Origin of the sequence: Jeotgalibacillus terrae (genome assembly GCF_016908195.1) — a bacterium.
GTDB classification, from domain to species: Bacteria; Bacillota; Bacilli; order Bacillales; family Jeotgalibacillaceae; genus Jeotgalibacillus; species Jeotgalibacillus terrae.
Map to the genome: position 1 here is coordinate 1 of NZ_JAFBDK010000019.1, position 56586 is coordinate 56586.

General features: G+C 43.4%; 61 protein-coding genes, 1 tRNA gene and 1 pseudogene (1 of these 63 only partly in view). 27 read left to right on the forward strand and 36 right to left on the reverse strand.

The features are described from left to right. Positions 1-329 precede the first annotated feature (329 nt). Positions 330-1214 carry a DMT family transporter gene (locus JOD21_RS15600; RefSeq protein WP_204730522.1) on the reverse strand — a complete coding sequence of 295 codons (885 nt, stop codon included), beginning with the start codon at positions 1212-1214 and terminating at the stop codon, positions 330-332. A gap of 94 nt (positions 1215-1308) precedes the next feature. Between JOD21_RS15600 and JOD21_RS15605 the strand changes: the two genes are divergently transcribed. Further along, positions 1309-1995 carry an MgtC/SapB family protein gene (locus JOD21_RS15605; RefSeq protein ID WP_204730523.1) on the forward strand — a complete coding sequence of 229 codons (687 nt, stop codon included), beginning with the start codon at positions 1309-1311 and terminating at the stop codon, positions 1993-1995. 59 nt (positions 1996-2054) lie between these two features. On the opposite strand, the gene JOD21_RS15610 is transcribed toward JOD21_RS15605, so the two are convergent. Next, positions 2055-2126, reverse strand: a tRNA-Ala gene (locus JOD21_RS15610). A gap of 97 nt (positions 2127-2223) precedes the next feature. Between JOD21_RS15610 and JOD21_RS15615 the strand changes: the two genes are divergently transcribed. Further along, a complete protein-coding gene (locus tag JOD21_RS15615; RefSeq protein WP_052474153.1) occupies positions 2224-2964 on the forward strand; it encodes an ion channel in 741 nt (246 codons plus the stop codon). Here the strand turns inward: JOD21_RS15615 and JOD21_RS15620 are convergent. From JOD21_RS15620 to JOD21_RS15630, 3 genes are all read right to left on the reverse strand, one after another. Next, positions 2942-3358: a YugN family protein gene (locus tag JOD21_RS15620; protein WP_041122997.1), complete on the reverse strand. Its 417-nt coding sequence runs from the start codon at positions 3356-3358 to the stop codon at positions 2942-2944. The genes JOD21_RS15615 and JOD21_RS15620 overlap by 23 nt on opposite strands. 91 nt (positions 3359-3449) lie before the next feature. Further along, positions 3450-4799 (reverse strand): glucose-6-phosphate isomerase, encoded by a 1350-nt coding sequence (locus tag JOD21_RS15625; protein ID WP_041122998.1) that lies wholly within the window; start codon positions 4797-4799, stop codon positions 3450-3452. A gap of 236 nt (positions 4800-5035) precedes the next feature. Then, positions 5036-6199: an iron-containing alcohol dehydrogenase gene (locus JOD21_RS15630; protein ID WP_204730524.1), complete on the reverse strand. Its 1164-nt coding sequence runs from the start codon at positions 6197-6199 to the stop codon at positions 5036-5038. 141 nt (positions 6200-6340) lie between these two features. Here JOD21_RS15630 and JOD21_RS15635 point away from each other — a divergent pair, with 141 nt between their 5' ends. Further along, a complete protein-coding gene (locus tag JOD21_RS15635; protein ID WP_204730525.1) occupies positions 6341-6574 on the forward strand; it encodes a DUF378 domain-containing protein in 234 nt (77 codons plus the stop codon). Positions 6575-6627: 53 nt separating this feature from the next. Here the strand turns inward: JOD21_RS15635 and JOD21_RS15640 are convergent, their stop codons facing one another. From JOD21_RS15640 to pruA, 3 genes are all read right to left on the reverse strand, one after another. Next, positions 6628-7872 carry a Glu/Leu/Phe/Val family dehydrogenase gene (locus tag JOD21_RS15640; protein WP_204730526.1) on the reverse strand — a complete coding sequence of 415 codons (1245 nt, stop codon included), beginning with the start codon at positions 7870-7872 and terminating at the stop codon, positions 6628-6630. Between the two features lie 275 nt (positions 7873-8147). Next, positions 8148-9338: an ornithine--oxo-acid transaminase gene (locus tag JOD21_RS15645; protein WP_204730527.1), complete on the reverse strand. Its 1191-nt coding sequence runs from the start codon at positions 9336-9338 to the stop codon at positions 8148-8150. Positions 9339-9629: 291 nt separating this feature from the next. Continuing rightward, positions 9630-11177, reverse strand: coding sequence for an L-glutamate gamma-semialdehyde dehydrogenase (gene pruA, locus JOD21_RS15650; RefSeq protein ID WP_204730569.1), 1548 nt, complete (start codon positions 11175-11177; stop codon positions 9630-9632). 187 nt (positions 11178-11364) lie between these two features. Here pruA and JOD21_RS15655 point away from each other — a divergent pair, with 187 nt between their 5' ends. Beyond that, positions 11365-12687: an AAA-type ATPase lid domain-containing protein gene (locus JOD21_RS15655; protein WP_204730528.1), complete on the forward strand. Its 1323-nt coding sequence runs from the start codon at positions 11365-11367 to the stop codon at positions 12685-12687. Positions 12688-12954: 267 nt separating this feature from the next. Here JOD21_RS15655 and yugI read toward each other — a convergent pair whose 3' ends face one another. From yugI to JOD21_RS15670, 3 genes are all read right to left on the reverse strand, one after another. Beyond that, on the reverse strand, positions 12955-13335 hold the full coding sequence (gene yugI / locus JOD21_RS15660; protein ID WP_039810634.1) for a S1 domain-containing post-transcriptional regulator GSP13: 381 nt from the start codon (positions 13333-13335) through the stop codon (positions 12955-12957). Between the two features lie 76 nt (positions 13336-13411). Next, positions 13412-15358: a hypothetical protein gene (locus tag JOD21_RS15665; protein ID WP_204730529.1), complete on the reverse strand. Its 1947-nt coding sequence runs from the start codon at positions 15356-15358 to the stop codon at positions 13412-13414. After that, complete coding sequence (locus tag JOD21_RS15670; protein ID WP_204730530.1) at positions 15358-17448, reverse strand: hypothetical protein; 2091 nt, start codon at positions 17446-17448, stop codon at positions 15358-15360. The genes JOD21_RS15665 and JOD21_RS15670 overlap by 1 nt, the downstream gene beginning before the upstream one ends. Positions 17449-17607: 159 nt before the next feature. Between JOD21_RS15670 and JOD21_RS15675 the strand changes: the two genes are divergently transcribed. Beyond that, positions 17608-18948, forward strand: coding sequence for a sodium-dependent transporter (locus JOD21_RS15675; RefSeq protein ID WP_204730531.1), 1341 nt, complete (start codon positions 17608-17610; stop codon positions 18946-18948). Between the two features lie 48 nt (positions 18949-18996). On the opposite strand, the gene JOD21_RS15680 is transcribed toward JOD21_RS15675, so the two are convergent. Then, on the reverse strand, positions 18997-19257 hold the full coding sequence (locus JOD21_RS15680) for a DUF1871 family protein (RefSeq protein WP_204730532.1): 261 nt from the start codon (positions 19255-19257) through the stop codon (positions 18997-18999). Positions 19258-19334: 77 nt separating this feature from the next. Here JOD21_RS15680 and JOD21_RS15685 point away from each other — a divergent pair, with 77 nt between their 5' ends. Then, positions 19335-20489: a MalY/PatB family protein gene (locus tag JOD21_RS15685; RefSeq protein WP_204730533.1), complete on the forward strand. Its 1155-nt coding sequence runs from the start codon at positions 19335-19337 to the stop codon at positions 20487-20489. Between the two features lie 204 nt (positions 20490-20693). On the opposite strand, the gene JOD21_RS15690 is transcribed toward JOD21_RS15685, so the two are convergent. Further along, positions 20694-20900: a hypothetical protein gene (locus JOD21_RS15690; protein ID WP_338032913.1), complete on the reverse strand. Its 207-nt coding sequence runs from the start codon at positions 20898-20900 to the stop codon at positions 20694-20696. 80 nt (positions 20901-20980) lie between these two features. Next, positions 20981-21685 (reverse strand): peptidylprolyl isomerase, encoded by a 705-nt coding sequence (locus JOD21_RS15695; protein ID WP_204730571.1) that lies wholly within the window; start codon positions 21683-21685, stop codon positions 20981-20983. A 90-nt stretch (positions 21686-21775) separates the two neighbouring features. Here JOD21_RS15695 and kapB point away from each other — a divergent pair, with 90 nt between their 5' ends. Then, positions 21776-22156: a kinase-associated lipoprotein KapB gene (kapB, locus tag JOD21_RS15700; protein ID WP_204730534.1), complete on the forward strand. Its 381-nt coding sequence runs from the start codon at positions 21776-21778 to the stop codon at positions 22154-22156. A gap of 32 nt (positions 22157-22188) precedes the next feature. Here kapB and kapD read toward each other — a convergent pair whose 3' ends face one another. Beyond that, a complete protein-coding gene (kapD, locus tag JOD21_RS15705; RefSeq protein ID WP_041123012.1) occupies positions 22189-22803 on the reverse strand; it encodes a 3'-5' exonuclease KapD in 615 nt (204 codons plus the stop codon). 197 nt (positions 22804-23000) lie between these two features. On the opposite strand from kapD, the gene JOD21_RS15710 reads away from it, so the two are divergent. Both JOD21_RS15710 and JOD21_RS15715 read left to right on the forward strand, forming a co-directional pair. Continuing rightward, entirely contained in the window at positions 23001-24194 is a 1194-nt protein-coding gene (locus tag JOD21_RS15710) for an MFS transporter (protein ID WP_338032914.1), read from the forward strand. A gap of 28 nt (positions 24195-24222) precedes the next feature. Then, positions 24223-26073, forward strand: a complete 1851-nt coding sequence (locus tag JOD21_RS15715) for a transglycosylase domain-containing protein (protein ID WP_204730535.1) — start codon at positions 24223-24225, stop codon at positions 26071-26073. A gap of 253 nt (positions 26074-26326) precedes the next feature. On the opposite strand, the gene JOD21_RS15720 is transcribed toward JOD21_RS15715, so the two are convergent. Then, complete coding sequence (locus JOD21_RS15720; RefSeq protein ID WP_041123014.1) at positions 26327-26902, reverse strand: DUF5366 family protein; 576 nt, start codon at positions 26900-26902, stop codon at positions 26327-26329. A gap of 321 nt (positions 26903-27223) precedes the next feature. On the opposite strand from JOD21_RS15720, the gene JOD21_RS15725 reads away from it, so the two are divergent. Genes JOD21_RS15725 through mnhG form a run of 7 tightly spaced genes read left to right on the forward strand, consistent with a single transcriptional unit; the run spans position 27224 to position 33006 of the window. Further along, on the forward strand, positions 27224-29638 hold the full coding sequence (locus tag JOD21_RS15725; RefSeq protein ID WP_204730536.1) for a Na+/H+ antiporter subunit A: 2415 nt from the start codon (positions 27224-27226) through the stop codon (positions 29636-29638). After that, the gene (locus tag JOD21_RS15730) at positions 29635-30063 is read left to right on the forward strand and encodes a Na(+)/H(+) antiporter subunit B (protein WP_204730537.1); all 429 of its coding nucleotides are present in this window, start codon (positions 29635-29637) and stop codon (positions 30061-30063) included. The genes JOD21_RS15725 and JOD21_RS15730 overlap by 4 nt, the downstream gene beginning before the upstream one ends. Then, positions 30063-30404 (forward strand): Na(+)/H(+) antiporter subunit C, encoded by a 342-nt coding sequence (locus JOD21_RS15735; RefSeq protein WP_204730538.1) that lies wholly within the window; start codon positions 30063-30065, stop codon positions 30402-30404. Before JOD21_RS15730 ends, JOD21_RS15735 begins: the two co-directional genes overlap by 1 nt. Next, a complete protein-coding gene (locus tag JOD21_RS15740) occupies positions 30397-31878 on the forward strand; it encodes a Na+/H+ antiporter subunit D (protein WP_204730539.1) in 1482 nt (493 codons plus the stop codon). The genes JOD21_RS15735 and JOD21_RS15740 overlap by 8 nt, the downstream gene beginning before the upstream one ends. Positions 31879-31884: 6 nt before the next feature. Then, positions 31885-32361 carry a Na+/H+ antiporter subunit E gene (locus JOD21_RS15745; RefSeq protein WP_204730540.1) on the forward strand — a complete coding sequence of 159 codons (477 nt, stop codon included), beginning with the start codon at positions 31885-31887 and terminating at the stop codon, positions 32359-32361. Then, entirely contained in the window at positions 32361-32645 is a 285-nt protein-coding gene (locus tag JOD21_RS15750) for a Na(+)/H(+) antiporter subunit F1 (RefSeq protein WP_204730541.1), read from the forward strand. Before JOD21_RS15745 ends, JOD21_RS15750 begins: the two co-directional genes overlap by 1 nt. Beyond that, complete coding sequence (gene mnhG / locus JOD21_RS15755; protein WP_204730542.1) at positions 32629-33006, forward strand: monovalent cation/H(+) antiporter subunit G; 378 nt, start codon at positions 32629-32631, stop codon at positions 33004-33006. Before JOD21_RS15750 ends, mnhG begins: the two co-directional genes overlap by 17 nt. Here the strand turns inward: mnhG and JOD21_RS15760 are convergent. From JOD21_RS15760 to JOD21_RS15775, 4 genes are all read right to left on the reverse strand, one after another. Next, positions 33003-33386, reverse strand: coding sequence for a DUF2188 domain-containing protein (locus JOD21_RS15760; RefSeq protein WP_204730543.1), 384 nt, complete (start codon positions 33384-33386; stop codon positions 33003-33005). The genes mnhG and JOD21_RS15760 overlap by 4 nt on opposite strands. Positions 33387-33453: 67 nt before the next feature. Continuing rightward, positions 33454-33843, reverse strand: coding sequence for a hotdog fold thioesterase (locus JOD21_RS15765; RefSeq protein WP_204730544.1), 390 nt, complete (start codon positions 33841-33843; stop codon positions 33454-33456). A gap of 268 nt (positions 33844-34111) precedes the next feature. Then, positions 34112-35431: a Na+/H+ antiporter family protein gene (locus JOD21_RS15770; RefSeq protein WP_204730545.1), complete on the reverse strand. Its 1320-nt coding sequence runs from the start codon at positions 35429-35431 to the stop codon at positions 34112-34114. A gap of 152 nt (positions 35432-35583) precedes the next feature. Next, the gene (locus tag JOD21_RS15775; protein ID WP_204730546.1) at positions 35584-37098 is read right to left on the reverse strand and encodes a leucyl aminopeptidase; all 1515 of its coding nucleotides are present in this window, start codon (positions 37096-37098) and stop codon (positions 35584-35586) included. A gap of 129 nt (positions 37099-37227) precedes the next feature. On the opposite strand from JOD21_RS15775, the gene JOD21_RS15780 reads away from it, so the two are divergent. Beyond that, a complete protein-coding gene (locus tag JOD21_RS15780) occupies positions 37228-37707 on the forward strand; it encodes a divergent PAP2 family protein (RefSeq protein ID WP_204730547.1) in 480 nt (159 codons plus the stop codon). 17 nt (positions 37708-37724) lie between these two features. Further along, entirely contained in the window at positions 37725-38537 is an 813-nt protein-coding gene (locus JOD21_RS15785; RefSeq protein ID WP_204730548.1) for a cobalamin-binding protein, read from the forward strand. Positions 38538-38567: 30 nt separating this feature from the next. Here the strand turns inward: JOD21_RS15785 and JOD21_RS19515 are convergent, their stop codons facing one another. From JOD21_RS19515 to JOD21_RS15810, 5 genes are all read right to left on the reverse strand, one after another. Continuing rightward, on the reverse strand, positions 38568-39206 hold the full coding sequence (locus JOD21_RS19515; protein ID WP_275579606.1) for a 3D domain-containing protein: 639 nt from the start codon (positions 39204-39206) through the stop codon (positions 38568-38570). Between the two features lie 121 nt (positions 39207-39327). Beyond that, positions 39328-39618: a YuiB family protein gene (locus tag JOD21_RS15795; RefSeq protein WP_239581643.1), complete on the reverse strand. Its 291-nt coding sequence runs from the start codon at positions 39616-39618 to the stop codon at positions 39328-39330. A gap of 320 nt (positions 39619-39938) precedes the next feature. Continuing rightward, positions 39939-40046: a YuiA family protein gene (locus tag JOD21_RS15800; RefSeq protein WP_160289522.1), complete on the reverse strand. Its 108-nt coding sequence runs from the start codon at positions 40044-40046 to the stop codon at positions 39939-39941. 199 nt (positions 40047-40245) lie between these two features. Continuing rightward, complete coding sequence (locus tag JOD21_RS15805) at positions 40246-40728, reverse strand: NUDIX domain-containing protein (protein ID WP_204730549.1); 483 nt, start codon at positions 40726-40728, stop codon at positions 40246-40248. Positions 40729-40781: 53 nt separating this feature from the next. Beyond that, positions 40782-41996, reverse strand: a complete 1215-nt coding sequence (locus JOD21_RS15810; protein ID WP_204730550.1) for an NAD(P)/FAD-dependent oxidoreductase — start codon at positions 41994-41996, stop codon at positions 40782-40784. 301 nt (positions 41997-42297) lie between these two features. Between JOD21_RS15810 and JOD21_RS15815 the strand changes: the two genes are divergently transcribed. Then, complete coding sequence (locus JOD21_RS15815) at positions 42298-43293, forward strand: NAD(P)/FAD-dependent oxidoreductase (protein ID WP_204730551.1); 996 nt, start codon at positions 42298-42300, stop codon at positions 43291-43293. Between the two features lie 67 nt (positions 43294-43360). Then, complete coding sequence (locus JOD21_RS15820) at positions 43361-44008, forward strand: SDR family oxidoreductase (RefSeq protein ID WP_204730552.1); 648 nt, start codon at positions 43361-43363, stop codon at positions 44006-44008. A 38-nt stretch (positions 44009-44046) separates the two neighbouring features. Here JOD21_RS15820 and JOD21_RS15825 read toward each other — a convergent pair whose 3' ends face one another. Beyond that, positions 44047-44409 (reverse strand): HesB/IscA family protein, encoded by a 363-nt coding sequence (locus JOD21_RS15825; protein ID WP_204730553.1) that lies wholly within the window; start codon positions 44407-44409, stop codon positions 44047-44049. A 218-nt stretch (positions 44410-44627) separates the two neighbouring features. Between JOD21_RS15825 and JOD21_RS15830 the strand changes: the two genes are divergently transcribed. Beyond that, complete coding sequence (locus JOD21_RS15830; protein ID WP_239581641.1) at positions 44628-45311, forward strand: DUF2225 domain-containing protein; 684 nt, start codon at positions 44628-44630, stop codon at positions 45309-45311. Positions 45312-45344: 33 nt separating this feature from the next. Here JOD21_RS15830 and JOD21_RS15835 read toward each other — a convergent pair whose 3' ends face one another. Then, positions 45345-45581, reverse strand: a complete 237-nt coding sequence (locus JOD21_RS15835; RefSeq protein ID WP_041123033.1) for a YuzB family protein — start codon at positions 45579-45581, stop codon at positions 45345-45347. Positions 45582-45814: 233 nt separating this feature from the next. On the opposite strand from JOD21_RS15835, the gene JOD21_RS15840 reads away from it, so the two are divergent. Then, positions 45815-46882, forward strand: coding sequence for an NAD(P)/FAD-dependent oxidoreductase (locus JOD21_RS15840; protein ID WP_204730554.1), 1068 nt, complete (start codon positions 45815-45817; stop codon positions 46880-46882). A 65-nt stretch (positions 46883-46947) separates the two neighbouring features. Here JOD21_RS15840 and JOD21_RS15845 read toward each other — a convergent pair whose 3' ends face one another. Beyond that, positions 46948-48225 carry a Y-family DNA polymerase gene (locus tag JOD21_RS15845; RefSeq protein WP_204730555.1) on the reverse strand — a complete coding sequence of 426 codons (1278 nt, stop codon included), beginning with the start codon at positions 48223-48225 and terminating at the stop codon, positions 46948-46950. 191 nt (positions 48226-48416) lie between these two features. Between JOD21_RS15845 and JOD21_RS15850 the strand changes: the two genes are divergently transcribed. Further along, a complete protein-coding gene (locus JOD21_RS15850) occupies positions 48417-48584 on the forward strand; it encodes a hypothetical protein (RefSeq protein WP_160289529.1) in 168 nt (55 codons plus the stop codon). Positions 48585-48819: 235 nt separating this feature from the next. On the opposite strand, the gene JOD21_RS15855 is transcribed toward JOD21_RS15850, so the two are convergent. Continuing rightward, positions 48820-49149: a YuzD family protein gene (locus JOD21_RS15855; protein WP_041123114.1), complete on the reverse strand. Its 330-nt coding sequence runs from the start codon at positions 49147-49149 to the stop codon at positions 48820-48822. Between the two features lie 414 nt (positions 49150-49563). Here JOD21_RS15855 and JOD21_RS15860 point away from each other — a divergent pair. Next, a pseudogene (locus JOD21_RS15860) lies at positions 49564-49856 on the forward strand (NifU family protein). A gap of 73 nt (positions 49857-49929) precedes the next feature. On the opposite strand, the gene JOD21_RS15865 reads toward JOD21_RS15860, so the two are convergent. From JOD21_RS15865 to JOD21_RS15875, 3 genes are all read right to left on the reverse strand, one after another. After that, complete coding sequence (locus tag JOD21_RS15865) at positions 49930-50892, reverse strand: 2-hydroxyacid dehydrogenase (RefSeq protein ID WP_204730556.1); 963 nt, start codon at positions 50890-50892, stop codon at positions 49930-49932. 88 nt (positions 50893-50980) lie between these two features. Next, complete coding sequence (locus JOD21_RS15870) at positions 50981-51745, reverse strand: TIGR01457 family HAD-type hydrolase (RefSeq protein WP_204730557.1); 765 nt, start codon at positions 51743-51745, stop codon at positions 50981-50983. Positions 51746-51766: 21 nt separating this feature from the next. Continuing rightward, positions 51767-52204 (reverse strand): DUF86 domain-containing protein, encoded by a 438-nt coding sequence (locus JOD21_RS15875; RefSeq protein WP_204730576.1) that lies wholly within the window; start codon positions 52202-52204, stop codon positions 51767-51769. Positions 52205-52322: 118 nt separating this feature from the next. Between JOD21_RS15875 and JOD21_RS15880 the strand changes: the two genes are divergently transcribed. Both JOD21_RS15880 and JOD21_RS15885 read left to right on the forward strand, forming a co-directional pair. Further along, positions 52323-52592 (forward strand): DUF3055 domain-containing protein, encoded by a 270-nt coding sequence (locus JOD21_RS15880; RefSeq protein ID WP_041123118.1) that lies wholly within the window; start codon positions 52323-52325, stop codon positions 52590-52592. A 47-nt stretch (positions 52593-52639) separates the two neighbouring features. Continuing rightward, complete coding sequence (locus tag JOD21_RS15885) at positions 52640-52867, forward strand: hypothetical protein (RefSeq protein ID WP_052474203.1); 228 nt, start codon at positions 52640-52642, stop codon at positions 52865-52867. A 257-nt stretch (positions 52868-53124) separates the two neighbouring features. Here JOD21_RS15885 and JOD21_RS15890 read toward each other — a convergent pair whose 3' ends face one another. Continuing rightward, positions 53125-53409: a YutD family protein gene (locus JOD21_RS15890; protein ID WP_204730558.1), complete on the reverse strand. Its 285-nt coding sequence runs from the start codon at positions 53407-53409 to the stop codon at positions 53125-53127. 111 nt (positions 53410-53520) lie between these two features. Between JOD21_RS15890 and JOD21_RS15895 the strand changes: the two genes are divergently transcribed. Continuing rightward, on the forward strand, positions 53521-53682 hold the full coding sequence (locus JOD21_RS15895; RefSeq protein ID WP_204730559.1) for a hypothetical protein: 162 nt from the start codon (positions 53521-53523) through the stop codon (positions 53680-53682). A gap of 17 nt (positions 53683-53699) precedes the next feature. On the opposite strand, the gene JOD21_RS15900 is transcribed toward JOD21_RS15895, so the two are convergent. The 3 genes from JOD21_RS15900 to JOD21_RS15910 all read right to left on the reverse strand — a co-directional run. Then, a complete protein-coding gene (locus JOD21_RS15900; RefSeq protein ID WP_152614733.1) occupies positions 53700-53810 on the reverse strand; it encodes a methionine/alanine import family NSS transporter small subunit in 111 nt (36 codons plus the stop codon). Between the two features lie 14 nt (positions 53811-53824). After that, the gene (locus JOD21_RS15905; protein WP_204730560.1) at positions 53825-55348 is read right to left on the reverse strand and encodes a sodium-dependent transporter; all 1524 of its coding nucleotides are present in this window, start codon (positions 55346-55348) and stop codon (positions 53825-53827) included. 298 nt (positions 55349-55646) lie between these two features. Next, a protein-coding gene (locus JOD21_RS15910; RefSeq protein WP_204730561.1) for a Na+/H+ antiporter NhaC family protein crosses the window boundary here: on the reverse strand, positions 55647-56586 show its 3' portion. It continues 680 nt past the right edge of the window; only the last 940 of its 1620 coding nucleotides appear in the window; its start codon lies beyond the right edge, outside the window — the gene reads right to left on this strand; its stop codon occupies positions 55647-55649.

Here is a 56586-nt window from a genome sequence, read left to right on the forward strand (position 1 = left end):
GCCAGCGTTCGTCCTGAGCCAGGATCAAACTCTCCGTAAAGTGTTTGAAAAGCTCATTGTCTTTTTTGTTCGAAAAAGACGTAAAATCTTAAAACGTTGACGTTTGGTTGTTTAGTTTTCAAGGTTCAAATACTTCTTTAGTCGTGAGTGTTTCGCACTCGAGCGACTTAATCATCATATCTCTTTTACCTTTAAGAGTCAACACTTTTCTGAAGAAAATCATTTCGTTGTGCTGTGCGTTTGTCTCTCGCGTCTCTTAAGGACAGGTAATAATATATCACGGAATTTAATATCGTGCAATACCTTTTTGAAAAAGTTTTTGATTTTCTTTAAGAAACTTTGATTCTCCTAATTGTCAGTATGAAAAATCCAAGACTCAGCAGAATGATTGATCCTCCTGTTAATTGCGTTACGCTCAAAGCTTCTCCCAGTATGAAATACGCAAACACTGCTGCCCCAACCGGTTCAAACAGGATAGCCATTGAGATCACTGTCGTACTTACCCACTTCACTGCCCAGTTAAAAAGTGAGTGGCCAAACAGGGTAGGCAGAATTGCCAGACTGACAAAGATCACCCAATCATTCATTTCAAATGGTCCGAGCGACTCCCCTTTTATCAGAACATAGATAAGTAACACGATTGCACTTATTGAATATACGAGAAAGGTATAGGTAGTCAATGTGAGATTCTGACGGACACTTTGACCAAATAAAAGATAACCCGTGACAAATGCACATGATATTAAAGCGAGGATATCACCAACCAGCGCCATTCCGCTGACCTGTAAATCCCCTAACCCTATAAGGACACTTCCTGATATCGCAACGATTGCTGAAATCACTGCCTGTGGTGTAATCCTTTCTTTAAATAAAAAGTATGCACCAACAAAAGCAAACAACGGCTGCATGGTGACCAGAACAGTGGAACTTGCCACAGATGTATACTGCAGGGATTCGAACCATAAAATAAAATGCAGAGCCAACAGTACTCCGGCTGATATTGTAAGAACCCATTCTTTTCTTTTTAAATGTTGAACTTCTTTATAATGCCTTTTTAGAAAGAAAGGCAGTAGGATCAGTGCACTGAAAAACATTCTGTAAAATGCAATGGCTCCGGGTTCACCGGATGACAGTTTTACGAGAATAGCTGAAAATGAAACTGTAATCACACCTATAATAATGGCTAATGGAGCCAGCTTTTCCCCTAATTGCATCGTACAATCCCCTTTACCGCTGTATAATATGATTAAGTATTACCATATCCTTACTCTGATTGATTTTCAATGATAATTCAAGGGGGTGCCGGGGTTGATTAATGAAGAGCTCTTAATAAAGCTTGGGATTACCGCTGTGCTCGGGCTCATTATAGGCATTGAACGGGAATTAAAAAAGAAGCCGGTCGGTCTTAAAACCAGTCTGGTGATTTCAATTGCCAGCTGCCTGCTCACGATTGTGTCTATCGAATCAGCCTATTCATTCAGCGGTGATGAAGAAGTAAATATTACGATGGATCCGCTCAGACTTGCTGCTCAGATTGTGTCCGGAATCGGCTTCCTTGGAGCAGGGGTCATCCTCCACAAAGGAAATGATACGATCTCGGGTCTCACAACCGCTGCAATTATCTGGGGCGCTGCAGGTGTCGGAATCGCAGTTGGCGCAGGGTTTTATATTGAAGCAACGATGGGTGTCATCTTAATTATTGTAAGTGTTGAGCTCCTTCCATTTATTCTAAAGTGGACCGGTCCTTCACACTTCAGACAGAAGGAGATCTATATCAAGGTGATTCTTACGAAGGCTGATCAGGGTAAACATCTCCTGGATCAATTGAAAGCTGATGGTGTTGTGATTGAACAGGTGAGATTAAAAGATACGAAGGAAAGATTGCACATGGTTGAACTGACCGCTTCAATCCCAATCAGACAAAGTGTAACTGAACTCTACAGCTCTCTTTCAATTATGGATGATGTCGAAGGTGTTGAGATTGAATCAAGATAAGATTGATGATAGGACGTAAAAAAACCTTGAAGCTTTTATGGCTTCAAGGTTTTTTTATATGGAGCTAAGGGGATTCGAACCCCTGACCTCTTCACTGCCAGTGAAGCATTCTCCCACTGAACTATAGCCCCGCGCAAAAACTATTATACCCTTAAATTGACATCGTGCAAGATACGCGGGAATAATTTTTTTGTTAAAAAGGCAATACTGATGTGGAGGTGAAGTGCGATGATTCAGCATATTAGCAGACTTCCAAAATGGCTGTTCGTAATATTGGCTGTTTTCCTGCTCGTTTTTTCAGGAGGGATCACCATTCATTTAATTGAACCTGATACGTTTAAAACAATTGAAGATGGCTGGTGGTGGGCTCTTGTTACGATTTCTACACTCGGTTACGGCGATCTTGTCCCAGTAAGTTCTCAGGGAAGGTTTTTTGCTGCCGTGCTTTTATTGATCGGCGCAGGTCTTCTTTCCAGTTATTTCTTCATGTTTGCAGCTTATGCGGTCCGATCACAGCAGGCTTATATGGAAGGAGCCGCAGGGGCTGCGTTAGTTGATCATGTGATCGTAGTTGGCTGGAATGCCCGGGCATTTTATCTCATATCCCGTTTAGAGAACGATATTTTAATTATTGATCAGACGCTGAACAGCCATCCGATGTATGAACAAAAACACGTGAGTTTTATCAAGGGAGCAGCAAATCACACTGCCGATTTACATAAAGCATGTGTTGAAAACGCAAAGGAATTGATTATCACTGCAGATCAGCACTTAAATGAAGAAGCCGCTGATGCACAGACGATCTTAACAATCCTGACAGCTAAAAGGCTGAATCCCTCAATCAGATGTGTAGCAGAATTGATTTCTGACCAACTGACTGAACAGGCATTAGCTGCAGGCGCAGATGCGATCGTCAAGACAAAGCAGGTAATTGGAGAAGCACTGCTCAGTCAGCATAAACCTGATTGAGCAGTTTTTCCGCACGTTCGAGTGCAGCTGAACCATGTTCTATTTGCTCAGGCGTAAGCGGTGCATCCTGATCTTCTGGGGACTGAAATTGATTAAACGCAGCTGAAACTGCACCGGATGAAGCATCCTGATCACGATCCGGATCGTACTGATGAGATAAAAGAAACGGCTGAAGCATTCTAACCGTACTGTCGTCTTTATCAAGTTCTCCACCTTCAGCCTCAAACGGAAGCCTTAAATACAGATAATCCCCCTGCTGTTCAAGTAACAGATCGAAACTGCCGTGATCGTATTCCCAGTTCCCACCAATTACATACCCCTCTTTTTTTAAGCGGTCTTCAAGCAGTATAAGCGGAAATTCCATTCCTTCTATAGAGGATTGAAACGTATGCATGTCTTCACACTCCTTTATATATAGGATATCCGCAGCGTTTAGAACTATGTAAAAAAGACTGCCCTTTTACATAAAGGACAGTCTTGTTGCGTTACTTCAAACGCTTTTCAAGTTCAGCTTTTTTCTCTTCAAAGCCAGGCTTTCCAAGCAATGCAAACATATTTACTTTGTATGCTTCAACACCCGGCTGATCAAATGGGTTAACACCGAGAAGATAGCCGCTCACTGCGCAGGCTTTCTCAAAGAAATAAACCATGTAGCCAAATGTATAAGCATCCATCGCAGGGATTTCAAGAATCAGGTTCGGCACGCCGCCGTCAGTGTGCGCGAGCAGTGTTCCTTGAAATGCTTTGTTATTAACAAAGTCTACAGTCTCTCCTGCAAGGTAGTTTAGACCGTCAAGATCACTGTCAGCTTCTTCGATTGTCAGCTCATGACGCGGATTTTTCACTTTTACAACGGTTTCGAAAATGTCGCGTCGGCCTTCCTGAACATACTGACCAAGTGAATGCAGATCAGTTGAGAAGTTTGCGGATGAAGGGAAAATGCCTTTTAAATCCTTCCCTTCACTTTCCCCGAACAGCTGCTTCCACCATTCATTAAAGTACTGAAGGCCCGGCTCATAGTTGATCAGCATTTCAATCGTTTTCCCTTTATTGTAAAGAACGTTACGGATTGCTGCGTATTGATAAGCACCATTTTCTGAAAGCTCAGGTGTGCTGTATTCTTCACGCGCATCAGCCGCACCCTTCATCATCGCTTCAATATCAATACCAGCAGCGGCAATCGGTAATAAGCCTACCGCTGTCAGAACAGAATAGCGACCGCCAACATCATCAGGCACAACAAATGTTTCGAAACCTTCTTCAGATGCGAGAGTCTTAAGGGCACCTTTTTCTTTATCTGTTGTTGCATAAATGCGTGATTTCGCTTCCTCTTTACCGTACTTCTCTTCAAGCATTTTTCTGAACACGCGGAAAGCAATCGCCGGTTCAGTTGTCGTACCTGATTTTGAGATCACGTTAATTGAAAAATCTTTTCCTTCAAGAAGGTCCATCAGGTCTCTCATATATGTAGAGCTGATGTTATTTCCAACGAAAAGAACCTGTGGTGATTTTCTCTGATCTTTTGATAGCGCATTGTAGAAGCTGTGGTTCAGCATTTCAAGAGCAGCTCGTGCCCCAAGGTATGAACCGCCAATCCCAATCACTAACAGTACATCAGAATCTTTACGGATTTTTTCAGCTGACTGCTGGATGCGTGCAAATTCTTCTTTGTCGTAGTTAACCGGAAGATCTACCCATCCTAAAAAGTCGCTTCCTGCACCAGTTCCCGCGTGAAGTGATTCATGCGCCTGCTTGACTGCGCCCTGCAGATAAGTCAGTTCATGTTCACCGAAAAATTCAAGTGCATTTGAATAATCAAAACGAATTGAAGTCATATCGTTTTATCCTCCTTAGTTTTTCTTTCTTCACTTTATATGATGTCTATAGGAGAATCAAGAAAGGTCCTGATTGTAAACGGATTCATTTAGAAAAAAGTTTATTTCACTTTTAAAATTTGGAAAGTGACAGCAAAGTGGTTGACTTACGCTTCAATGAACCTGACTTTTCATATAAAAAAGGAGTATCACGCTGCATAGTACAGCATGATACTCTTTTTAAACAGATTTCAGTTTTACAGTGATGCAGTCAGAATCTTCACTACATCATCTTTATTTAATTTCTTAAAGTTACCGAATTCACCGTTGACCATTGCTTTGTCAGCCATCAGGTCAACTTTTTCGTCAGTGATATCGTAGTCGGCTAGTGTTGAAGGTGCACCGATCTCATTCCAGAATTCACGCAGGCGTGCAATTCCTTCTTCACCGATTTCACGGTCAGATTTACCTTCAGGGTCAACGTCAAATACGCGAACTGCCATTTGGGCGAAGCGTGCTTCGTTGACTTCAAGATTATGCTTCATCCAGTTCGGGAACAGAATGGCCAGACCGCCGGCATGCGGAATATCATACACAGCTGATACAGCGTGCTCAATATTATGTGATGCCCAGTCGCCTCTGTAACCCATCTGCAGCATACCATTTAATGCGAGTGTACCACTGTAAAGGATTGTCTCACGCAACTCATAATTTTCAAGGTCATTAACAAGCTTCGGCGCTGTTTCAATCACTGTGCGCAGCACACTTTCAATTAAGCGGTCCTGTACTGGTGTATTTGAAACATTGTGATAGTACTGCTCAAATAAGTGACTCATCATATCGACCATACCATAGATTGTCTGATCTTTTGGTACTGTAAATGTGTTTTGAGGATCAAGAATCGAGAACTGCGGGAATGTGGCAGGACTTCCCCAGCCGTACTTTTCCTGTGTCTCTTCGTTTGTAATAACAGAACCTGCATTCATTTCAGAGCCTGTTGCAGCAAGTGTCAGTACTGTACCGAATGGAAGTGCTTCACTCGCAAATGCTTTCTTTGTGACAAGGTCCCATGCAGCGCCGTCATATTTTGCCCCTGCTGCGATCAGCTTTGTGCAGTCAATCACACTTCCGCCGCCTACAGCAAGAATGAAATCAACGTTTTCTTTCTTCGCGATCTCAATTCCCTTTTCTGCAGTTGTCAGTCTCGGGTTCGGCTCTACACCTGAAAGTTCAAATACTTCAGCATTGATTTCTTTTAAAAGACCTGTGATCTGATCATACAGACCATTCTTTTTAATGCTGCCTCCACCGTATACCATTAATACTTTACTGCCGTATTTAGGGATTTCTTCTTTTAATTGTTCAGTCTGATCTTTTCCGAAAATAAGTTTTACCGGATTATAAAAAGTAAATGTATCCATTGTGATGCCTCCTCTAAGGTTATGGAATCCACTTTTCATTATCTTGCATGATGTCGCCGAATGCAATTGAGATGCTTATACGGAATAGTCATCATGCAGACGGCAAATAATATAGGAATGCTGACAGAAAGGAGGGATTGGATGCATACTGTTCAGAGAACTGCGCTCTTATTAACTGTCATAGGTGCGTTGAACTGGGGGCTAGTAGGCTTTTTTCAGTTTGATGCTGTAGCTGCAATATTCGGCGGAGTTGAGTCGACTGGTGCAAGAATTGTATATGGACTTGTCGGAATCGCCGGATTGATTAATCTGGGCTTACTTTTTAAATCCTGGGAACCTGTTGTTCGTGAAGAAAGAGATCCTGCTCCAGTGTAACGCCACTAAAAAAAGGGTTGCCTGCGCTCAGGCAACCCTTTCTTATCATTTAATTATACCCAGCCTCTGAAGCGGCTTGCTTCAGCAGATTTACGTACGCCGACCATATAAGCAGCCAGTCGCATATTCACGCGTCTGCTTTGAGACAGATCATAAACCTGATTGAATGCATCAACAAGCTTCTTTTCAAGCTTTTCATTCACTTCTTCTTCAGTCCAGTAGTAGCCCTGATTGTTCTGTACCCATTCGAAATAGGACACAGTTACGCCCCCTGCACTTGCAAGTACATCCGGAACAAGCAGAACGCCACGCTCGTTCAGACGGTTCGTTGCTTCAAGCGTAGTTGGACCGTTTGCAGCTTCAACAACAATTGTTGCTTTAATGTTATCCACGTTTTTAGCAGTAATCTGGTTAGAAACTGCTGCCGGAACAAGAATGTCGCAGTCAATTTCGAGCAGTTCTTCATTCGTTAACGTATTTTCAAATAATGTTGTCACTGTTCCAAAGCTGTCTCTGCGGTCAAGCAGATAGTCGATATCGAGTCCATCAGGATCATGGATCGCACCGTGCGCATCGGAAATCGCAATCACTTTGGCACCTGCATCATGCATGAATTTTGCCAGGAAGCTTCCTGCATTACCAAATCCCTGCACGACAACGCGCGCGCCTTTAATATCAATTCCGCGTTTTTTTGCGGCCTGGTCAATACAGATTGTTACACCTTGTGCAGTTGCTTTTTCACGTCCCTGTGAACCACCGAGTACGATTGGCTTCCCAGTGATAAAACCAGGGTTGTTGAATTCATCAATCCGGCTATACTCATCCATCATCCACGCCATAATCTGAGAGTTTGTGTATACATCAGGTGCAGGAATATCCTTTGTAGGTCCTACAATCTGACTGATTGCACGTACATATGCACGGCTTAATCTCTCAAGCTCTCCCATTGACATTGTTCTGGGATCACAGATGATTCCGCCTTTACCGCCGCCGTATGGAAGATCAACAATTCCACATTTCAGCGTCATCCACATCGAAAGTGCCTTTACTTCTTCTTCATCCACATCAGGGTGGAAACGTACGCCGCCTTTAGTCGGACCAACAGAATCGTTGTGCTGTGCACGGTATCCAGTGAATACACGCGTACTGCCATCATCCATGCGGACTGGCATGCGCACAGTCAGAAGGCGCATTGGTTCTTTCATCAGTTCAAAAACTGCATCATCGTACCCCATTTTTGTCAGTGCTTCGTGAATAACCTCTTGTGTAGACGTAAAGAGATTCAAATTTTCTGCCATGATTATTGTTCGCCTCTTTTATTTCAATAGTATGAATCGGCATTATTGTAACATAACCAGCATAGTAAAACGATGGTTTTGTTAACAAAACTTTTCTTTGTCTCAATTATAGCCAGGCGGTGATCACCACGTTAAGAAAACGCTTTCAAACAGGTCGGTAGTGGGACTCCTCAAGGCAGAGCCTGAGGAGTCTCACCTGACCGGTTCATTCTATACCGCAGTGATTGAGCTGACTTCCTGCTCATAGTGCAGCAGCTTTCTGCTAAGCTTTTCTTTTAAGAAAGAACTCGGGTGATTTTTTCAATTGCCCAGTCGAGTTCCTCTTTGGAAATGACAAGCGGCGGAGCGAAACGGATGACCGTTTCATGTGTTTCTTTACAAAGCAATCCTTCATGCTTTAATTCCTCACAATACTTCCTTGCAGGCTCAGTCAATTCCATTCCGATAAATAAGCCGCTTCCACGGATTTCCTTAATCATCGGGTTATCGATTTTCTTTAGTGCATCCATGAAATACTCGCCCATTTCAAGTGAACGTTCAGCCAGCTTTTCATCTTTCAGCACTTCAAGTGAAGCGATCGAAACGGCACATGCCATTGGGTTCCCGCCAAATGTTGAACCGTGTGAACCCGGGTTAAACACCCCAAGCACATCTTTATCAGCTACCACACAGGAGATCGGGAATACGCCGCCTCCAAGTGCTTTACCTAAAATGTACATGTCAGGATTTACATTTTCCCATTCACATGCAAACATTTTTCCTGAGCGGCAAAGGCCTGCCTGAATTTCATCAGCAATGAAAAGTACATTATGTTTTTCACAAAGTTCTTTTGCAGCTTTCAGGAATCCTTTCGGAGGGAATACGATGCCCGCTTCACCCTGAATCGGTTCAATTAAAAAGGCAGCAGTATTTTTTGAAATCGCCTGTTCAAGTGCTTCAAGATCACCATAAGGGATTAACTTGATGCCTGGCAGCATCGGGCCAAATCCGCGCTGATACTCTTCTTCAGATGAAAGGGAGACTGCTGTCATTGTCCGGCCGTGGAAGTTCCCGTGACACGCAATGATTTCAGCCTGATCCTTTTCAACGCCTTTTACTTCATACGCCCATCTTCTTGCTGTTTTCACTGCTGTTTCAACGGCTTCAGCACCTGTGTTCATAGGCAGTGCCATTTCTTTTCCTGATAATTCACAGATCAGTTCATACCAGGGTGCAAGCTGATCATTGTGGAAAGCACGTGAAGTCAGCGTTACACGGTCTGCCTGATCTTTGAGCGCCTGAATGATTTTCGGGTGACGGTGTCCCTGGTTGACTGCTGAGTATGCACTCAGCATATCCATATATTTGTTGCCTTCCGGATCCTTTACCCATACGCCTTCTGCTTCTGAAATAACGATTGGCAGTGGATGATAGTTGTTTGCACCGTAGCGCTCTGTTTTTTCAATAATTGATGTTGAATTAACCATTTTGAATTCCTCCTAATAAAAAGGCAGGCAGAGACTGGCAAATACTGCCCGTGTTACAGACGCATCTGTTCAATCTCTTACCTGCCGGCTTATTGATTTAGCTATATTAAAGTTGGCTGTTGATTTCCGCTGCAGGGAAACGCTTTCCGCAGGGGCGGCGGTGAGCCTCCTCAGGCTTCGCCTTGCGGGGTCTCACCTGTCCACCTTATCCTGCTGGAGTCGTTCCCTTCCGCTCCAATCACCAGCTTACCAAAAATATAAATATCTTTAATACAGCTATGAAAGTAAAGCTTATAGCATTTCTGAAGTTGTTTTAGCCTGCATGTGCAGTGTCAGGTAATCCGGTCCGCCAGCTTTTGAATCTGTACCGGACATGTCGAATCCGCCAAATGGCTGGTAGCCTACAATGGCACCTGTACATCCACGGTTGAAATAAAGGTTTCCAACGTGGAAATCTTCACGCGCCTGCTCCTGGTGCATACGGTTATTCGTGATGACTGCACCAGTCAGACCGTATTCAGTGTCATTAGCAATGTCAATTGCTTCATCAAAAGTTTTAGCTTTAGTCATTGCTACAACTGGTCCGAATATTTCTTCCTGCATGATACGTGCTTTCGGAGACACGTCAGCAAATACAGTCGGCTTAATGAAGAATCCTTTGCTGCTGTCGCCTTCTCCACCTGCAACCAGACGGCCTTCTTCTTTACCAATATCAATATACCCCATAATCTTATCAAATGCAGCCTGATCAATGACAGGTCCCATGAAAGTATCCGGAGATTTTGTTTCACCAAGTGACAATTCTTTTGTTAATTCCACAACGCGGTCAAGAACCTGATCATATACATCTTCAAGCACAACTGCTCTTGAACATGCAGAACATTTCTGTCCGCTGAAGCCGAATGCTGACTTTACGATTGACTGTGCAGCCAATTCAAGATCAGCTTCACTGTCTACTACGATTGTATCCTTACCACCCATCTCAACGATGACACGCTTCAGCCATACCTGGCCGTCCTGCACTTTCGCAGCTCTTTCATAGATGCGTGTACCTACATCACGTGAACCTGTGAATGAGATAAAACGTGTTCTCGGGTGGTCTACAAGGTAGTCGCCCACTTCTTTACCGCTGCCCGGAATATAATTTACTACTCCTTTAGGCATACCGGCTTCTTCAAGTACTTCTACAAACTTCGCAGCTACAACAGGTGTTGTTGAAGCAGGCTTCAGAAGAACTGTGTTTCCTGTTACCATTGCCGCAACGGCTGTTCCTGCCATGATTGCAAATGCGAAGTTCCATGGTGAGATGACTACGCCTACGCCAAGTGGAATGTAATGGTACTGGTTGAATTCACCAGGACGGCTTTCAACTTTTTTGCCTTCTTTCATCGCACGCATTTCACGGCCATAGTATTCCATGAAATCTATTGCTTCTGCTGTATCAGCATCCGCTTCATTCCAAGGCTTACCAGCTTCCTTTACAAGCAGTGCAGAGAACTCGTGCTTGCGTCGTCTGACGATCGCTGCAGCGCGGAAAAGAATATCAGCACGTACTTCAGGCTTAACTTTTCTCCACGTCTTGAACGCTTCGTCTGCAGCCTGCATTGCTTTTTCTGCAAGCTCCTGGTTCGCTTTTGATACACGGCCTACAATTTCATCCTTCTTTGCAGGGTTATAAGATACAATTTTATCTTCTGTTACCACACGCTGTCCGTCAATGATCAGCGGGTAATCCTGCCCTAAATATCCTTCAACGGTTTTCATACCGTCTTCGAATGCTTTTTTGTTTTCTTTTACCGAAAAATCAGTAAATGGCTCATGCTTGTAAGGAATCATAATAAACCTCCTAATTATATAAGTATTGTTCCGGGCTTACGCAAAAAATATTTGCAGTAAGAAAACCCTTACATATATAATAATGCAAAAGATGATTGCATTTTTCAAGTATTTTCTCTTTTCTGTCATTTAAAAAGCCAATTGAACTTGCAGATCACCTGATAACTGCAGGATGAAAGGAGCGGAAAGAATGCACTCAATTCAGCATTCAGCCTTTATCCAGGCAATGATTGATATGATTGACCGGGGTATTCACGTTGTAGATGAAAACGGCCGGACAATTTTTTATAACCGCAAAATGCGTGAGATGGAAGGAATGGATAATATCGACCTGCTTGATAGAAGGCTGCTCGATGTTTTTCAGTTCCATCCTGATGAACAAAGTACACTGCTTCAGGCACTTACATTAAAAGAACCGATTCTGAATGTACAGCAGTCATATTTTAACGCTAAAGGACATGAAATTACTGCGATGAATGATACGTATCCGATTATTGTTGAGGATATGGTGCTTGGAGCCATTGAAGTGTCAAGGGAAGTAGCGCCTGTTGACCAGGACATTTCTCCGCATAAAAAGCTGTCATCGTTTGATCATTGGGCGGGCACTTCTCCACTGATCAGGCAGATGATCTCAGAAGGAAAGCGCGCTGCTGCAAGTGATGAGTTTCTGCTTCTGTGCGGCGAGGCAGGTACAGGTAAAGAACTGCTCGCTCAAAGTATTCACCTGGAAAGAGGTCTCCACGAAAGCAGTTTTATCGGCATTGATTTCAGAAGTGCCTCTGCTGAACGCTCGGAGCATTTTATTGAAAATCTTCAAAGCAGCAGTAAAAAAACTTTTTTCATGGGTCATGCGGAATTCCTGGCGATTGAGCTGCAGCAGACACTTGCAAAAAAACTGCTGTCTGAAAAACACCGTCCCCGTGAAGAACGCAATCATTTTATTTTAACAATCGGTCAGGATCCGATTGATGCAATTCAGTCAGGCAGACTGCTGAAGGAATTGTATTATGTCATGAGCGAAAGAACAGTTTTTGTTCCCGCACTTCGAGAACGTAAAGAAGATATCAGCGAACTCGTTCAATATTTTATCGGGGAATTTAACAACCGGTTTCAAACTGCTGTCTCAGAAGCACATGATGAAGTCATTACACTGTTTCACAAATATGACTGGCCGGGAAATGTACGTGAGCTCGAGCACGTGTTGGAAGCTTCAATGCTCGCACTTGGCAGTGAAGACCAGGTTTCCTATTCTCACCTGCCCCATTATTTCAGATTAAAATTTGATGATCCGGCAAGCAGTATGCCTGCACTGGATGGGTCAGCTTTTATGGTGAAGGAAGGAAAAGCTTCGCAAACACTCGACAGTTTTTTACATGAAGCGGAATCATATTATATTCAGAAGTCTCTTCAGTACCATGAATTCAATATTACGAAAACTGCCGATGCGCTCGGGATGAGCAGGCAGAATCTGCAGTACCGAATGAAGAAGCATGGGTTGAAGGTGAAAGGGTAGGGTTAAGCGATGTGGTGTAGCCCGGCGAATCATTGGTAAAGGTGATGGAATAAATGAATTGCTGATCGAATAACCGGCATTGGTGATAGAATTACCACCGCTCGCAGCGCCGGATGTTGAATTACGCCAAAAGATGATGGTATAACTTTCAAAGATGATATATTTATCAAGAAAGGTGATAGAATTCCAGCCACCTCTCCACGTCCCAGCCAGCCACACACCAAAAAAGCCTCATGCGGCAAACCGCATGAGGCTTTCATATCTATATTATCGCTTCATATCAGACTGGTCGATCCACTCCTGAAGCTTGTCCTTCAGGCTGTTGAAACCTGTAGTATCTTCAGTGTGTGATACAGACTTAGAAGGCTGAGCACGGCGCTCTTTGCGCTGTGGCTTTTCAGGTGCTTCTTCAGTTGCACGGATTGAAAGGCTGTATTTACCAGCATTTTCATCAACAGAAAGAACTTTTACGTTAACTTCCTGACCTACTGAAAGGTGATCGTTAATATCGTTAACGAAACCGTGAGTTACTTCTGAAATGTGTACTAGACCTTGTGTATTTTCATCAAGTGCAACGAATGCACCGTATGGCTGAATCCCTGTAACTTTACCTTTTAGTTCTTGTCCTGCTTCGAATTTTGTAGACATGGAAATCTCTCCTATAACCAATTATTTTTTATCGTTTTCACGCAATTATTGATTATATCACAAGTCTTCGACAAAATCAAAACCAGCTGAGATGGTCAGCGTCGAATTCAACCATCCAGACACCATTTATTTCCTGTAACCTAACCTCTTTCTCCTCGTATTCCTCCCCTGATAAAGTCACAATTGCTTTTCCATCTGCAAATTCTGTTTTGATAGAGGTAATACGGTTTACCAGAATGTCACGATCCGACCAGTTTAATTGATCGTCATTTACAAATGTACCGGGTACCGATATAACCTCAGCCACTTCAGGGTTATTTAAAGATATTGCATTAAGGTAAATCAACACTGTCTCTTTTGGTAAAAAGTAGCTTATATCAGTGATGTTTTGGAATGTATTAAGCATATTATATTTTTCCTGAAGATTTTCACTCAAAGGGAAATAGGCGTCATCATATCTGATGCGGTAAAGCACCGGAACCAGTGTGTATTTATCACGGATTTCCCGGACTGCATCAGTCATCATGTAATCAGTTTCACTAAGGGCGTTGTAAATCTCACGTATATACCGCGCAGTTGAATACTTTTGCACATTTTCCTCAGTAATCAATCCTTCCCAGGCTTCAAGCACCTCGGGACGAACCCTTTGTGATTCATCTGTAACATCAAGCAGGAATGATTGAAAAAGTCTGGAATGCTCGATCAGCATCTGACTGGTCAGCCCCTCATCTCCTGCCATACGGCTGAGTATTTCTTCAGATGTCAGCAGTTTGATAGACTGCTGTGCATAACTGTACTCCGTTTCTCTGTCTTCAGTTACGTAAGGAAAATACTTTTTTTCTCTAATCATTCTGGCGTACTCATCAGTTAAGAGACCATCGATTGCCCGGTCAATCCGTTCCTCACTGTAATTCACATCAAAGGACTGCTGTTCTGAACGAATGGTCACTTCAAACCCATTTTCCTTAATTTTATCAAGCAGTGCCTGTGCTTCATCCGAAAATTGAAACCGCGCAATGTCGGTGTCGAGTCCATTTAATTCAGACTCGTATTTCCCAAGAGCATCCTGATACACATCGATCATACCGAAAGAGTTGGATGTAAACCGGGAAAGAAGAGCATCATTAGCCTGCAGGATACCGTATGATGTACGTGTGGAAACCTGCTGGGCATCGCTCGCAAGCTTATTGATCGGTGTGATCATCTCATTTGCTGCTAGGCGCTCAACGTTTCTCATCATAGAAATGGCATCTCTGACCGTTTCTTCATTATCTGCAATGGCTCCGAGTTCCATTGCACTTTCCATGCGTGCAATTAGGAGTTCAACATACTCGAGCTCCTCAAGTTCTTCTTTATTCAGCCCGGTTTGTTCAGAGAGAAAGTCGGTTACATCTTTTACAGCAGCAGTCATGTCCTGCTCTGCCTCTTCAAGCGTTTCAGATTGATCCGGCGCAAACGTTGTCTCTCCTGCACCATCATTGCTATTAGGGTCCTGAAGTAATAAAAATATGACTGCAATGATTGCAGCGCCTGCTACTGTCATGACCGGCCAATTAAGACGCAAAGGCTTACTGTCAGCGGATTCAACAGTTCCCGAAATAACAGAAGGAGCGTCCGGCAGTATTTCAGCGGGCCGCTCCTTTACTGCATCCGTCATCATTTTCATCAGCTGGTCAAGCTGTTCATCGCTGATTCTGTAACCGAATCTGTTTTCCATCCGTTCTTTCAGTCTGATAAAGGCCTCTTTATCAAATTCAGCCGCTTCATCAAAATAAGGCAGCAAAACAGAGACACGGTCACGCATGTCCAATTGAGTGACTTCAAACCAGACCTCTTCATCCTCGCTGTGTTTGAAAGTGTCTGACGTCTTTAACGTGGGAACTGACTCCCCCTTTTCAATAATCAGGGAGAGTCTCTTGCCTGCGGTCTTCTTCATCGCTTCACGGATCACATCAGCACGTATCGTTAATGGGAGTCCTGCAGCAAATAAAAAATCATTCAGGCTTTTTTCAGACTGCAGCATCAGCCTCCCACCTCACTTGCCAACGCTTCAAATATATCTGCTGAATTGTATCTGATATGGTACCAGTCCTCAGATTCAGTGATTGTAAAATTAACTGAGTTTCTGCTCTGATTAAAGGTGAATACCATTCCATCATTTGATGAAGATACCGGCACCACATCATTGATGTACCCAAATTCGTATTCATACTGACTCGCAGCCTGCACAAAAGACTCATAATCAGGAAGGTTTTCTCCTCCTAAAAGCGAGTACGCAGTTTCATAATCCCCTGTTTCAAGTGCATTCAGGTAAAACACAATTAATATTTGAGGATTAATAAAATCAATACGCTCATAACCTTCAGTAGCATAGATTTGATAAATTTCTTCCATGTAACCGCTGAGTGGTGTACTCACAGATGCAGATGAATGATTAAAATTACTTAAAGGGTCAATATAATCTCTAAAAAGAGAAATAGAGACATCTCCAAAACCTGCTATCCTTTCATATTGATTCTTCTCTGCGATCCACTGATTCAGTGACACTACTTTTTTGATGTTAGAATCATTAAATTTTTCGTTATTTAAAATATATTGCCAGACGTCACGATAATTGTCGGATATATCAATGCCTGCTCCGACTGACATCGAATGATCAGAAATAATAGATTTCATCAAGTCTGTGTACTGATAGTTTATGCGACGAGGCACCTGAAGTTCATGACCGAACTGATATGTCTCCATACCTTCATCTTCATTCAATGAGTCCTGCAAGCTGAAAAAATTCATCATCAGCTTTTCAATGTTCAACAGCTGATCTGCCATCTCAGTTAATGAATCCTTATATTCTTCACGATTCACGTACATTCTCAATCCAATCTCGTGAAGTGAAGAGATAAACTGCTGATATTCAGGGTGCAGATAATCAGTCTGCGCTTTCAGTTCAGGTCCACCATAATACACAGTTGTATCCAATTGTTCGCCCGACTGATTAACCTTCACTTCCATTCCATTTGATGAAATTTTCTCAAATAACTCACTATTGTTTTGTCTTAAATCGGCTTCAGAATAGTTGTTTTCACGGATGAGTTCTTCCAGCTTTAATTCATAAGCCAGCGTAAAATCATTCGCCGTATCCATGAACATGGAAACTGCCATGTCACTTTTCAACAGCTCATTTTCATTATCAGGATACATTTCTTCTGACTGTTCATAGCTGTTACGCAGGACAGTTAATGGCGGGTTCAGACTGTCAAGCAGATAACCGGTATATTGCTTCATATCTTCAATACCCGGACCTGCAGTTCCCACATCCTGCTTCATCATTCCTTTAATATATTTAAAATGCGAGTCAGCCTGCTGGATGACTGCAAGAAAATTCAAATCATCTACTTTCAGACCAAGCGTCTCAGCTAACTGTTCTTTTTTTTCATTCAAAGATGCTTCGAGATCTTCAATTTCTTCATCCGTAAAAGCCTTCTCATTTTCGGGCTCATCATCTTCTTCCGCCTCCTGCGCACCTTGTCCATCATCAGCAACAGGCGGATCCCCGAGCAGAAACATCGCGCCCGAAAGCAGCCCGATCACCAGTACTGCTGAAGCAATCGGCTTCACAGCTTTTTGCTTCTTTGTTGGCAAAGGCTCAGGAGTCTCTTCCTCCTGATTCAGTGATTCTCTGGCCTCAGGCATTTCTATATGATCGTAAGTGGGTTTTAAAAACCTGAGAAGCTTCTCTGTTTGTGACTGATCTGTATCAAGATGACCAGACAGTCTCGACAAACCTTCTTGATAATCGTCTGCACTAATCATTTTCTGAAGCTGAGCTGACGGATGAAAAACAGTCAGCACCACTGCTGATTTCTGCGCAAAAGGCAGCTCCTGCAAAGCTTCATGAATTTCCTGATCATCTGCATGTGGAGAGATCGTTTCAATTTCAGGCTGTATATGTGATGCCTCATTTAAAATGATCTGCATACAGTCAGATTCACTTTCAGGCTGGTCTGTAAATAGTTTACCGCTGACCCTCTCACGCTCAGACTCAGAAAAACCGAGCTGTATCATGAGCTGTTCCGCTTTATTTTTCCAGTAAGGTTCTTCTATAGAAAATTGCATGATTTCACCCCTATTTCTTACCATTATACCGTTTTTCATGAGGCATTTGGTCCAATTAATGGAATTCACTGAACATTTTTAATAAATCTTTTTAAAAAGACTTTTCACTCCTCTCAGGATGTAGTAGCATTAACAAATCAAAAAGAAGAGGTGAAACGCATGAAGTCACAGCAATGGTCGTCAAAGATCGGGTTTATACTGGCAGCTGCCGGTTCAGCAATTGGTCTTGGGGCGATCTGGAAGTTCCCATACATGGCGGGCTCTAATGGTGGAAGTATATTTCTGCTGTTTTTTATATTGTTTACAGTATTAATTGCAGGTCCGATTCTGCTTGCTGAGTTTGTGATCGGCAGACGGGGAAAATCTGATGCGATTTCTACTTATCGCAAGCTTGCCCCTTCAAGCGCATGGCCGTTTGTCGGATATCTGGGTACAATTGTCGCTATTATTATTCTTTCATTCTACAGCGTGGCGGGCGGATGGATATTATCTTATCTGTACCGGAGCGTGACCGGTAACCTGACCGGATTATCTCAGGAAGAGTATGGCGGGCTGTTTGAGACAATTATTTCAAACCCTGTTGAAGTACTTGTGGCACAGGGGATCTTTATGATCCTGACGATTCTTGTTGTACAGACTGGAATTCAAAATGGAATCGAGCGCGCAAGTAAGATTATGATGCCTGCGCTGCTTGTTATGTTTGTTATTCTTGCGATCAGATCCCTGACACTTGATGGAGCTTCAGAAGGACTTGAATATTTATTTATTCCTGACTGGAGCTATATGACAAGTGAAACGATGCTGCTGGCACTTGGTCAGTCATTCTTTGCCTTAAGCGTTGGTGTTTCAGTGATGGTTACTTACGCATCTTATCTGAAGGATGATGAGAACCTTGGACGATCCATGGGGTCAGTGGCAGTGCTGAATATCGTCATCTCACTTCTTGCGGGAATCGTTATCTTCCCGGCAGTATTCGCTTTTGGATTTGAGCCTGGAGAAGGACCTGGACTTGTATTTGTGGTGCTGCCTGCGGTGTTCAATGAGCTGGCATTTGGCGGACTGTTTATGTTCGTATTCCTGGTGCTGCTGTTATTCGCAACACTGACATCGGCATTTTCTATTCTTGAAATCGTTACAGCATCATTTTCCAAAGGGCGTCCTGAAGCACGTAAAAAGTACGCATGGATTGCCGGGGTATTAATTTTTATCATCGGTCTTCCGAGTGCGTTGTCCTTTGGAGTGCTGACAGACGTTACGATTAACGGCATGTTGATATTTGATTTCGCAGATTATATCGCCAATAACTTCGGTCTGCCGCTTGGCGCATTATTAATCAGCCTGTTTGTGGGCTTCCGTCTGAAAAAAGAGGATGTATTCGGAGAGCTAGAAAAAGGTGCAAATGGTCCGGCGAAATGGATGCACGTATGGTATTTCCTGATAAAAATACTTGCACCCATTGCGATCATCGCAATCTTTTTACAATCACTGGAGATTATTTAACTTCAGAAAAACCCCCATCACCCGATTGACCGGGTGATGGGGGTTTTGTTATGTCTGGCTGGTTGCGTCCATCTTGACTGCCAGCAATTTATAAGAAACTTTTGTGCATTCCTGTATTGGAATCCATTGGTCAAATGATTCCTCATAGATCGCCTGGATCTTCTTCGCCAGGTCACTCGGGTGATGCAGATCATGAACGGATTTTATAACTACTTCAATCTCCCCGTCATATCCTTCTTCCCCAATATTAAAAGGATCCCACTCCTGCAGGATCATCACAAGTTTTAAATTCATTTCACGAATATCCATTTGCCCCACCTAATTGTTTTGAAAAATGCTGAATCTATCATACCATAGTATTGAGAAATAGAAAGGATGTGTTTCTGATGAGTATATTTGATCAGGAATTAAAACGTAAAGGAACGTACTCAGTGAAGTGGGATATGATGAAGGATGTGTTTGGAACTGACGATCTGCTTCCGATGTGGGTCGCAGATATGGACTTCCTTCCACCGGATGCCGTTTTACAGTCAATGAAAAAACGTCTTCAGGAACCGCCATTCGGTTATACATTTGTACCGCCGGAAACTGCGAAGATTATCTCCCGCTGGCTTGAAAAAAGACATGGCTGGAAGACCAGCGCTGCCTGGTATATGTATTCACCAGGAGTTGTACCATCCATCGCTACAGCAGTCCGTGCACTCACTGAAAAAGGGGATCAGGTGCTGACAATGACACCAGCCTATCCCCCATTTTTCAGCATGGTCGAACAAAATGAACGCGAGCTCGTTCTGACACAGCTGATTGAGAAAAATAACCGCTATGAAATCGACTGGGATGATTTATCGGAAAAGCTTAAGCACGTTAAGATGTTTCTGCTCTGCAGCCCTCATAACCCTTCAGGCAGAATCTGGACTGAAGATGAGCTGAAAAAGATCTCTGATTTGTGTAATCAGGAGGGTGTATATCTTGTATCGGATGAGATCCACTCTGACCTTGTGTACCGCCATGCAAAACACGTACCTGCTGCATTAGCTGGTGACAACGCACCGCACATCATCACTTTTGTAGCACCGTCCAAAACATTTAACCTCGCAGGAATGCAGGCTTCAGCGATTATCGCTTCTGATGAAGAAGTGCGTAAAAAGCTGCAGGAGGATCAGGGGAAACAGGGTTTCTTTACGCTGTCAACGTTTGGTATCACAGCAATGGAAGCCGCTTATTCTGACGGTGAAGAGTGGCTTGAACAGCTGATCGACTATCTTGAAGGCAACCTTGAGATCGTCCGTAGAGGAATTGAGGACATTGATGGCCTTTACCTGATGGAACCTGACAGCACTTATCTTCTATGGTTCGATGCCAGTGAAAAGGGACTGAGCGAAGATGAAATGAAAGAAGCCCTTTATCAGAAAGCGAAGCTCGGTGTGGATACAGGTGAAAAATATGGTAAAGGCGGAGAAGGCTTTATCCGTATGAATATCGCCTCACCTCGTTCGATGGTTGAAGAAGGAATGGCGCGTTTGAAAAAAGCGTTTGAGTAGGTGGTGGTTAGGTGCGGGACAGTGAAGGTCTTATTTTGGCTGGTGAAGGTCGTATCACAGCTGGTGAAGGTCGTATTGTGAGCGGCCAAGGTCGGATCGCCGCCTCCGAAGGTCGTATCCCGCCCAGCGAAGGTCACGTCCCCACCCACCCGACACACAAAAAAGCCGGAACGCAGCAAACGTGCTGTGTTCCGGTTTTTTTAATCAGGAATGCGTATCCTTACGATTCAGTATCTCTTCCTCAAGCTTTTTCGTTTCCTCCGCCTGACGTTTTGATACACGCACGATCCATTTATAAGTAAAATAAGTGAATAAAACAAACAGCAGCAGCCATAATCCGGCTGGTAAATACTCGGATTTATCTTCCGGGAAGTATAGGAAAAGTTGTAAGGTCAACCATTCAATAACCACCTGAGGACCTCCTTACATCTGTTAGATGTCTCAATTATAACAGTCGCTCATGTAGACTTCACGTGAACAATTCGTGTACGCTATTCTTCGATTGTGATTGATTCAATCACGATTTCTTCTTCCGGCTGGTCATTTACCGCCTCTGCTGTGGCAATTGCATCTACAACGTCCATACCTTCAATAACCTGTCCAAATACGGTATGGGCATTATCAAGCCAAGGTGTTCCTCCGCGTTCCTTATAGATCTCGATTGTCTGTTCAGGAAAACCTGCTTCCTCCATCTGAGTAATCATATCTTCCGGAACTGTATCTGCCTGTACAATGAAGAATTGGCTTCCATTTGTATTTGGACCAGAGTTCGCCATTGACAGCGCGCCTCTCATATTAATCAGAGAAGGATCAAATTCATCTTCAAACGGTTCACCGTATATACTTTCCCCACCTGCACCTGTTCCTTCAGGGTCACCGCCCTGAATCATGAAGTCTTCAATTACGCGGTGAAAAGTCAGCCCATCATAATAACCATCTTCCGCGTGAGTGATAAAATTCTCAACCGCCTTAGGTGCCTGGTCAGGGAATAATTTAAGTGTAATCGTTCCTTCAGATGTTTCCATCGTTGCAACCGGCTCGTTGTCAGCAGCCTCCGGATCTGTTTGCGGATACCCTTCAACAACCGTATATTCAGGTTCTGCGGCAGCATTTTCCTGCACGTCTTCTTCCTCAGCTGAATTGCAAGCAGAGAGTATCAGTGTAAAAGATAATAGTAAAAGTGCTTTTAATTTCATCAAATCATCGCCTCCACCTAATACTTTAGTCTAATGAAAAGAAAAAATCATCATTTTACGTTAAACTTGTGTGAAAGGAGTGAAAAATTAATGAATCTTGTGAAAGCTTTTTATAAAACAGGTGCTTATATTGGAGAAGTGGATCAGGTACATACAGATGTTCAGGTGATCAAAATAAAAGGTGTTCTGAAGCATCCTGAACAGGGGGATCTTCATAACCCGAAACAAACAGAGGTTCCTTTTTTCCACGAAAGAAAGGCACTCGCCTTTAACGAACGGGCTAATATTCCCACTTCCATGGTAAAGCCTTATGATGGAGAATTGATTGATTATAATGAAAGCCTGATTCAGGCGGTTCAGAAACTCGAGGAGAAACTGCAGAGTGAGGAAACTGATTTTAACTCAAAATGCCTTGAAGCCTTAAACGGGGTAAAACGCGAGTATGAATTAATGTATAACCTGACATTTTGACGAAAAAAAGAACCCTTGACCGGGTTCTTTTTTTACTGGGCGAGAAACTCCCTTAGCGCTGAGAAATCGACGCGGTCTCCGATGGTTGTTGATTCTGAACGGTTCAGATATTTTTTGTCTTTTTCAACAAGCTGGTAAATGTGGTAGGTTGTCATTGCATCATCAAGTGCTTTATGATGTCTGCCGGTTCCGTCTTTTCCATACTCCTGAACAGCTTTCCAGAGTCCAGTCTGATTTCTGTCACCGAAAAAGCGTTTATACTCCATTGAAAGATCGACAAATTCACCTGAGAAAGGAAAAGGCAGTTTTGCAACCTGGCAGTTATGCTTCAATACCTTCATATCCATATTGCCCCAGGTGACGACTTTACAGTGCCCGGCATCATTATACTGTTTCAATTTTTCAACGAGCATATGCAGGGGTATGCCTTTATCCACCTGTTGCTGACTGATATTGAGAAAATTTTTGCACCTGCGGGTCAGCCGTTTGAATACTCTGGGCCTGACATAGCTTGAAAACTGCTCTTGCTTTCCCCTGTGCACAGCAAGCAGTCCCACTTCAATAATTTCAGGAAAAAAACCTTTATGCCCCCTCCCCTCCGGCATAGAGAATTCGAAGTCGATAAATACGGTTACTTCCTCTGACATCACGTGATCCCTCCTTTGCATGCAACATGTGCATAAAATATTGGGTTTATTATACCATGCAATGGATAAATGTTTATAAAAAAGTCTGAATTTTCATACGACAATTTTTGTGACACGAAGTTGCAGGATGATCTCTATCCTGTATAATTACTACGTTACACGAAATAAATCAGGCATGATTGAAGAAGGTGTTTGAAATTACTGTCGAAAAGAAGAACTTGATCATTATGTGGGTGGCAAACTTCATGGTGGCGGCCAGCGCTACAATGATACTGCCTTTTCTATCACTATATATCGAAACAATGGGTAACTTTACAGATGAATACGTTCAGAAATGGTCAGGACTTGTGTTTGGCGTAACATTTCTGACTGCATTTTTTGTCTCTCCGATCTGGGGCAGATTCGGTGACCGCTTTGGTTATAAGCCGATTCTGATGATTACCGGATATGGAATTGCCTTCAGTATTTTTATGATGGGATTCATTGATTCTGTTTTCGGGTTATTTATTTTAAGAATGTTTATGGGTGTAGTCACAGGTTTTATTCCAACCTCTCTTGCCCTTATCTCCTCACAGACACCAAAGCATATTGCCGGCAGAACGCTCGGTACGCTTCAGATGGGTACGGTCACAGGAGGGTTATTCGGTCCGATTCTTGGCGGGTTGATGGCTGATGCATTCGGATTCAGCTATACATTTATTATTACAGCAATCAGCATCTCTCTTGCTGCCACAGTTGTGATGGTTGGGATTTCAGAAAAGAAGAAATCTGCCGATAAAAAGAATGAGAAGACTTATACAAGAAAAGAAGTATTCAGGCATATTCTGAATCAGCGCATGCTATTAACTGTCATGGTGCTGTCATTTCTTGTACAGATGGCAAACTTCAGCATTCAGCCGCTCCTCGCTCTGTATGTTGGCGGTCTGACCAGTGCAGCAAATATTGCTTTTTTATCGGGTCTGGCATTTTCAGCAACTGGATTTGGTAATTTAATTGCTACACGCGGCTGGGGCAAGCTGGGTGACTCTATCGGATATGAAAAAGTTTTAACAATCCTACTCATTTTATCAGCTGCTTTTATCATTCCACAGGCTCTTGTCACAGAGCTCTGGCAGCTGGTCATCTTAAGATTTATGTTCGGCATAGCGATCGGCGGAATTATTCCGAGTGTGACTGCTTTTATCAGACACGCTGCACCTGTATCCATGCAGGGTGAGGTGCTTGGCTATAATCAAAGCTTCAGATTTCTCGGGAATGTTGCAGGCCCCGCGTTCGGTGGTCTGTTATCAGGATATATCGGAATCTCTTCAGTTTTTTATGTAACAGGTTTCTTATTTCTAAGTGCCTTTGGACTCCTCTGGTGGAGCCGCCGCGTCCTGCCCGGATATTAGCAGATTCAAAGAAATGGAGAATTGCACTATGCGTATGACACTTGGCTTTACAGGCATACTGCTTCTATTGCCGCTTTGCATTTACCTGTGGATCGGAATGGATCACGAAATGAAGACGCAGGCTGCTTTTCAGGAAGCTGTATCTGACAAAGTTGATGTAAATAATATTGAAAAGAATGAGACAAGCTTCCTTCTTGATAAAGATGGCAACCGTTTTGCACAAGGTAACAGCGGTGTCAGACTGTATGCTACAAACGATGAGATCCCTCAGTTTCTTAAAGATGTCACCGTCTATTCCGAGGATCAGAATTTCTATGATCATATCGGATTTGATGCCGGTGCGATTATTCGTGCTGTTGTAAAAAACCTGGTCTTCACCCATATTCAGCAGGGTGGAAGTACCATTACACAGCAGCTCGCACGCAACCTTTACTTATCACAGGATAAAACGTATAACCGGAAAATGACTGAACTTTTTTATGCAAACGAACTTGAGAAGAAAATGTCTAAAGATGAAATCCTGTCTGCTTACCTGAACATTATTTATTACAGCAATGGTGTATACGGTATTAAAGGTGCTGCTATGTATTACTTTGACAAAGGCCTGACGGAACTGACAAAAGCAGAAATGGCTTTCCTTGCAGCAATTCCAAATAATCCTTCAAAATACGACCCTTTCAGTAATTTTGAACAGGCGAAAGAACGTCAGGAACGGCTGCTTGATATTTTAGTGCTTGAAAATATGATGAACGCTGAAGAAGCAGAAGCATTGAAAGCTGAATCCATTACGCTTCATCAGTATGAAAACAAGGATCTTTACCCGGATTATGCGGTGTATGCGGAATATGAACTGAAGCAGCTGATTGCAGTGCAGGAAGGGTTCAAAGACCGGCTGGCCCGCGCTGAAAAATCTTCTGTTAAAGAGCAGATCTATCAGGAGCTTAATCAACGCACGAATGAAGTGCTCGGTTCCGGGGTTATGATCCATACAGCACTCGATCCTGCACTGCAACAGAAAACAGTTGATGCACTGAACCGTAATCTGCCTTATGAAGGTGTGGAAGGTGCCGCTGTGCTGATCAATAACAGTTCCAGGGAAATTGTTGGACTGTCCGGCGGTAAAAATTATCAGAAGTACAACTTTAACCGTGCTTATCAGGCTGTAAGACAACCGGGCTCAGCGATTAAACCGCTGCTTGTATACGCACCATATATCGAAACATTTCAGCCATTTTTAACACAGACTGTTGATGGAGGCAGTCTATGTATTCAAAGCTACTGTCCTGAAAATTACGGTGGTGTGGAATATGGCGATGTCTCCCTATCCAGAGCATTTTTACTGTCATTGAATACACCCGCTGTAAGATTGTTAAATGAAACAGGTATTGAAAATTCTTTTAAATATCTGAATGCATTTGAATTTTCCAACCTGCAGCCCGGTGATCAGACACTCGCAGCTGCTACTGGAGGCTTCACCTATGGTATGTCTCCGCTTGAGCTGACAGATGCTTATACGAGTTTCATAGACGGCAGTTACAGACCTGCACGTGCGATCAGAATGGTTACCGATTCAAGCGGCAACGTTCTGTATCAGTGGGAAGACAAGCAGATTCCCGTCTGGTCGGAACAGACCACTGTTAAAATGAGAGAACTTCTGAACACTGCAGCAGTATCAGGTACCGGCAGCCCTGCTTACCTGAATAAGCCCTATATCGGCATCAAAACCGGTACGACGAATGAATGGGCCGACTACTGGACAGTCGGTCTCACCGATCAATATACAGGCGGCGTATGGGTGGGTCATGACCTTCCTGAGAGTATGCTCAGTATTGAAACCGACCGCCCAGCTCACTTGATCTGGAAAGATATGATGCGGTAACGATAACACCCCTCACGCTTCGAGCGTGAGGGGTGTTTCATTTTATTTCTTAGTTACGTTAAAGACCAATGGGGTTTTAGCAAAGTTGTTGATTGCAGCGGAAGGGGGACGACTCCAGCAGGAGAATCGTGACAGGTGATATCCCCAGGCGAAGTCGGGGAGGTACGATTGAACCGGAGCCAAAAGACGGCTCATGTGGAAAGCGTTCCCCCTGAAGCGGAAATCAACAGCCCCCTTTAACAGAGACTATTTCTTAAGAAGGCAGCTGCTCAAGAATCGGCAGACTTGCCAGCAGACCGTTATACAGCCTGATCACTACATAAAGAACAGTCGAGATCAAAGCAGCCCAAACGGTAATCTCAAAGAGGATCACACCAACAGTGCCTCCTGCCGACAAAGTCGTACTGACTTTCAGTACAAAATACACAAAGTACACACATGACGTCACCACAAAAATCAGCAGCAGTCCTCTCAGTGAAGACAGGCTGATAATTGTCACAAGTGATCCGAAGAAATAAATCAGTGAACCTGATCGGACACGGGTAAGTGCCTCCCCTTCTTTATCCCTTGAAAAAAACAGCAGTGATACTTCATTCACCGTTTCTGCAATCAGCTTCAGTGCAGCAAATATCATAAAGAAGACGATCATTAACACAATTAAAATAAATATCTTCAGTTCAAGATCAGAAAGAAACTCTCTCATTCCGGCATAAATGCCGATCCCTCGAAATAGTTCAGTCAGCACACCTACAAAATAAACTGAAAATGATAGGCTGAACATTAATATTGAAAATAAAGGAAGGTATCCTGTTAAGTAAGTGTTTTTCATCTGTGACTCTCCCGGCAATTAATCTATTCACATCATAATCTTTTCCGGTCATTTTTTAAAGGAAATTCCAGAAGATTCTAGATTTCCCCTCCACAATTCGACACGATTTCTTAAAAATTTTATGTCAGCCGACCGCTTTCTTCCTATTTAACAGATGAAGTCAAAGCCTGTTATACAAGTGATTCCATTATGCATATAGCGTACTTTTACGTTATACTTACTGTTATACGAAATAAAAAAGGTACACATCACCAGGGACTTCCGTGTAAGGCGAGAGTCCTTATTTAAATGTGTGACAGAGAATGTTAGGAGGGGTCTTCATTGTCGCTGCTTCACTTAGCCATCTTACTGCCCTTCATTGCGGCGGTAATCGTCCCTTTTTTATTTAAGGGATTCCGTTCTATTCATACGGGATGGTTCGTTTTGCTCGTTCCGCTGGCACTGTTTATTTACTTTATACAGTACATGCCGGTAACAAGCAGCGGACAAACAGTTTCACAAACTTTCGAGTGGATTCCATCACTGGGAATTAACTTTACCGCTTATGTGGATGGATTGGGTCTTCTATTTGCCCTGCTGATTACAGGGATTGGATCACTTGTGGTTCTCTACTCCATTTACTATCTGGCAAAAGAAAAAGAAGCACTTCATAATTTTTACGTGTATTTACTCATGTTCATGGGTGCAATGCTAGGTGTTGTTTTATCTGACAACATGATTGTACTCTACATGTTCTGGGAATTTACATCCATATCATCATTCCTGTTAATCGGATATTGGTATGATAAAGAACGTTCACGCTATGGTGCTCAGAAATCTATGCTGATTACCGTTTTTGGTGGACTTTCAATGCTTGGTGGTATCGTACTGCTGTACATAATGAGCGGTACTTTCAGCATTCGTGAATTAATTGGAATGTCAGGAGAGCTGATGGCTGATCCATTATTCCTGTTTGCGATGATTCTGATCTTACTTGGTGCATTCACAAAGTCTGCACAGTTTCCTTTCCACGTATGGCTGCCGGATGCAATGGAAGCTCCTACACCGGTTTCTGCTTACCTTCACTCTGCAACAATGGTTAAAGCGGGTATTTATCTTGTAGCCCGCATGAGCCCTGTTTTTGCAGAGTCAGGCCTCTGGCTCTGGCTGGTTGCCGGGTTTGGTATCTTCACTTTATTCTGGGGATCCTTTAACGCAGTAAAACAGACTGACCTGAAGGGAATACTTGCCTTTTCAACTGTCAGTCAGCTCGGGCTGATCATGTCCTTACTCGGACTTGGAGCAGCTGCACTGCACTTTGATACGCTTGACGAAAATATGTATATGACAGCAACCATTGCTGCTGTTTTCCATTTGATTAATCACGCTACTTTTAAAGGAAGCCTCTTTATGATGGCAGGTATTGTCGATCATGAAACAGGTACACGTGATATCAGAAAACTCGGCGGATTAGTCAATCTGATGCCGATCACATTTACCATTGCGATTATCGGTTCATTCTCGATGGCAGGACTTCCGCCATTTAACGGATTCCTGAGTAAGGAAATGTTTCTCACAGGTATGATTTCAGTTTTTGAACTCGATCTGTTCAATTTGAATACATGGGGCATTTTGTTCCCTGTACTTGCCTGGGTCGCGAGTGTATTTACATTTATCTACAGTATTATGCTTGTATTTAAAACGTTCTTAGGAAAGCCTCAGTTTGATCAGCTTCCTAAAAAACCGCATGAAGCACCAATCGGGATGCTGATCTCACCATTGATCCTTGTGACACTGGTAGTCGTTTTCGGTTTCTTCCCGAATCTGCTTTCTAACACAATGATTAAGCCTGCTGTAGAAGCCATTCTTCCAAGTCTGCCGGCTGCAGGTCAGGAAGTATATGTGGATATCTACTTCTGGCACGGGTTCAAACCTGAATTATTTATGACACTCGGCATAATCCTGACAGGCACGCTGATGTATGCAACACTTGCAAAATGGCAAGGTATTTATAACCGGATTCCTGAACGCTTTACGATCAACGGTGTGTATGACCGCGGACTTGACGGAAGTGAATCAGGCAGTTTTAAACTGAATGAATTCTTTATGACTGGTTACATGAGGTCATACCTGATTTACATTTTCGCCTTTTTTGTGGCTATTCTGTTATCCACACTGACTGTAAGTGATGCATTCGTTATCGATACGTCAAATCTTGCAGAAATCAGAATCTATGAAGTTGTACTTGCCATTGTCTTAATTGCAGGTGCCATTACGATCCTTTTTGCAAAATCACGCCTGACATCTATTGTCCTGCTTGGCGTAGTTGGTTACTCTGTTGCTTTGTTCTTCGTATTCTTCAGAGCACCGGACCTTGCACTGACACAGCTTGTCATTGAAACAGTATCAGTTGCACTGTTCCTGCTATGTTTCTATCATCTGCCTGAGATCAGCAGAAAAGAAGAACGGATGAAGTTCAAAATGGGGAATGCCGTTATTTCCATTCTGGTTGGATTAACGGTGACACTCATTGGTATAGCTTCGTTCAGCAATGGTCAGATATTTGAATTTGAATCCATTTCCCAGTATCACATCGATAATGTGTATGAGCTGGCTGCAGGTGGAAATATGGTCAATGTTATTCTCGTTGACTTCCGTGGCTTTGATACACTGTTTGAGATCTGCGTACTTGGAATTGCTGCACTTGGTATATATGCAATGGTTAACTTCCGTGGCGTCAGGAGGGAGAAAAGATGAAGAATAAACCGAATGATCTGATCCTCCAGACTGTTACAACGATGATATCTTTTATCATCATTTTATTCTCTATCCACCTTTTCTTCGCCGGTCATTATACGCCAGGCGGAGGATTTATCGGCGGATTGATGACAAGTGCAGCGCTTGTTCTGCTGCTGCTTGCTTATGACATTAAAACGCTGAATACAATTCTGCCTTTTAATTTCCGGATGATGACAGCTGCCGGTCTGTTGATTTCCGTTTTAACCGGTGCTGGTGCATTGTTATTTAATCAGCCGTTTCTCACACACGCATACGACTATTTCGAGCTTCCGCTGTTAGGCAAGACATCACTTCATACAGCTGTGCTGTTTGACATCGGCGTGTATCTGGTCGTAATCGGTGTAACAATGACCATTATTCAGACGATAGGGGAGAGTGAATAATGGAAATCTTAATGTCGATCGTTGTAGGAATTTTATTTATGTCTGCCGTATATCTGATTTTGTCTAAAAGCCTGCTGCGCATCATAATCGGCACTGGACTTCTCAGTCACGGTGCCCATCTTCTGCTTTTGACGATGAGTGGATTGAAAACAGGTGCTGCGCCGGTTTTAACAGACGGGGTAGAATCGTACACTGACCCGCTGCCACAGGCACTTGTTCTGACAGCAATCGTGATCAGCTTCGGGGTTACGGCATTTTTCCTGGTACTTGCCTACCGGACTTATCAGGAACTTGGAACAGATAATATGGAAGAAATGAAAGGGAATGACTCAAATGATTAACTTACCGTTACTGCCCATTCTCATTCCGCTTTTATCTGCTGTACTATTGATGTTCTTCCCGAAGCGAATCAAAGTGCAGCGCATCATTTCAATGGCCGGAATTGCCGGGACGATCATTGCTGCGATTGTGCTTACAGCAGAAGTAAAGGCAAATGGGATTCAAACTTTAAACTTAGGGGACTGGCCGGCACCATATGGCATCACACTGGTGTCAGATATGCTCTCAGTTCTGTTGGTCTTAACATCCAGCATCCTTACGTTTTTTATCGTATGGTATGCGATTATTTATCTGGATGATGCTTATGAAAGATATTTCTTCTACACTGGCGTCATGTTTCTGTTAACAGGAATCAACGGCGCTTTTACGACAGGTGATATTTTCAACCTGTTTGTATTCTTTGAAGTATTTCTGATTGCTTCTTACCTGCTGATTGTATTAGGCGGGAAAAAAGGACAACTCAGGGAATCTATTAAATACCTGCTGATCAATGTGATTTCCTCAGCGTTGTTTGTCACAGCAGTCGCTTATTTGTATTCAGTGGTAGGTACGCTGAATATGGCTGATGTCTCACAGCGTATTGATGAACTTGGCAGCCCGGGCATTATTACGGTGATTGCGATTTTCTTTTTAATCGTATTCGGGTTAAAAGGAGCGATCTTTCCACTGTACTTCTGGTTACCGGGCTCCTACAGTGCACCTCCGATTCCAATTCTTGCGCTGTTCGGTGCATTATTGACTAAAGTCGGCGTCTATTCAATCATGAGGACGTATACTTTATTCTTTTATCACGATCAGGGATATACGCATCAAATCCTTGCTGTCCTTGCATTGTTAAGTATTGTTGTGGGTGTAATCGGAGCGATTGCTTACAGGAATGTGAAAACGATTATTATTTACAACATTGTCATTGCTGTCGGTGTTATTCTTTACGGCGTCTCAGCAATGACACCGGCAGCACTTGAAGGTGCAGTGTTCTATCTGCTGCATGATATGGTGATTAAAGCAGCACTGTTCCTGCTGATTGGCATTATGATCGCCATTGCAGGAGCGAGCCACCTCAATCAGATGGGCGGTATGATCAGGGATTATCCGCGCATCGGCTGGACTTATTTTGTCGCAGCACTTGCACTTGCAGGTATTCCGCCGCTCAGCGGATTCGTAGGAAAGCTGCTGATTGTACAGGGTGGCTTTGAGACTGGAGATATGGTCGGACCATTACTCGTTCTCTTATCAAGTCTGATGGTACTGTATTCAGCAATGAAGATCTTTATGAATGGCTTCTGGGGAACGCCAAAAGAGTATCACGGAGAAAAAGCTCACCTTGCAAACCGCCTTTGGGTGCCTGCTGCAGCATTAGTCTTAATTGCCATCGCATATGGCGTAGGATCTGAAGCAGTATATCCATTCATCCAGATGGCGGTAGAACCACTCATCGATCCTGCAGTCTATATTGAAGCAGTGTTAAAGGAGTAATGTGATATGCCATTTCAAATTCTATTAAATTTCTTTTTAGCGTTCCTTTGGATGTTTTTAAGCAGTTCATTCAGTGTATCGAGCTTTATTATCGGGTACTTTCTTGGCATTGTTGTGATCTTTGCTATGAGACGCTTCTTCCAGTCGAGACTATATATTTACAGGATATGGGCAATCATTAAGTTAACGCTTCTCTTTTCGTACGAGCTGATCAAGGCGAATATTGAAGTGCTTGTGATTGTCCTAAGGCCCAAGATGAATCTTGAGCCGGGGATTTTCAAGTATGACACAAAGCTCGAGCATGGATGGGAAGTAACCCTCCTTTCCCTGCTGATCACACTTACGCCAGGAACACTCGTCGTGGATGTAAGTGATGATAACGGGACACTTTATATTCATGCGCTGAACGCCTCTGATATTAAAGGAAATGTAACATCAATTCGGGAAGGCTTTGAAAAAGCCATTATGGAGGTGAGCCGATAATGCTGAATATGAGTGTGTATATTGCGCTTGTCGCGTTTGCCATTGCCATGATTGGAATTGTATACCGTGCCATTAAAGGCCCATCTACAGCAGATCGGGTGGTCGCACTGGATTCACTCGGTATCAGCCTGATTGCAGTGACAGCACTGTTTTCAATTCTGCTGCGCAGCAGTGTGTTTCTTGAAGTCATCCTGCTGCTTGGTATTCTTGCCTTTATCGGAACAGTTGCCTTCTCAAAATATATTGAGAAAGGAGCGATTGTAGACCGTGATCGACATAAGTGAGTTTTTTATCGCCGCATTTATTTTAATTGGTGCCTTCTTTGGCGTCGTAACAGCGATCGGACTTATTCGTTTACCTGATCTCTACACGCGTACACACGCTGCTTCAAAAAGTGCAACACTCGGCGTCATGTCTGTACTGATCGGTGCGCTCCTATTCTTTTTAACGGAAGAAGGTTTGTTTAATTCACGGATCGTGCTGGGGATCTTTTTCGTATTAATTACGGCTCCAGTTGGCGGACACCTTATTGCACGTGCTGCTTACAATACTGGTGTTAAGCTTGCACCGGAGACTGTGCACGACGATCTTGCTAAAAAAGAACAGTATGAATCCAAGAAAAAGAAAAACTCATCCAGGGATTAATTCCCGGATGAGTTTTTTGATTCATATAATGTCTGATCAAACGAACCATCTTCCTTGTAGACTTCGAGCTGACCGCCATGATCTGTCACATAAGCCTTTGCCTTTTCTTCAAGACCGCTTTTTGTATCTTCAACATAGATCGCTTTATCTGATCCTTTTTTAATCAGCTGCCAGCCATCATTATGTTTTTTCATCTGATACGTATCCTGATCATCTTTTTGAACTGCCTGCTTTGCTTTATCAGTGGCAATGGCAATGACACGGCTTTCATCATAATTCTGCTCTCTCAATAAAGCATTTCCAATTTCAATTGCTTTATTTCTGACATCAGGATCAAGGTTGTTCCAAGAGTCCGGATAATCGTTTTTATCCCACGGCATGTTCATTCCTCCTTAAGCTGGATAAAGTGTTTGTTCATTCTTTTCCACGTAAGGAAGGAATTAAACACTACTTCCGTTTCGGCACGACCGCTACAGTACACCGTGAAATGCAGATTAACTCGTTCTCTTCATCTACAATTTTGATTTCCCACACCATCGTGGTCTTTCCTTTATGTATGATCTCAGCAATACCTGTCACTATACCTTCTTTTTTCGCTTTGATATGATTTGCATTGATCTCAAGCCCGAAGCAGCTGTATTCATTCAAGTCGACCATCGCCGCTGAGCCAACGCTTGCTACCGTTTCAGCGAGTGCGACTGATGCACCGCCATGTAAAAAGCCAAATGGCTGATGCGTACGCCCGTCTACCGGCATTTCACCGACTGCCTTCCCCTTCTCCACACTGATCATATTAATCCCCAGTGAATCCATTAATGTTTCTCTATTCCAATCCATTTTCTCTCCCCCTTTTTTCTATCTTCTCTCAGTGGAGGTGGGTTGGCAAGGGTTTGGTATTTTGAGTTCGGGCGTGTGGGCGTGTTCGGCGGAAAAACCGTGATGTTCGTTGGGAAATGAGGTTGGTTCGGCGTAAAATGTGGCTTGTTCGACACTTAAAAGGTTTTGTTCAACACTTAAACGCTGATGTTCGCCACTTAGTAACTTTAGACCCATCCGCCATATCATATAAAAAAGCTCTGACACAAAGTCAGAACCCCATACAAACTTATAAAACCAGCGCTGCAATCCAGCCGAACAGCACAAGCGGAATATTGTAGTGTAAAAATGTCGGCACACACGTATCCCAGATGTGATTATGTTGCCCGTCCGCATTCAGACCGGCTGTCGGTCCAAGCGTACTGTCAGAAGCAGGTGATCCTGCGTCACCAAGTGCGCCGGCCGTACCAATCAATGCGACTGTTGCAAGCGGACTGAAGCCGAGTTCAAGTGACAGTGGAACGAAAAGTACAGCAATGATTGGGATCGTCGCGAATGAAGATCCGATGCCCATTGTCACAACCAGACCAACAATCAGCATTAATAGAGCACCGACTGCTTTATTATCGCCAATCAAATCTGCTGCGCTATTCACAAGACTTTCAACTGCGCCGGTCTCTGTCATCACAGCAGCAAATCCGTTTGCTGAGATCATGACGAAGCCGATAAACGCCATCATCTTCATACCGTCAGTCATCAGCTGGTCCTGATCTCTCAGCTTCACTGTACCCGTAACAAAAAGAACAGCAAGACCGATTACTGCACTGAACACCATTGACTGGAAGACTGACTGCACAACGAGTGCTGCGATGATCGCAATGATTGTGACAATCAGATCTTTTGTCGTGATTGTTTTAGCGTCTCCATCCTGCAGTGATACTTTACGGTTTTCATATTCACGCGGCTTACGGTAGCTGATGAAAACTGCTACCAGCAGACCAAGTACCATTCCGGCAGTCGGGATCAGCATGGCTGTTGGAATTACATCCATATCGATCGTTAATCCACTCAATTCCATATTGGTTGCAATCGTATCATGGAAGATCTGGCCGAATCCGTACGGCAGCAGAATATAAGGTGCCGTCAATCCGAATGTAATGATTGTCGCAATGAGCCTGCGGTCAATACCAAGTTCATTCATTACAAGCAGAAGCGGCGGAATGAGGAGTGGAATAAACGCAATGTGCACCGGCACGATATTTTGAGACATAATAGAAATAGATAAAATAGCAAGAATGATCAGTACTTTAGGAAGCGCTTTTGCTCTTGGCTCCCCTTCCCTGCTTACAGCTGCAACGATTTTATCAACCATCAGCTTTGGCAGGCCTGTGTAGGAAATCGCAACGGCAAATCCGCCTAACAGTGCATAACTGAGCGCAATATTCGCACCTCCGCCAACACCTTCAGAAAACACAGCGACAGTTTCTTCAACAGACAGACCGCCAATCAGTCCGCCGACTGCAGCACCAATAATCAGTGCAGCGACAACGTTGACTCTGATCAGACTTAAGATCAGCATAATGATTACAGCAATGACAACAGCATTCATATATTGTAACTCCTTTTCAGATAATTCTTTACTCTGCTAAACAGGTAACGTATTAAAATACCTTTCATACATTAACAGAATAAAAGCAGTGTTGTCAATTGGAGAACACAAAAAAGAGGAATGCCAGAAGACACTCCTCTTTTTCATATTTTTTATTTCTCTATTTTCTCAAGTACAAACTGCTCTGACAGTAGCGCAAGGGTTCTTGCCATAGCGCCAGTTCCGCCTGCAGGTCCCAGCAGGTGAGGAGATTTTGTGGTAGCAGTTCCTGCAATATCAAGGTGTACCCATGGTGTGCCACCGGTGAATTCCCCGATGAATGCACCTGCAAATAATGCATGACCATCACGGCCAGGTGAGTTATTCAGATCTGCAACCGGGCTGTTTCGTACCCGCTTGCGGTCACCTTCTGTATAAGGCAGCTGCCAAATGAATTCTCCCGCTTCAACTGATGCTTCAAGTACTTTTTCAAAAAGTGCCTCATTATTGGTAAGTGCCCCTGTTTTATCAAGACCGAGTGCTACGACTACACCGCCAGTCAGTGTGGCAACATCAACAAGATAATTCGCTCCGTGCTGTTTTGCATACGTTACTGCATCGGCAAGTACAAGACGGCCTTCAGCATCCGTATTGAGCACTTCAATCGTTTTCCCGCTCATTGAAGTAATAACATCATCCGGCTTGAATGCTTTATGACTGATCATATTATCAGTTGCAGCAATGACAGCCATTACATTTTGCTCCGGCTTGAGTCTGCCGATGATCTCCATTGCGCCAAGTACTGCTGCTGCACCACCCATATCCGCCTTCATGCCGACAATACCGTCTTTAGGCTTAATAGAGTAACCGCCAGTATCAAATGTGATCCCTTTACCAACAAGGGCAAGTACGTCTTCCCACTTGTCAGTTGCCTGATGCTTCATGACAATCATACGCGGTGGAATCTCAGAGCCCTGATTAACTGCGAGCAGCGCGCCCATACCCATTTCTTCAATTTCTTCTTTGCCAAGAACCTCGATCTCAAAATCATGGCGTTTAGCCATTTCGATTGCGTACTCAGCCATTTTCACTGAGGTTAAAAGGTTGGAAGGCATATTAACGAGCGTTCTCGCTTCGTTTGTTCCTTCTGCAAGGGCAAACCCTACTTCAAGTGCTGCTTCGATTTCCTGCACGTCACCCTGCGTGTAGATGTTCACTTCATCAAGCGGTACGTCAGGTACGTTTGACTTCTTTTTATATCCTTCGAATTCATACATCGCTAGTGTAATGCCTTCAATAAATGCCTGTGCAACATCTGTTGCATCAAAGTCTTTTCCTTTAAAAGAATCAAGTGCAATGGCAAGTGTTGAAACCTTTTTCTTTTTCAGAGTCTTGCCAAGCGCACCAAAGCTTTCTCTCAAATCTTCAAAAGTCAGGTCCGCTTCCTTGCCAAGTCCTGTGAAAAGAATTCTCTTTGCAGCTAAAGCCCCCATTGTAGGTAATACGGTGACCTGCTTAAGCTTTGTTTCAACATCGCCTTCTTTAATCAGGTCAGTAAGCCCGCCTTTCATCTGATCATCCAGTTCTTTTGAAAAACCGGATACGACAGGCTGATGCCAGACCCCTGCCGCTAAATAATCGTGCTGATGTTCAAGCACGCTGTCATTTGTATGTATCGTCCATTTCATTAAAAAACACCTCCATTTATAAGTATACTGTAAATTCTGTGATAATTCGATCACCGAACATTTTTGAAAGCTTGAAATATGGTATACTTGCCTCAAACTCCCGCCTTTTGAAAGGATGAACATACGTCTATGGAAATCTTCAGCAACTTTCCTCTTTGGGCTTCATTATTTGCTATTTTATTTGCACAAGTTGTGAAAGTACCGATTCAATTTATTGCCTCGCGAAAAGTTGACTGGTCACTTGTTACCTCAACAGGCGGCATGCCAAGCTCCCATTCTGCAGCAGTCACTGCACTTGCAACAGGTATTGCCCTTGAAAATGGCCTTTCATCACCGGTTTTTGCCCTGGCAACTGTGTTTGCGATTATTACAATGTTTGATGCAACAGGCGTCCGCTTTCAGGCCGGGGAACAGGCTGCTGTGATCAATCAGCTGATGCGGGATTTTAATAAGTTTGTTTCTGATGCAAAGGGCTGGCAGAATAAAGATGAAGAAGAAAAACGTAAAGAGTTAAAAACGCTGCTTGGTCATAAACCGATAGAAGTATTTTTCGGCGGACTTACAGGAATATTTTTAACACTACTGGTACATTATCTGATTACGTTATAATTCGGGAGGTTTTCTGAATGAGAATAGTATCACTTTGCCCAAGTAATACTGAACTTACTGCGTACCTTGGCCTGACTGACTACATTGTTGGTGTGGACGACTTTTCAGACTGGCCGCCGGAAGTTAAGCAACTTGAACAGCTTGGACCCGATCTTTCGATTGATATCGATAAAGTGGAAGCTTTACAGCCTGATCTGATTCTCTCATCACTGAGTGTACCCGGTATGGAGAAAAACATTGAAGAACTTGATCGGAGAGGTCTCGAACATCTCTGTCTTAATCCTCAATCCCTGGATGACATCTTACAGGATCTGATATCACTTGGACATGCTGCCGGAATTCCGGAACGTGCGGAAAAGGTTTCAGAAGCGTTTAGAACAGTGATTGACGATTGCAGGAAAGCTGCTGAACAAATTACAGAGCCTCCAACGCTATATTGGGAATGGTGGCCGAAGCCTGTTTTTACACCAGGCGGCATTAACTGGCTGAGTGAGATCAGCAGGCTTGCAGGCGGCATCAATGTGTATGAATCAGTTGAACTGGCGAGTATTCAGACTGACTGGGCGGATGTAGCAGCAAAAAATCCGGATGTCATCTGTATGGCCTGGGTCGGTGTACAGCCGCGTAAAGTAAACCCTGAAATTATACATAAGCGGCCCGGATGGACTGAACTAGAAGCTCTTAAAAATAAAGAAGTCCATGTCCTTGAAGAAGCCCTTTATTGCAGACCTTCCCCACGATTGCTTGAAGGATTAATCAAGCTCGGCAGGATTCTGCACCCTGAGCATTACAAATCGATTGAACTGCCTGAGATCTTACAGCTCAAATAAAAAAGTGTCGCTCAGCGCGACACTTTTTTATTACCGATTATTCATTTCAGCAAATTCTTCCTCAGTCAATGTACCGTCGCCTTCTTTCAGCACGTACACCTCAACATCCTGCTTACCCCACTCATTAAACACTTCATCTACTGTATCAAAATACAGATCTATGATATTTCCTTTAATCGCACTGCCGGTATCAGCTACAACACCATAGCCGTAACCGGGAATAAACATCACAGTCCCGATTGGAAATACTCTTGGATCCGCTGCAATCGTTGAATAAAGATCTCTCTTTACCTGAATACCTGAAAACGTAATACCATATAGAGGATCACCAGGTTCTTTGCCTGTTGATTCGATTCCTGCAGTATAACCAGTTGCCGTTACCGTTTTAGACGGATTATCAACGACATGCTGCGGAACAGCTTTATTTATATTGCCCTTCATTTTAGAAGCAATTAACTTAAATGCTGTATCTTGCTCCGACAGACTTTTTGATGCCAGTGACAGCTCTCTGTCCTGAAGCATTCTCATATCCTCAACAATCGGAACCAGCTCTTCAGACGGCATTGCAATTGACCAGCCCTCTGCTGCAGCTTTGTTTTCGTTCGTGATAAATAATGAAGCAAATCCTGCAAGAAGAATACCTGCAGATATTTTAAATAATTTAGACATACCATCTACTCCTTCCAAATACGGTTATTCCCTCTATGACAAAAGTTAATCATCTATGACGAAAGCCTTAATCCTTTGAATTGACTGACAATTAAAAAAGCTCCACCTAATCCGGGGAGCTTTAGAACATTCGGTAACCCTGCTTACGGAGCCATATCATTACAAGTCCTGCAATGATTGCGCCTGCCATACCGCTTGATAAAATTAAAATATCCGCTGGTGCCAGCGAAACAAATCGGGTACCGAGTGCTGAGAAAGATTCTCCCGGTTCACGAAAATACTCAATGAATCTGACTTCATCGACAATAAGTACTGTAATAACTGGATAGATTACAGCCATGATCCATGTCATACGTAAAAGCATATTTAATAAAAAGCCGATCCCGAAAAATAACACGAGAAACAGCATCATTGAAATTAAAAGTTCAGCCAATCCAAATGCAGCCAAATGACACACCTCCATGTTCACTAGAACAGTGTACATCACTTGGTAATACAGTGCAATGCTCCTGTTTGAACGTTCAATTTAGTGACACAAAGTCAGGTTTGTACAGCAATGGATTGCTCGAACATGTCGCTGTTTTGGATCGGGATGTAGTAATCCTTAATCAGCTTGTAGTGATACGCCCGGGTTGTAGCTTTCCAGTGTTTTGAATGTCATATCCGGTTATCTGATATCCGCTTCCCCAAGCATAGAAAAACCGGATGCTTCCGGGGCATCCGGTGTATCATTTATTTTTTACCTTCCCCGCCGCAATTCGGGCAAGTTTCTGATCCGCCTAGTCTTAATTGAAAATATCCTTTACCTGAGCAATAGCTGCAGTTTGTTTGTTTCTTCATGTGAAGCACCCTCTCTTCTGATGTATTGAGAGTACTATAGCACGGACGCTTTCGTACTGAAAAGCGCCAAAATTGATGAAAAGAAGCCATGTAAGCGAATACATGAGCCTGTTTCTTCCTTTTTCTTTAATTATCAGAAAATTTAGAACTGTGGGTAAATTTCGCAATTTGTTCACATTTACATTTCTAAACTATGCTATTAAAAAAACAAATGATATTTCGTATACCCGAACTGATCACCGGGGTTGGAGTGACGGTTGATCTCCAGCGTGGCTGCTTCTTCATGATCGATCATAACCGGAATCATAGATGAAACATCCGGGTGATCTCTCAGTTCACCTTTATCTATCCATGCCGCCTCTGCAATTTCCTCTTCGGGAACCTGCAAAACTTCCTCTTCATTGACTGCCTTCATGACAAAGATAATCATATTATCACTGACCGTATCTTTCAGCACACCGCTTCTGAAGCCGGCTACTTTGATCACTTCAGCTGTAATACCCGTCTCTTCTTTCACTTCTCTGACTGCAGCCTGATCAGCCGTTTCCCCTTCTTCCACGAAGCCGGCAGGGATTGACCACATGCCTTTTAATCCGCCGTATTTCTTTTTGACCACAAGCCATTCACCTTTACTGTTTTCAATGACGCCTGCAGCGCCAAGCCAGACTTTTCCCCTTTTCATATTGCCACCCCTTATATATGTAGAAAAAAGAGCAGCCTCAGCTGCTCTTTTTATTAAAACATGTTCAGCTTACCTTTTTTGAATACAAGTCCAGGACCACCGAGAATATATAGTGCACGGTTGTCGATGACTTTTTTCATCATAGCAGCTTTTTTACCTGTAATCTTACGGCCGAACACTTCACCGATTGCTTCATTTTCTCCGAGTGAGCACACTGTACCTTTCAGATCAGGTGTGAATGGCTCAAGCTCATCGCCTTTGAATAGTGCAACCAGATTATGTGCAGTGTGTGCACCCTGCTGCATCGCGATTTGGGCTGTTGGCGGATATGGACGCTCTGTCTGTGCGTTGATCATTAATGCACAGTCACCAACGATGAATACATTGTTGTGTCCAGGTGCACGAAGATCAGGATCTACTTTGATACGTGCACGCATGTTATCGAAGCCTGCTTTTTCGATGATTGAGTTACCGCGAACGCCGGCAGCCCATACAACAGTCTTAGCAGGGATTTCTTCAAATACATCTTCACCTTTTTTGATTTTTACACCCTCAGGCGTAGCTTCAGTCAGTGGTGTACCGATAGAGAATTCGATTCCCTTGCTCTTCAGGTAGTTCACTGCATACTCAACAAGCTCTTCATCAAATCCTGGAAGAACCATTGGTGCAGCTTCTACACACAGAATGCGGACAGCTTTAGGATCTACATCGTACTCCTCACAAAGCTCAGGCAGACGGTCAGCCAGTTCTCCAAGGAATTCAATTCCTGTGAAGCCTGCTCCCCCTACGATGATTGTCAGTCTTGAAGGATCTTTTACTTCTTCAAGGCTGTACGTTGCGAATTGATATTCAATATGATCACGGATCTGACGTGCTGCTTTCACGTTGGCAATAGAAAAAGCGTGTTCCTTCAGTCCAGGGATACCAAACGTTTCCCCTTCGAAACCTAAGCCGACTACAAGATAGTCGTAGCTGATTTCTGAACGGTCTGTAATCACTTTTTGTGCTTTTGTATCAATGTTTTCAACAGTCGCCTGAACAAAGTTCACTTTCCCTTTATCAAGGACGCCGCCGATATCATAGCGTACAGCATCAGGAGCCATTGTTCCTGCCGCTGCTTCGTGCAGCCATGTTGATTCGTAATGGTAATCATTCTTGTTAACAAGAATAATGTCTGCATCGTCTGCATTCACAAGCTTCTGAAGTTTTGTAATAACGGATAATCCACCGTATCCTGCTCCTAAAACAACCACTGTAGGTCTTTTCAATTGGATCACTTCCACCTTTTTAATATGAGATTACGATGCTTTTAAGGCAGCAACGCTTGCCCTTATAAAAGATTGTGAAATTGTTCACGAAAATGAACATCATACTTCTTCTATTGAATCTTCATCTTTATCAATCATATTCTTTTTTTCTTCTTATTTCAAGGTTTTCTGCACAAATATGAAAAGTTAATGTCTTCCTCCAAAAGTCTGAAAAGTATCGCAATAGAGCCTCAGGAAAGGTTAATGTAGCCTGTCCTGTGTTACACTACATGCAAATCAGCTTTGTTGGAGGGATTTCAAGATGAAGGAAGATACTTCAGTTTATGATATTACAGTAATCGGTGGCGGTCCGGTCGGTTTATTTACAGCTTTTTATGGCGGCATGCGCCAGGCAAGTGTAAAACTGATCGAGAGTCTCCCACACTTAGGCGGGCAGCTGACTGCTTTATATCCGGATAAATATATATATGATGTTGCAGGCTTTCCTAAAGTGAAAGCTCAGGAGTTAGTTGATAACCTGACAGCCCAGATGTCACGTTTTGACACTGAAATCAGACTTGGTCAGGAAGTAACACACGTTGAGAAACGTGAAGACGGTGTATTTGTATTAACAACACCTGAAGAGGTTCATTACACAAGAACAATCATTATTACTGCAGGAAACGGTGCATTCCAGCCGAGAAAGTTAAATCTTGACGGACTTCATGATTTTGAAGAAAAGAACCTTCATTATTTCATTGAAGATCTGTCTAACTTTAAAGACCAGGATGTTGTGCTGCTTGGCGGCGGCGATTCTGCAGTTGACTGGGCGCTGATGCTTGAGCCTGTTGCGAAATCTGTCACGCTTGTCCACAGACGCGATACATTCCGCGCACATGAAGCGAGCGTTGAGCAGTTAAAGCAATCCAGTGTAAATGTCATGACACCTTATGTTCCTGTCGGTTATCAGACAATGAATGACAATATTCAGTCTCTGACTTTACAAAAGGCTAAAGAAGAGGAAACGACTGTTTTAAATTTTGATCATCTGATCGTTAATTACGGTTTCGTTTCATCTCTTGGTCCGATTAAAGAATGGACGCTTGATATTGAGAAAAACTCGATTGTTGTCAATTCAAGAATGGAAACTAATATTCCAGGTATTTATGCAGCAGGTGACGTGTGTACGTATGATGGAAAAGTGAAGCTGATTGCTTCAGGATTTGGTGAAGCACCGACTGCTGTGAATAATGCAAAAGCTTCCATTGATCCAAAAGCACGTGTTCAGCCGATGCACAGTACGTCTATGTTCAGCTGATCATCCGTTTAGCGAAAGCTGTGCCGGGTATAATAATGAGTATTAACTAATTTTGGAGAGTGATACCATGCATGTACTCGTAATAGGCGCAAACGGCACAACCGGAAGAATAACGGTTAAAAAACTGGCTGAAAGTGAACAGCATCTGGTAAAAGCGATGATCCGAAAATCAGAACAGGCCGGAGATATGGAAGATCTCGGTGCAAGGCCGATTATTGCCGACCTGGAGCAGGCATTCAAATACGCCTTTGAAGATGTGAATGCAGTTATCTTTGCAGCAGGTTCTGGTCCTGATACAGGAACGGATAAAACGACGGCCGTAGATCGCGATGGAGCGATTAAAGCAATCGACTTTGCCAAAGAAAAAGGAATTGAGCGCTTCATCATGCTCAGCTCAATGGGAGCAGATGACCCGTCAATTGCCGGTGACAGTGATACATTCCATCACTACCTGCAGGCAAAGCATGATGCAGACGTGCATTTAAAACAGAGCGGTTTGAATTATACAATCGTCCGCCCTGGCGCACTGACAGATGATGAAGCTACAGGTAAGATTGATGTATCGGAAGAAATGAAACACCGCGAAGGCGAAATCACGCGTGAAGATGTAGCGGCTGTGCTCGTGGAATCCATTCTCTGCACAAACCTTCATCACAAAACGATTGAAATGGTCAATGGTGACCATCCGATAAAAGATGCTTTAAAAGAAATCTAAAAAATCGCCGGCACGTGATGTGCCGGCGATTTTTGTATTTAACAATTTTCTGGTGTACCTGTTTTCGTAGCCGTTCTGAATGATGAACCGCAACCACATGAAGCAATTGCATTAGGGTTTTCAATTGTAAAACCGCCGCCCATGAGTGACTGTTTGTAATCGATCTCAGTGCCATTCAGAATATCAGCGTCCTGCTTGTCAACAATAACCTGAATACCGTAATGCTCTTCGATTTTATCAGTGTCACCAAGCTCATGCTCAAACCCCATGCCATATGAAAGTCCGCTGCATCCGCCGCCTTTGATGGCTACGCGCAGATATGCATCCTCTTCTTCAGCCTGCTTCATCATATCTTTCACCTGAAGCGCTGCAGCTTCTGATAATTTAATGATATTTGCCATTTCAGCACCTCCAACGTTTTTGACTGATTTTAGTATATCGCTTATTTCAATTCCACTCAACCGATTCAATTCGAGTACATTTTATCAGACAGGGTATAGGAACATATAAATAGTATTAAATTTATTTATTTTATTCCAAAAGACCTATATTTGTTTTATAATACATGTATTAAGTATGAGTGAAAAGAGATCAACGGGGGATGGAAGAGGTGAATATAATGGAATTGACACCGTTATACGACAAAAACTTGACCTGCGGGTTATGCAAGCACAATTTTACCACAACAAAAATCAGAGGCAGATTCGTTCGTGCAAAAGAATACAGTACAGACCTGATGCCGGTGTATGAGGACCCGGCAATCAACCCAAACCTCTATTATGTACACGTGTGTCCCGAGTGCGGCTATTCTTTCACTGATGATTTTGCCCCATATTTCCCGCCAGGCGGCAAAGAGGAAATTGAAGAAAAGATCTCAAACCGCTGGAAGCACCTTGATTTTTCAGGAGAACGTACAGAGGATGATGCCATTAAAGCGTTTAAGCTGGCGATTTATATTGCGACGATTAAGCGTGAAAAAAGCATTACCATTGCGGGTCTTTACCTGAGATTATCATGGCTGTACCGCGGCCTTGATCAGCTACAGGAGCAGCGTTTTCAGCGTCTTGCAGTTGAGGCTTATAAGGATGCATATTCAAAAGAGGATTATGCAGGCTCTCAAATTACGACTGAACGCGTCCTCTACCTGATTGCTGAACTTTCCCTGCGGCTTGGTGAAGAAGATGAAGCAACGAGACACTTCTCAAAAATCATCGAAAGACAGCACAGTTCCACTGATCCGAAAATGGTTCATATGGCAAAAGAAAGATGGCAGTCCTTCAGAGAAGAGCGCAGGGCACAGTAAAAAAGCTGATCGGATGTCGATCAGCTTTTTTCATTAAAACATTGGATTTTCTTCAAGGAACTCATAGACAGCTTCCACAAGCTCTTTAGGTGTATCAGCTTCCACAACTTCCCCGTTCACGATCGCAAACATCGCTGCCGCACAGATCCCGCAGTGACTCGTACAGCCGTACTCAATCACATCAAGATTCGGATCCCGTTCAAGTGCTTCAAATGCTTCCTGAGACCCGCTTGCTATATTACTAATACAAAACTCTATAATTGGTTTCATTGTTATCACCTCATACTCATTTCAATGTAACGTCTTACTTACACTTCGTCAATCATCCTGCTCTTTAAAATGACAAGTTTGTGAAAGAATTCTCTTAATATGATTGTACTAAGACCTTTATTCCGATATACTTTTTAGTGAATGTAAACGTAATGATCAAACACATTGTGTATGTATGATCATATTGAAAGTGCTTACTTACTAATATGCTTACTGTAAAGAGAGGGCTACCCATGAAACACTTAGTATTATTAGGTGGAGGTTACGGCAATATGCGCGTGTTACTGCGACTGCTGCCGGATAAGCTGCCTGAAGACGTAAAAATCACTTTAATTGACCGTACACCGTATCACTGCTTGAAAACGGAATATTATGCGCTCGCAGCCGGTACAGCATCAGACCAGGAGATCCGCGTCAGCTTTCCTGAACACGAACGCCTTGATCTGAAGTACGGTTCTGTAGCGGAGATTGATACTGAAAACAAACGTGTCATTCTTGAAGATAACAGTGAAGTGGAATATGACGACCTTGTTGTTGGATTAGGCTGTGAAGATAAGTATCACAATGTGCCGGGTGCAGATGAGCATACATACAGCATCCAGTCGATCCAGCGTTCAAGAGCGACATATGAACGCCTGTCAAATCTGCCTTCCGGATCAGTTGTCGGGGTTGTAGGAGCCGGCCTGAGCGGTATTGAACTTGCAAGCGAACTGCGCGAAAGCCGTGAAGACCTGAAAATTAAGTTATTTGACCGTGGTGAACGGATTCTTCCTGCCTTCCCTCAGCGCTTAAGTAACTACGTACAGAAATGGTTCGACGCAAACAATGTTGAAGTTGTCAGCAGCTCCAATATCACAAAAGTAGAACCGCATATGCTATACAATCACGAAGAACAGATTCCAGTTGATGTCTGTGTATGGACAGCAGGAATCCAGCCGGTCAAAGTCGTACGCGACTTGCCTGGTGAAAAGGATTCATCTAACCGCGTCGTCCTGTCGCAGTATCATAACCTGCCTGATGATGAGCATGTATATGTGGTCGGTGACTGCGCAAGCCTTCCTTTCGCTCCAAGCGCCCAGCTTGCTGAGGAACAGGCAGAACAGATAGTTAAAGTACTGATCGCACGCTGGAAAAATGAAGATCTGCCTGAGCAGATGCCAAAGATCAAGCTGAAGGGCTTTATGGGCTCACTCGGTAAAAAACAGGGCTTTGCCTATCTTGCAGACCGTACCGTAACTGGCCGTATCGCACGCCTGTTGAAATCAGGAGTGCTGTGGATGTATAAATACCATAATGGATAAGAATCTATTTATCTTTTCTTCATGACTTCACGCTCAGTTACCTGAGCGTGTTTTTTATTATCCTGTCATTCAGCAGGCTGCTTTGATATATGTCCGCCAACCAGCCTTGCCCTTCTTCTTGTCGTGCCTCCTTCTGTATAGGAAACTGCCCTCAGAAGTGACGTTGATCCAAATCTGCGTCTTACATCATCCATCACATAGCCAAGGTGGTGTACTTTCTCTCTTCCCGGATTAAACAGGTCGAGTTGCAGTGCTGAATCATCTGCTAAATTGGTTAATGAGATAGAGATTTTCCGCACCGGGAATGGCTGCAGGTTTTCATGCAGGATCTGCAGACATACGTCATAGATCTCCATCGTAATAGAGGTTGGCTTATGAAGAGACTTTGAGCGGTGAAATGATTTGATTGGCGTGCGCTTACTGTAGCCGATGCCAAGATGAATCGTGCGGCCCCCGAGATGCTTATTTCTGGCTCTTCTTGCGACTTCCTCACACATTTCAAGTAACACTGCTTCAATTTCCTCAAGCTTATGATAATCTCTTAAAAGGATCTGACTTTTTCCATAGCTGACCTGTCCCTGAATAATTGGTGCGCCGATTTCAGAGCGGTCAATGCCATGCGCGTGGTAATAAAGCTGGTTTCCCATGACACCGAAAACTGCTTCGAGTCTTTTCAGGTCATAAGCAGCCAAATCACCGATTGAATACATTCCCATACGGTTTAAGCGCTTTTCAAGCTGGCGGCCGATTCCCCACATGGCTGACAGCGGTTTGAGCGGCCATAGTTTCTTTGGGATATCCTCAAAAGTCCATTCGCATATTCCCTTTTTCTTTGCTTCAAGATCAAGACAGAGTTTTGCAATCAGCATGTTCGGTCCGATCCCGATCGCACACGGCAGCCCGAACTCCCGCATCATATCATCGGAGATCATTTGGGCAACTGCATGGGGCCCTCCCCACAACGCAGAAGTCCCGTCAATCTGAATAAAACTTTCATCTACACTGTAAACGTGAATATTTTCTTTTGGAACGAACCGTGTGAAGATCTTGGTGATCTCAGTCGACAGCCTGAGGTACTGTCCCATATCCGGCTCAATTAATTGAAGGTCTGTAATATCAGGAATTTCATGACGGCGCGTACCCGTTCTGATCCCATGCTCTTTTTTTGCGCGCGGGGAAGCAGCAAGAACTACACTCCCCTTTTGCTCCTGATTTCCGATAATCGCAATTTTACATTTCAATGGGTCCTGCCCGAGCTCAACTGCTGTACAGCTCGCATAAAAGCTCCTCATATCTACACACAGGATCTCTCTTTGTTTCTCAAGCGAATAGTCAACCTCCATCGCTCTCACACTCCCGGTTTTATCATTTTCTCTATCTATACCCTGTTTTCTTAAAATTATACGAACGAGTGTTCTTTTTGTAAACAAAATCATTTTTCCAATTAAGGAACATACCTGAAGCAGTTTCAAAATATGATTTTTTTACATGAGCGGTATAATAAAGAAAATTGCTGATAAGGCGGTGAAAGCAAATGTCACTCCTTCCATTTCATGAACGTTACAACCTTGTGGAAGTGCCGGAAGATTATCAAAATGAAAACCCTGATTTTGTTGTGATGAGAGATGAACATGACAAATGCTACCTCTGTGACAAATCAGACGCTGAGGTATTGAGGGGTCTGAACTTTACAGAAGTATGAAAGAAAAAAGGCTGAAACAAAATATGTCTCAGCCTTTTCTTCGGGAACCAGTTCACTGCGCTGCAGGCGGTGCTTTCCGGACGGCGGTCGCTGAGCCTCCTCGGCTTCGCCTGCGGGGTCTCAGCTATCCCGCTAATCGTCCCGGAGTCACCGCCTGCAGCGAGGTTACCCTCTATAATCAATAAATAAAAATTTCATCATAAGTATACAGGCTTCAGTTAAACAATTTACGCTATTATTCAGCCGTCTGGAACCCGTACTTTTCAAGCTCTTTATACACGGCCTTCAGTCTTGGGTTCCCTTCACCGACAATTTCATCCTCAACTAAAACAACCGGATAGAATAAATCCTCTTCCCATACCCGTTCCACAAAAGCAGCCTTTTTCGGATCTTCCTGCTCAGTGTTAATGTCCACATAGTCCATTACAAACTTGCGGTCAGGAAACTTCCGGCCAATCGCCGCCTCCAGCCACTCATAAGTCTCTTTAGAAGAAGGCGCCCCCACACAACTCGCACAAATCGTCTCCGCTCCATACACCGTAATCGTCACAGCCTCATTCGCCATATCAAACAACTCCCTATGATTAAGTTTTTAATAAACCGGCTGATAATTTCCGCTTCAGGGGGACGCTTTCCGGACGGTGGTAGCTGAGCCTCCTCACCTCCGGTTGCGGGGTCTCAGCTTCCCACTAATCGTCCCGGAGTCACCCCCTTACGCTCCAATTATCAGCTGTGCATTATACATTGTGAATCTTTATAAAAAATAACATCTTTGTTCAACAAGAAACATTCAGCTGTCATTTGGAGTGGAAGACGGAGACTCCTGCCCCAGAAAGGGACAGGTGAGACCCCGCAGAGCGAAGCTCGAGGAGGCTCACCGCCCGGGGGCAGGAAAGCGCAGTCTTCCACGGAAAATGACAGCGGTTTTACCATCCATTCCAAATGCATGACTAAACAATAATAATTTCAAATAACATGGATGGATTTTTTTCGTTATACTCATTATAATAGAACACAGGAAGGGAGTCGATTCGAATGACAGAAGTAGAAATGAAAGATTCAGTTCAGGAAGTACTTGATAAACTTCGTCCATTCCTTCTTCGTGACGGCGGAGACTGTGAATTGGTTGACGTTGAAGATGGAATCGTTAAATTAAGACTTCTTGGCGCATGCGGTACATGCCCAAGTTCAACTATTACCCTTAAAGCAGGTATCGAGCGTGCACTGCTTGAAGAAGTACCTGGCGTTGTGGAAGTTGAACAGGTATTTTAATGAACATCATCCTCCTGTAAAAACAGGAGGATTTTTTTATTGAGAAATTTAAAAAATAAATGAGAATGTCCGTTTAGAGTGAAACCCTTGTTAGTGGCTTTTCATCAGTCAGCACTGCTTTGATATTATCAGCAGCAAGCTTCATCATCGCAAACCGGGTCTCAGTTGATGCACTGCCAATATGCGGTACAGCCACCACGTTCTTCATGGAAAGCAACGGATGATCAGCGGAAACCGGCTCCTGTTCAAATACATCGAGCCCCGCTCCGGCAATCTCGCCTGATTGCAACGCTTCAATCAGCGCAGCTTCATCCGTCACTGGTCCTCTGCCCACATTCAAATAAATTGCAGAGTTCTTCATCAGTCTGAACTGTTCCGCTCCGATCATACCGCGTGTTTCTTCAGTCAGCGGTGCGAGTACGAGAACGAAATCCGCTTTTTCAAGTAAGTCTGACAGGCTTTTATACTGAGCTCCGTACGCTTCTTCCGCTTCAAGCTTCCGGCTTCTTGTATGATAGAGAATATTCATATCAAACCCCGCTGCACGTTTTGCCACAGCCTGCCCGATCTTCCCCATTCCAATAATACCGAGCGTTTTATGGTGAACGTCGCGTCCTGCAAGAAGATAAGGTGACCAGGACGTCCAGTCGCCATTTTTGATATAGTCTGCTGCTTCAGAAATTCTTCTTGCAGTAGCGAGCATCAGTGCAAATGCAAGGTCAGCGGTTGTATCTGTTAAGACATCCGGCGTATTCGTCACAATCACGCCTGCTTTGTCTGCTGCTTCAATATCAATATTGTCATAACCGACTGCCATATTTGCTACTATTTTTAAATGGGGAGCCGATGAAAAGAGCTCTTCATCCACCTGATCAGAAAGCATGGTAAGCAGTGCATGGCACTCACCAGCCTGCTTTATCAATACATCTCTCGGCACAGCCTCATCCTCAGAATCCCACCCCTCAACGTCAAAATTCTTCTTAAGCTCCTGAATCACTGCATCATCAATTTTACGTGTAATGAAAACCTTAGACATCAGCTGCATCCCCCTTTATAAAAGTGAATTTCATTTTATGTATGACACAGCTGTCCTTCATGAGAGGGACAGCTGTTTTAAAGAAATATTAAATCTCCCACTCTGAAAGAGAATCAATCGAATAAGTCGGCTGCTGTTCTTTTTCAGCAAGCAGGCTTTTTGGTGAAACGCCAGTATGCAACATCAATGTATCCATCCCGGTATTAAATCCTGCTTTGATATCTGTATCATAGTTATCACCAACCATGACAACTTCTTCTTTTGGCAGGCCAAGCACTTCTAGCGCCTGTTCCATAATAACTGCTTCAGGCTTTCCGATAAACAGAGGCTCCGTCTGTGTAGAAACGGTAATGACTGAAGTCAGCGATCCGTTTCCAGGCAGCAGACCGCGTTCTGTCGGAATCGCAATGTCACCGTTGGTTGAGATGAATTTCGCACCGTTTCTGACAGCAAGACAGCCAAGTGCCAGTTTTTCATACGTAATTTCCCGGTCAAGACCTACAATGACATAGTCAGGATTTTCATCTTTGATCGTGATCCCTTTTTCAGTCAGCGCCTGACGAATCCCGTCTCCGCCAATCACGTATGCAGATCCGCCCGGCATTTCCCGGGAAATGACTGATGCTGTTGCAAGAGATGTCGTAAATACCTGTTCAGGCTCAGCAGGCACATCAAAATTCTGAAGGTGTGCTGCCACCTGCTCCTGTGTTTTAGACGAATTATTCGTCACAAAAAGATAAGGAATTCCTTTTCCTTTCAGCTTTTTTACAAAGTCCACCGCTTCTGGAATCGGTTCAGTTCCTCTGTACATCGTTCCGTCTAAATCGATTAAATAACCTTTATATGCTTTCATTACTTACTTCCTTTCTATTCCTTACCGTCTGAATGCAGAGACTGGTCCAAGTTCATTTTTAAGATAATTTCTCACTGCGAGCGGAAATGCCAGCAGGGCTTTTTCCGAAGATGTAAATGTGTCGATACACATCTGATGGTCCACCTGTGTGAACTCCTGAACCAGATGCTTTCTGAGTTTGACGGCATTGACAAGGTCTCCGTGCATGTCTTTACCAATGACCTTTTCATCTTCAAGGATATCAACAATATCTTCATAGCTGCCGGGATCACGCATAATAAAGCCGTCGATCATTGAATTACCGACATCAATAATTGATTCTATAACGGTATGCAGGCTGCGTTCAAGCGCAAGCTGTCCGATTTTGGTATCCCATGTTGTATGCTGTTGTAAAAACGCCAGCTGCTCTTCCATAAATACAAGCGTCTGCTCAATCGTTTCTCTGTCAACGAAGTACATAATCTCTTCACTCTCCATCAAAATGTCTGTTTCAAGTGTACCATAAGCCCTCAGATTTTTTGGCATCACGTGCGTTAATCGTTATAATTGTGAATACACACTAAGGAGGATTTTAACGATGACTGAACGATTCTTTTTATATGATGATACAGAAGAAACAAAAACGCGGTTTGTCAGCTTTATGGGCGAGCATCAGCGCTTTGACCTTGCGATTCTGTATTCAGACCGCTACTACGGAAAAGCAATGGTCATGGACATTCAGGGAAGTCGCTTTGCCATCATCGGCCAGGACGATCTCGATGAAGAAGGCTACATTGAACACGCATTCAAACTCTCCGAACAGGATGCAGCAGAACTGCGCGAATTTCTGAACGAAGTTGTTTTGTGAATCAATCATCATGAACTGCTCATACTAATCTAAAAAGGAGCAGTGTAATGGAGCGGTACAGTGACTTTTCAAACGTTGAAGTACAAAAAGAATACCTGATCCCTGAATCATTTCCGGAAGGGCCATATGGATCCCCGAGAGGCAAATATTCACTTGTCAGAAACAAATCCGGCCCCTGGAAAAGCGGCCAGCGCTACTACAGTGCATTCAACTACGAGAATAAAGGCGCCCACGAAGACGTCCCAAGACAAGATCCGGGTGCGCATATACCTTAAGTGAAAAAGATCATAAGAAATGAAAAGAAGGTTGTCTCAACTTAAAATTGAGACAACCTTCTTTTCATACCAAACAGTTCTTAAAGAATACGTTCATTGGTCTCTAAGAGTTTATCTGTTACATCCATCTGACGTAAGGCGGTGACTCCGGGACGATTAGAGGGAAGCTGAGACCCCGCAGGGCGAAGCCTGAGGAGGCTCAGCAACCTCCGTCCGGAAAGCATCCGCCTGAAGTGCAGCGAAACGGTTATGATCCTCTACTTCTTAGCTCCGCTGACCTTCTTCACAATAAAATACGGGCAGCCAAAATTACAGTGCTCATACAAATAATCCTTCACAGTCGAAATCTTCGTATCAAATGACGATTTCTGATTCGTATCCTCAAAAAAACCTTTCAGTCTCAGCTGACCGTAACCCCAGTCCCCCACAATATAGTCATACTTGTGCAGAATTTCACTGTAACGCGCTTCAAACGCTTCTTCATCATAGCCTTCTCTATATTCTTCAATGATTTCGTATTGTTGATTATGCATAGTAATCATTATTCTCACTCCTGCCTGTGAACTACTTCCTATTATACATGACAACACAATTTTTTCTATGTATGAATTCCTTGCATTCAGGACAAAATCAGCAAAAGGAGTGTGACCCTGTTGAAGCTGATTTGTGCGTTTTTGATCATTCTTTTTCTCGCCGGTTGTTCAAAAGAGCCTGAGCCTCCGGAAGTTTCGCCTGATTCAGGTTGGATCCCGGCTGCCATGCATCAATATGACCTCGCGCCGGATCACGAATCAAAAAAGCTGCCTGTACTGTAGCACAGGCAGCCTTATACTTATACTGTTTTGTTTTTGGATTTCCTTACTGCATTTGTGATACTTGCAGCAAGTCCGCCCCATAAAAGAACGATCCCAATCACCATCATTACGATTGCACCAACTGTCATTGTGAATCCCTCCTTTACTCTTTATCCGGAAGTTCAACCGGTGTTGAACGGCTCCATTTGATCAGTGATACGATAATACCGATCACGAAAGCTGCACCAGCTGAAGCAAGGAACATCGTCAGGGCAAATTCATCAGTATAGCCTTCATAGTTACCAGTATCATTGTCAAACTGCTGAAGAACGTTCTGTGTAATCAGACCGAACATCATATAACCAAGAACGATTGGTGTGACGACGCCAAGGCATACTTTCCACCATCCGCCAAGGTGAATATCTGATGTAAGGTTCGCGTGGTTTTGAAGCACACCTGTTTTACGCAGAATCCAGGCGATCATAATCACTTCAATGAGACCGATTGCTGCTACACCAAACTGGTTAATGTAGTAATCTGCTGCGTCAAGGAAGAATAGTCCGCCCTGCGTTGCAAATAAAATTGAAATTAATGCTGCGAGTCCGCCTCCGAAAAGAACGGCTTTATTACGCGAAATGCCAAGCTTCTCAGATAAACCTGCTACATACGTTTCAGTGATTGACATCAGTGAAGTCAGTCCTGCAAGTGTAAGTGACAGGAAGAATAACGCCCCGAAAATACCGTTAAGACCAGGAAGCTGATTGATGATCTGCGGGAATACCACAAAGGCAAGCCCAACACCGGCTGTAGCCACTTCTGAAACCGGCACATCAAGCTGTGTAGCCATATAACCAAGTGCTGCGAATACCCCGATACCAGCTAAAAGCTCGAAACCTGAGTTCGCAAACCCTGTAATAAATGCGTTGTTTGTAATATCCGATTTTTTCGGAAGATAACTTGAATAAGTAATCATGATTGCAAATGCAATAGATAAACTGAAGAAAATATGACCGTAGGCTGCTACCCAGACTGCCGGATCCATAATATTTTCAAAATTCGGCTCAAAGAATGCTGTCAGACCAAGTCCGGCACCTTCTAATGTTACCGCCCTGATCACAATAATCAGGAATAAGATCACAAGCGTTGGAATGAAAATACGGTTCGCATATTCAATCCCTTTCTTAACACCTGCAACAAGGATACCAAGTGTGATCACCCATACCAGCACAAGTGGAATAAATACTCCCCACACAATGCCACCCGTTTCACCAGGTGCTACATCAAGCTGCAGAAATTCTGTGAATAAAAATCCTTCTGTATCTTCTCCCCATGCCTGCCCGAACGAGAATATGGTATAGCGCATTGCCCATGCGATAATGACGGCATAGTAGGTGGAGATGACAAAGGAGACAAATACTGCCCACCAGCCAAGCCATTCAGCTTTTTTACCGCTCATGCGGAAGAATGATAGCGGCGCAGATCCTCTGTACTTATGTCCGATGGTGAATTCCATGATAAGAATTGGAATACCGGCAGTTAAGAGTGCAAATAAATATGGAATAAAGAATGCTCCTCCACCGTTCTCATAAGCGACGTACGGAAAACGCCAAATGTTTCCTAGACCGACCGCAGAACCGACTGCTGCTAAAATAAATCCGGCACGCGATCCCCACTGTTGACGATTCATCTTATTTCCCCCCTGAAAGTACTTCCGTTTTGTTTGGAAGTTTTTATATATTCAGATTATTTCTCATAATCTAAAAACAGTATAGCACTTGCTTCCTAAATGTAAAAGTACTATTTTGAAAAATTCTGAAATTATATTAATATAATCTATAAAAATAAATAAACCTTGCTAAATCAAGGTTTATTGAAGTAGTGTGCAAAATTTTTCACACTTTATATAATTCATACATTTTTCCAATCATACGATAGTCCTCTTTAAAAAACGCCCGAATGGATTGTCCATTCAGGCGTTTCTTCTCTTATTCCAGACCTTCTTTAGCAGAAACGGTTCTCGCTTTTTCAGGATTGCGTCCCATAATTAACGCGAAAAGAATCAGCAGAATAACGACTAATCCAAGAGATAGGATTGTGCTGCCTGAGAAGCCAAGCAGAACGTAACCCGCTGAAGCAATTGCAGCTCCGGTTACTGCATAAGGGATTTGAGTTGATACGTGATCAATATGATTACTTCCCGCACCGGTAGAAGAAAGAATCGTTGTATCAGAGATTGGAGAACAATGATCTCCGAACACCGCTCCTGCAAGAACTGCTGCAAGTGACGGCAGAAGCAATGAGATATCAGTACTCGCTGCAATTTCTCCTGCAATCGGCAGTAAAATACCGAATGAACCCCATGATGTGCCTGTAGAAAATGCCATAATCCCTGCTACTAAGAATAACAGGACAGGCAGCCAGCCAATTGGCAGGTTGGAAGCTTCAACGACACCGGCAAGGAATTCCCCTGTTCCAAGGTCACCGATTAACCCGACAATCATCCATGCGAATACAAGAATATAAATGGCAGGAAGCATAGACTTCACGCCTTCTTTTAGTGCAAGGAAAAATTCAGCTCCACCAATTTTTTCAGAGCGTCCGATCTGTCTGATAAAGAATGCAATGGCTACTGCAAGTCCTACAAGTGCACCATATACAAGTGATTTTGCTACATCAGTATATTCAAACATCTGAAGAATCGATGCAGATTCGCCAGTATCAGCTGTATAAGCCTGAGAGCCTGTCCACATCATTGCTGCAACTGTTCCTACTACAAGTGCAATAATTGGCCAGATTAAATCTCCTACTGTTCCGTGTTTTGAAGTTGGAAGATCATTTTTCAGTTCTCCCGGAATGTCTTTATTCGGATCATATACTTCCCCTGTTTCAATTGCACGGTTTTCATGCACTTTCATCTGACCAAAG

Coding starts and splice junctions, on each gene's coding strand:
- JOD21_RS15600 (WP_204730522.1), bottom strand. CDS start 1,214: ATGCAATTAGGGGAAAAGCTGGCTCCATTAGCCATTATTATAGGTGTG.
- JOD21_RS15615 (WP_052474153.1), top strand. CDS start 2,224: ATGATTCAGCATATTAGCAGACTTCCAAAATGGCTGTTCGTAATATTG.
- JOD21_RS15620 (WP_041122997.1), bottom strand. CDS start 3,358: ATGCATACGTTTCAATCCTCTATAGAAGGAATGGAATTTCCGCTTATA.
- JOD21_RS15625 (WP_041122998.1), bottom strand. CDS start 4,799: ATGACTTCAATTCGTTTTGATTATTCAAATGCACTTGAATTTTTCGGT.
- JOD21_RS15630 (WP_204730524.1), bottom strand. CDS start 6,199: ATGGATACATTTACTTTTTATAATCCGGTAAAACTTATTTTCGGAAAA.
- JOD21_RS15635 (WP_204730525.1), top strand. CDS start 6,341: ATGCATACTGTTCAGAGAACTGCGCTCTTATTAACTGTCATAGGTGCG.
- JOD21_RS15640 (WP_204730526.1), bottom strand. CDS start 7,872: ATGGCAGAAAATTTGAATCTCTTTACGTCTACACAAGAGGTTATTCAC.
- JOD21_RS15645 (WP_204730527.1), bottom strand. CDS start 9,338: ATGGTTAATTCAACATCAATTATTGAAAAAACAGAGCGCTACGGTGCA.
- JOD21_RS15655 (WP_204730528.1), top strand. CDS start 11,365: ATGCACTCAATTCAGCATTCAGCCTTTATCCAGGCAATGATTGATATG.
- yugI (WP_039810634.1), bottom strand. CDS start 13,335: ATGTCTACAAAATTCGAAGCAGGACAAGAACTAAAAGGTAAAGTTACA.
- JOD21_RS15665 (WP_204730529.1), bottom strand. CDS start 15,358: ATGCTGCAGTCTGAAAAAAGCCTGAATGATTTTTTATTTGCTGCAGGA.
- JOD21_RS15670 (WP_204730530.1), bottom strand. CDS start 17,448: ATGCAATTTTCTATAGAAGAACCTTACTGGAAAAATAAAGCGGAACAG.
- JOD21_RS15675 (WP_204730531.1), top strand. CDS start 17,608: ATGAAGTCACAGCAATGGTCGTCAAAGATCGGGTTTATACTGGCAGCT.
- JOD21_RS15680 (WP_204730532.1), bottom strand. CDS start 19,257: ATGGATATTCGTGAAATGAATTTAAAACTTGTGATGATCCTGCAGGAG.
- JOD21_RS15685 (WP_204730533.1), top strand. CDS start 19,335: ATGAGTATATTTGATCAGGAATTAAAACGTAAAGGAACGTACTCAGTG.
- JOD21_RS15695 (WP_204730571.1), bottom strand. CDS start 21,685: ATGAAATTAAAAGCACTTTTACTATTATCTTTTACACTGATACTCTCT.
- kapB (WP_204730534.1), top strand. CDS start 21,776: ATGAATCTTGTGAAAGCTTTTTATAAAACAGGTGCTTATATTGGAGAA.
- kapD (WP_041123012.1), bottom strand. CDS start 22,803: ATGTCAGAGGAAGTAACCGTATTTATCGACTTCGAATTCTCTATGCCG.
- JOD21_RS15715 (WP_204730535.1), top strand. CDS start 24,223: ATGCGTATGACACTTGGCTTTACAGGCATACTGCTTCTATTGCCGCTT.
- JOD21_RS15720 (WP_041123014.1), bottom strand. CDS start 26,902: ATGAAAAACACTTACTTAACAGGATACCTTCCTTTATTTTCAATATTA.
- JOD21_RS15730 (WP_204730537.1), top strand. CDS start 29,635: ATGAAGAATAAACCGAATGATCTGATCCTCCAGACTGTTACAACGATG.
- JOD21_RS15735 (WP_204730538.1), top strand. CDS start 30,063: ATGGAAATCTTAATGTCGATCGTTGTAGGAATTTTATTTATGTCTGCC.
- JOD21_RS15740 (WP_204730539.1), top strand. CDS start 30,397: ATGATTAACTTACCGTTACTGCCCATTCTCATTCCGCTTTTATCTGCT.
- JOD21_RS15745 (WP_204730540.1), top strand. CDS start 31,885: ATGCCATTTCAAATTCTATTAAATTTCTTTTTAGCGTTCCTTTGGATG.
- JOD21_RS15750 (WP_204730541.1), top strand. CDS start 32,361: ATGCTGAATATGAGTGTGTATATTGCGCTTGTCGCGTTTGCCATTGCC.
- JOD21_RS15760 (WP_204730543.1), bottom strand. CDS start 33,386: ATGCCGTGGGATAAAAACGATTATCCGGACTCTTGGAACAACCTTGAT.
- JOD21_RS15765 (WP_204730544.1), bottom strand. CDS start 33,843: ATGGATTGGAATAGAGAAACATTAATGGATTCACTGGGGATTAATATG.
- JOD21_RS15770 (WP_204730545.1), bottom strand. CDS start 35,431: ATGAATGCTGTTGTCATTGCTGTAATCATTATGCTGATCTTAAGTCTG.
- JOD21_RS15775 (WP_204730546.1), bottom strand. CDS start 37,098: ATGAAATGGACGATACATACAAATGACAGCGTGCTTGAACATCAGCAC.
- JOD21_RS15780 (WP_204730547.1), top strand. CDS start 37,228: ATGGAAATCTTCAGCAACTTTCCTCTTTGGGCTTCATTATTTGCTATT.
- JOD21_RS15785 (WP_204730548.1), top strand. CDS start 37,725: ATGAGAATAGTATCACTTTGCCCAAGTAATACTGAACTTACTGCGTAC.
- JOD21_RS19515 (WP_275579606.1), bottom strand. CDS start 39,206: ATGTCTAAATTATTTAAAATATCTGCAGGTATTCTTCTTGCAGGATTT.
- JOD21_RS15795 (WP_239581643.1), bottom strand. CDS start 39,618: ATGATGCTGTTTCTCGTGTTATTTTTCGGGATCGGCTTTTTATTAAAT.
- JOD21_RS15800 (WP_160289522.1), bottom strand. CDS start 40,046: ATGAAGAAACAAACAAACTGCAGCTATTGCTCAGGTAAAGGATATTTT.
- JOD21_RS15805 (WP_204730549.1), bottom strand. CDS start 40,728: ATGAAAAGGGGAAAAGTCTGGCTTGGCGCTGCAGGCGTCATTGAAAAC.
- JOD21_RS15815 (WP_204730551.1), top strand. CDS start 42,298: ATGAAGGAAGATACTTCAGTTTATGATATTACAGTAATCGGTGGCGGT.
- JOD21_RS15820 (WP_204730552.1), top strand. CDS start 43,361: ATGCATGTACTCGTAATAGGCGCAAACGGCACAACCGGAAGAATAACG.
- JOD21_RS15825 (WP_204730553.1), bottom strand. CDS start 44,409: ATGGCAAATATCATTAAATTATCAGAAGCTGCAGCGCTTCAGGTGAAA.
- JOD21_RS15830 (WP_239581641.1), top strand. CDS start 44,628: ATGGAATTGACACCGTTATACGACAAAAACTTGACCTGCGGGTTATGC.
- JOD21_RS15835 (WP_041123033.1), bottom strand. CDS start 45,581: ATGAAACCAATTATAGAGTTTTGTATTAGTAATATAGCAAGCGGGTCT.
- JOD21_RS15840 (WP_204730554.1), top strand. CDS start 45,815: ATGAAACACTTAGTATTATTAGGTGGAGGTTACGGCAATATGCGCGTG.
- JOD21_RS15845 (WP_204730555.1), bottom strand. CDS start 48,225: ATGGAGGTTGACTATTCGCTTGAGAAACAAAGAGAGATCCTGTGTGTA.
- JOD21_RS15850 (WP_160289529.1), top strand. CDS start 48,417: ATGTCACTCCTTCCATTTCATGAACGTTACAACCTTGTGGAAGTGCCG.
- JOD21_RS15855 (WP_041123114.1), bottom strand. CDS start 49,149: ATGGCGAATGAGGCTGTGACGATTACGGTGTATGGAGCGGAGACGATT.
- JOD21_RS15865 (WP_204730556.1), bottom strand. CDS start 50,892: ATGTCTAAGGTTTTCATTACACGTAAAATTGATGATGCAGTGATTCAG.
- JOD21_RS15870 (WP_204730557.1), bottom strand. CDS start 51,745: ATGAAAGCATATAAAGGTTATTTAATCGATTTAGACGGAACGATGTAC.
- JOD21_RS15875 (WP_204730576.1), bottom strand. CDS start 52,204: ATGTACTTCGTTGACAGAGAAACGATTGAGCAGACGCTTGTATTTATG.
- JOD21_RS15880 (WP_041123118.1), top strand. CDS start 52,323: ATGACTGAACGATTCTTTTTATATGATGATACAGAAGAAACAAAAACG.
- JOD21_RS15885 (WP_052474203.1), top strand. CDS start 52,640: ATGGAGCGGTACAGTGACTTTTCAAACGTTGAAGTACAAAAAGAATAC.
- JOD21_RS15890 (WP_204730558.1), bottom strand. CDS start 53,409: ATGATTACTATGCATAATCAACAATACGAAATCATTGAAGAATATAGA.
- JOD21_RS15900 (WP_152614733.1), bottom strand. CDS start 53,810: ATGACAGTTGGTGCAATCGTAATGATGGTGATTGGGATCGTTCTTTTA.
- JOD21_RS15905 (WP_204730560.1), bottom strand. CDS start 55,348: ATGAATCGTCAACAGTGGGGATCGCGTGCCGGATTTATTTTAGCAGCA.